44 protein-coding genes, 1 tRNA gene and 1 other RNA gene are annotated in these 43,078 nt (G+C 73.5%); 13 read left to right on the top strand and 33 right to left on the bottom strand.

All coding sequences use genetic code 11. The features are described from left to right. Positions 1-1,229: serine hydrolase (locus tag ACSNN7_RS16730; protein WP_436681729.1), on the top strand; the 1,229-nt coding region annotated here is incomplete at its 5' end. A 27-nt stretch (positions 1,230-1,256) separates the two neighbouring features. On the opposite strand, the gene ACSNN7_RS16735 is transcribed toward ACSNN7_RS16730, so the two are convergent. The 8 genes from ACSNN7_RS16735 to ACSNN7_RS16770 form a co-directional block, all read right to left on the bottom strand. Then, positions 1,257-1,541, bottom strand: coding sequence for a putative quinol monooxygenase (locus tag ACSNN7_RS16735; protein ID WP_436681730.1), 285 nt, complete (start codon positions 1,539-1,541; stop codon positions 1,257-1,259). A gap of 75 nt (positions 1,542-1,616) precedes the next feature. After that, positions 1,617-2,375, bottom strand: coding sequence for a MerR family transcriptional regulator (locus ACSNN7_RS16740; RefSeq protein WP_436681731.1), 759 nt, complete (start codon positions 2,373-2,375; stop codon positions 1,617-1,619). A gap of 116 nt (positions 2,376-2,491) precedes the next feature. After that, positions 2,492-3,835, bottom strand: coding sequence for a putative bifunctional diguanylate cyclase/phosphodiesterase (locus ACSNN7_RS16745; protein ID WP_436681732.1), 1,344 nt, complete (start codon positions 3,833-3,835; stop codon positions 2,492-2,494). Between the two features lie 88 nt (positions 3,836-3,923). Continuing rightward, the gene (locus ACSNN7_RS16750) at positions 3,924-5,438 is read right to left on the bottom strand and encodes a hypothetical protein (RefSeq protein ID WP_436681733.1); all 1,515 of its coding nucleotides are present in this window, start codon (positions 5,436-5,438) and stop codon (positions 3,924-3,926) included. Positions 5,439-5,487: 49 nt separating this feature from the next. Then, positions 5,488-6,576, bottom strand: coding sequence for a hypothetical protein (locus ACSNN7_RS16755; protein WP_436681734.1), 1,089 nt, complete (start codon positions 6,574-6,576; stop codon positions 5,488-5,490). Beyond that, positions 6,573-7,976, bottom strand: coding sequence for an MFS transporter (locus ACSNN7_RS16760; RefSeq protein ID WP_436681735.1), 1,404 nt, complete (start codon positions 7,974-7,976; stop codon positions 6,573-6,575). Before ACSNN7_RS16760 ends, ACSNN7_RS16755 begins: the two co-directional genes overlap by 4 nt. A 265-nt stretch (positions 7,977-8,241) precedes the next feature. Then, positions 8,242-8,475: a zinc-ribbon domain-containing protein gene (locus ACSNN7_RS16765; RefSeq protein ID WP_436681736.1), complete on the bottom strand. Its 234-nt coding sequence runs from the start codon at positions 8,473-8,475 to the stop codon at positions 8,242-8,244. A 41-nt stretch (positions 8,476-8,516) separates the two neighbouring features. After that, the gene (locus ACSNN7_RS16770) at positions 8,517-8,810 is read right to left on the bottom strand and encodes a hypothetical protein (RefSeq protein WP_436681737.1); all 294 of its coding nucleotides are present in this window, start codon (positions 8,808-8,810) and stop codon (positions 8,517-8,519) included. A gap of 213 nt (positions 8,811-9,023) precedes the next feature. On the opposite strand from ACSNN7_RS16770, the gene ACSNN7_RS16775 reads away from it, so the two are divergent. Both ACSNN7_RS16775 and ACSNN7_RS16780 read left to right on the top strand, forming a co-directional pair. Next, complete coding sequence (locus ACSNN7_RS16775) at positions 9,024-9,356, top strand: YciI family protein (RefSeq protein WP_436681738.1); 333 nt, start codon at positions 9,024-9,026, stop codon at positions 9,354-9,356. 5 nt (positions 9,357-9,361) lie between these two features. Further along, the gene (locus tag ACSNN7_RS16780; RefSeq protein WP_436681739.1) at positions 9,362-10,567 is read left to right on the top strand and encodes an RNA polymerase sigma factor; all 1,206 of its coding nucleotides are present in this window, start codon (positions 9,362-9,364) and stop codon (positions 10,565-10,567) included. A 228-nt stretch (positions 10,568-10,795) separates the two neighbouring features. Here ACSNN7_RS16780 and ACSNN7_RS16785 read toward each other — a convergent pair whose 3' ends face one another. The 4 genes from ACSNN7_RS16785 to ACSNN7_RS16800 form a co-directional block, all read right to left on the bottom strand. Then, entirely contained in the window at positions 10,796-11,650 is an 855-nt protein-coding gene (locus tag ACSNN7_RS16785; protein WP_436681740.1) for an SRPBCC family protein, read from the bottom strand. After that, positions 11,643-12,203 (bottom strand): helix-turn-helix domain-containing protein, encoded by a 561-nt coding sequence (locus tag ACSNN7_RS16790; RefSeq protein ID WP_436681741.1) that lies wholly within the window; start codon positions 12,201-12,203, stop codon positions 11,643-11,645. Before ACSNN7_RS16790 ends, ACSNN7_RS16785 begins: the two co-directional genes overlap by 8 nt. 94 nt (positions 12,204-12,297) lie before the next feature. After that, positions 12,298-13,644, bottom strand: coding sequence for a class I SAM-dependent methyltransferase (locus ACSNN7_RS16795; RefSeq protein WP_436681742.1), 1,347 nt, complete (start codon positions 13,642-13,644; stop codon positions 12,298-12,300). Continuing rightward, on the bottom strand, positions 13,641-15,023 hold the full coding sequence (locus ACSNN7_RS16800) for an FAD-binding oxidoreductase (protein WP_436681743.1): 1,383 nt from the start codon (positions 15,021-15,023) through the stop codon (positions 13,641-13,643). Before ACSNN7_RS16800 ends, ACSNN7_RS16795 begins: the two co-directional genes overlap by 4 nt. Positions 15,024-15,059: 36 nt before the next feature. On the opposite strand from ACSNN7_RS16800, the gene ACSNN7_RS16805 reads away from it, so the two are divergent. The 3 genes from ACSNN7_RS16805 to ACSNN7_RS16815 are packed head-to-tail and all read left to right on the top strand — an operon-like array spanning position 15,060 to position 16,699. Further along, positions 15,060-15,587: an aminoacyl-tRNA deacylase gene (locus ACSNN7_RS16805; protein WP_436681744.1), complete on the top strand. Its 528-nt coding sequence runs from the start codon at positions 15,060-15,062 to the stop codon at positions 15,585-15,587. A gap of 50 nt (positions 15,588-15,637) precedes the next feature. Further along, on the top strand, positions 15,638-15,922 hold the full coding sequence (locus ACSNN7_RS16810) for a DUF427 domain-containing protein (RefSeq protein ID WP_436681745.1): 285 nt from the start codon (positions 15,638-15,640) through the stop codon (positions 15,920-15,922). 57 nt (positions 15,923-15,979) lie between these two features. Then, positions 15,980-16,699 carry an RICIN domain-containing protein gene (locus ACSNN7_RS16815; RefSeq protein ID WP_436681746.1) on the top strand — a complete coding sequence of 240 codons (720 nt, stop codon included), beginning with the start codon at positions 15,980-15,982 and terminating at the stop codon, positions 16,697-16,699. Positions 16,700-16,703: 4 nt separating this feature from the next. Here the strand turns inward: ACSNN7_RS16815 and ACSNN7_RS16820 are convergent, their stop codons facing one another. Further along, on the bottom strand, positions 16,704-18,002 hold the full coding sequence (locus ACSNN7_RS16820; protein WP_436681747.1) for an MFS transporter: 1,299 nt from the start codon (positions 18,000-18,002) through the stop codon (positions 16,704-16,706). A gap of 53 nt (positions 18,003-18,055) precedes the next feature. Here ACSNN7_RS16820 and ACSNN7_RS16825 point away from each other — a divergent pair, with 53 nt between their 5' ends. Continuing rightward, the gene (locus ACSNN7_RS16825) at positions 18,056-19,048 is read left to right on the top strand and encodes a GlxA family transcriptional regulator (protein WP_436681748.1); all 993 of its coding nucleotides are present in this window, start codon (positions 18,056-18,058) and stop codon (positions 19,046-19,048) included. Positions 19,049-19,054: 6 nt separating this feature from the next. Here the strand turns inward: ACSNN7_RS16825 and ACSNN7_RS16830 are convergent, their stop codons facing one another. The 8 genes from ACSNN7_RS16830 to ACSNN7_RS16865 form a co-directional block, all read right to left on the bottom strand. After that, the gene (locus ACSNN7_RS16830; RefSeq protein ID WP_436681749.1) at positions 19,055-19,531 is read right to left on the bottom strand and encodes a hypothetical protein; all 477 of its coding nucleotides are present in this window, start codon (positions 19,529-19,531) and stop codon (positions 19,055-19,057) included. A gap of 70 nt (positions 19,532-19,601) precedes the next feature. Then, complete coding sequence (locus ACSNN7_RS16835) at positions 19,602-21,554, bottom strand: vWA domain-containing protein (RefSeq protein ID WP_436681750.1); 1,953 nt, start codon at positions 21,552-21,554, stop codon at positions 19,602-19,604. A 2-nt stretch (positions 21,555-21,556) separates the two neighbouring features. Beyond that, complete coding sequence (locus tag ACSNN7_RS16840; RefSeq protein WP_436681751.1) at positions 21,557-23,020, bottom strand: magnesium chelatase; 1,464 nt, start codon at positions 23,018-23,020, stop codon at positions 21,557-21,559. A 93-nt stretch (positions 23,021-23,113) separates the two neighbouring features. Then, positions 23,114-24,190, bottom strand: a complete 1,077-nt coding sequence (locus ACSNN7_RS16845) for a hypothetical protein (protein WP_436681752.1) — start codon at positions 24,188-24,190, stop codon at positions 23,114-23,116. 72 nt (positions 24,191-24,262) lie between these two features. Beyond that, on the bottom strand, positions 24,263-24,913 hold the full coding sequence (locus ACSNN7_RS16850) for a response regulator transcription factor (protein WP_436681753.1): 651 nt from the start codon (positions 24,911-24,913) through the stop codon (positions 24,263-24,265). Then, complete coding sequence (locus ACSNN7_RS16855; RefSeq protein ID WP_436681754.1) at positions 24,910-26,217, bottom strand: sensor histidine kinase; 1,308 nt, start codon at positions 26,215-26,217, stop codon at positions 24,910-24,912. Before ACSNN7_RS16855 ends, ACSNN7_RS16850 begins: the two co-directional genes overlap by 4 nt. 52 nt (positions 26,218-26,269) lie before the next feature. After that, on the bottom strand, positions 26,270-26,770 hold the full coding sequence (locus ACSNN7_RS16860) for a hemerythrin domain-containing protein (protein ID WP_436681755.1): 501 nt from the start codon (positions 26,768-26,770) through the stop codon (positions 26,270-26,272). Positions 26,771-26,775: 5 nt separating this feature from the next. Beyond that, complete coding sequence (locus tag ACSNN7_RS16865; protein WP_436681756.1) at positions 26,776-27,744, bottom strand: aldo/keto reductase; 969 nt, start codon at positions 27,742-27,744, stop codon at positions 26,776-26,778. Positions 27,745-27,810: 66 nt separating this feature from the next. Here ACSNN7_RS16865 and mgrA point away from each other — a divergent pair, with 66 nt between their 5' ends. Further along, positions 27,811-28,800 (top strand): L-glyceraldehyde 3-phosphate reductase, encoded by a 990-nt coding sequence (mgrA, locus tag ACSNN7_RS16870; protein WP_436681757.1) that lies wholly within the window; start codon positions 27,811-27,813, stop codon positions 28,798-28,800. Positions 28,801-28,857: 57 nt separating this feature from the next. On the opposite strand, the gene ACSNN7_RS16875 is transcribed toward mgrA, so the two are convergent. Then, the gene (locus tag ACSNN7_RS16875) at positions 28,858-29,790 is read right to left on the bottom strand and encodes a lytic polysaccharide monooxygenase auxiliary activity family 9 protein (RefSeq protein WP_436681758.1); all 933 of its coding nucleotides are present in this window, start codon (positions 29,788-29,790) and stop codon (positions 28,858-28,860) included. Between the two features lie 72 nt (positions 29,791-29,862). After that, positions 29,863-30,507, bottom strand: a complete 645-nt coding sequence (locus ACSNN7_RS16880; RefSeq protein WP_436681759.1) for a trimeric intracellular cation channel family protein — start codon at positions 30,505-30,507, stop codon at positions 29,863-29,865. 124 nt (positions 30,508-30,631) lie between these two features. Between ACSNN7_RS16880 and ACSNN7_RS16885 the strand changes: the two genes are divergently transcribed. The 3 genes from ACSNN7_RS16885 to ACSNN7_RS16895 all read left to right on the top strand — a co-directional run bounded on the left by ACSNN7_RS16885 (position 30,632) and on the right by ACSNN7_RS16895 (position 33,108). Beyond that, entirely contained in the window at positions 30,632-31,219 is a 588-nt protein-coding gene (locus ACSNN7_RS16885) for a DinB family protein (protein WP_436681760.1), read from the top strand. A gap of 92 nt (positions 31,220-31,311) precedes the next feature. Further along, positions 31,312-32,175 (top strand): barstar family protein, encoded by an 864-nt coding sequence (locus ACSNN7_RS16890; RefSeq protein WP_436681761.1) that lies wholly within the window; start codon positions 31,312-31,314, stop codon positions 32,173-32,175. A 765-nt stretch (positions 32,176-32,940) separates the two neighbouring features. Continuing rightward, entirely contained in the window at positions 32,941-33,108 is a 168-nt protein-coding gene (locus ACSNN7_RS16895; protein WP_436681762.1) for a hypothetical protein, read from the top strand. Positions 33,109-33,130: 22 nt separating this feature from the next. On the opposite strand, the gene ACSNN7_RS16900 is transcribed toward ACSNN7_RS16895, so the two are convergent. After that, positions 33,131-33,203, bottom strand: a tRNA-Ala gene (locus tag ACSNN7_RS16900). A 90-nt stretch (positions 33,204-33,293) separates the two neighbouring features. Next, positions 33,294-33,884 carry a YqgE/AlgH family protein gene (locus ACSNN7_RS16905; RefSeq protein ID WP_436681763.1) on the bottom strand — a complete coding sequence of 197 codons (591 nt, stop codon included), beginning with the start codon at positions 33,882-33,884 and terminating at the stop codon, positions 33,294-33,296. 150 nt (positions 33,885-34,034) lie between these two features. Between ACSNN7_RS16905 and ACSNN7_RS16910 the strand changes: the two genes are divergently transcribed. Both ACSNN7_RS16910 and mdlC read left to right on the top strand, forming a co-directional pair. Continuing rightward, positions 34,035-34,838 (top strand): S-methyl-5'-thioadenosine phosphorylase, encoded by an 804-nt coding sequence (locus ACSNN7_RS16910; RefSeq protein WP_436681764.1) that lies wholly within the window; start codon positions 34,035-34,037, stop codon positions 34,836-34,838. Between the two features lie 137 nt (positions 34,839-34,975). After that, positions 34,976-36,571 (top strand): benzoylformate decarboxylase, encoded by a 1,596-nt coding sequence (gene mdlC, locus ACSNN7_RS16915; protein ID WP_436681765.1) that lies wholly within the window; start codon positions 34,976-34,978, stop codon positions 36,569-36,571. A gap of 3 nt (positions 36,572-36,574) precedes the next feature. On the opposite strand, the gene ACSNN7_RS16920 is transcribed toward mdlC, so the two are convergent. The 8 genes from ACSNN7_RS16920 to ACSNN7_RS16955 form a co-directional block, all read right to left on the bottom strand. Further along, positions 36,575-37,522, bottom strand: a complete 948-nt coding sequence (locus ACSNN7_RS16920) for a hypothetical protein (RefSeq protein WP_436681766.1) — start codon at positions 37,520-37,522, stop codon at positions 36,575-36,577. Positions 37,523-37,563: 41 nt separating this feature from the next. Then, a complete protein-coding gene (locus tag ACSNN7_RS16925) occupies positions 37,564-38,040 on the bottom strand; it encodes a hypothetical protein (RefSeq protein ID WP_436681767.1) in 477 nt (158 codons plus the stop codon). Positions 38,041-38,212: 172 nt separating this feature from the next. Further along, positions 38,213-38,588, bottom strand: a transfer-messenger RNA (tmRNA) gene (gene ssrA / locus ACSNN7_RS16930). Between the two features lie 103 nt (positions 38,589-38,691). Next, the gene (gene smpB, locus ACSNN7_RS16935) at positions 38,692-39,171 is read right to left on the bottom strand and encodes an SsrA-binding protein SmpB (protein WP_334451815.1); all 480 of its coding nucleotides are present in this window, start codon (positions 39,169-39,171) and stop codon (positions 38,692-38,694) included. 138 nt (positions 39,172-39,309) lie between these two features. Further along, a complete protein-coding gene (gene ftsX / locus ACSNN7_RS16940) occupies positions 39,310-40,185 on the bottom strand; it encodes a permease-like cell division protein FtsX (protein WP_436681768.1) in 876 nt (291 codons plus the stop codon). A 70-nt stretch (positions 40,186-40,255) separates the two neighbouring features. Then, complete coding sequence (gene ftsE / locus ACSNN7_RS16945) at positions 40,256-40,936, bottom strand: cell division ATP-binding protein FtsE (protein ID WP_436681769.1); 681 nt, start codon at positions 40,934-40,936, stop codon at positions 40,256-40,258. 118 nt (positions 40,937-41,054) lie between these two features. Continuing rightward, positions 41,055-42,176 carry a peptide chain release factor 2 gene (gene prfB / locus ACSNN7_RS16950; RefSeq protein ID WP_436681770.1) on the bottom strand — a complete coding sequence of 374 codons (1,122 nt, stop codon included), beginning with the start codon at positions 42,174-42,176 and terminating at the stop codon, positions 41,055-41,057. Positions 42,177-42,240: 64 nt separating this feature from the next. Continuing rightward, the gene (locus ACSNN7_RS16955; RefSeq protein WP_436681771.1) at positions 42,241-42,756 is read right to left on the bottom strand and encodes a PadR family transcriptional regulator; all 516 of its coding nucleotides are present in this window, start codon (positions 42,754-42,756) and stop codon (positions 42,241-42,243) included. Between the last annotated feature and the right edge of the window lie 322 nt (positions 42,757-43,078).

Consider the following 43,078-nt stretch of genomic DNA (forward strand, 5'->3'; position numbering starts at 1 on the left):
GTCCCTGGAGGGTGCCGGCCAGCGGGGCCACGATGCCGGCGGCGGTGATGGTGGCGACGGTGGCGGGGCCGGTCGCGGCGGACGGCGGGCCGGGTGCCGCGCCGCCCACGGCGGCCCGGCCGCCGGCCAACGCGCTGGCCTGGCTGGCCTTTCCCGGCGGGGTCTTCGCGGTCGACGCGGTCGCGCGCACCGTCCGCTACCGGGCCTGCGACCGCGACACCGGCCGGATCGCCGACCCGGGCATGCGGGTCACCGACCGGTCCGCCACCGGCCGGGTCACCGTCGGCGGTACGACCTACCGGTACGAGATCCCGCTGGTCGGCCGGAGCACCGGGGTGCTCGTGCTGTTCCGCCCGCACAGCCGGCCCGACTGGCAGGTCGGCGAGGTGGTCACCGACCCGCTGCCGCCCACCGACCCGGTGGCCGGCCGGGCACTTCTCCCGCTCGCCGGCGAGCTCCGCCGGGTCGTCGACGCCGCCACCGCCAACCCGGCCGGGGCCACCGTCCGCGACCTCTCCGGCCGGTACGGCGACCAGCAGGTCTCGGTCAACGGCACGCTACGCCCGAAGGCGGCCAGCGTGATCAAGCTGTGGATCCTGGTGGAGCTGCTGCGCCGGGTCGACTGCGGGCAGGTGTCGCTGGACGAGGGGGTGCTGGTGACCGCCGCCGACGTGGTCGGCGGTACCGGCCAGTTGCAGTTCGAGCAGATACCGCAGGTGGCGAGCCTGCACAAGCTCGCCGACTACATGATCGAGTACAGCGACAACACGGCCGCGAACGTACTGATCGACCAGCTCGGCGGGTTCGCGCCGATGAACGCGCTGAGCGACTCGATGAACCAGCGGGAGACCGTGCTCGCCCGCAAGATGCTCGACACCGAGGCCGCCGCCCGGGGCGAGGAGAACTACACCAGCCCGGACGACGTCGTCTCGCTGCTCGGCGCGGTCTGGGACGCGAAGATCCTCACCCCGGCCTCCCGCGACCTGATGATCACCTTCATGCGCGAACAGACCCTGAACACCAAGATCCCGGCGGCGCTGCCGCCCGGCACGCCGGTGGCGCACAAGACCGGTGACCTGCCGGACGCCTCGCACGACGTCGGCTACTACCTGGTCCCCGGCGCCGAGACGGCCGTCGCCTTCCTCACCGCCGGCCCGTACGACAGTGGCAGCGAGACCGTGCGCCGGCTCGCCCGCACCGTCTACGACCACGTCGTCGGCGGTCCGTGACCCGACGGCGGCCGGGAGCCGCCACCGTCAGGGGGCTTCGACGCCGGAGATCCGGTACTTGTGCACCTCGGCGCCGAGGATCGCCGCCGCCTGCTCCTCCGCCGGGCCGGAGCCCCGGAAGGCGAGCAACTGGGCGTCGCTGTCCCAGCGCTCGTAGACGTTGATCCGGCCCGGCTCCACCAGGTCGGCGCTGATCGCGAAGTCGATGCAGCCGGGCGCGGAGCGCGCCTGCCGGACGACCTCGGCGCAGGAGGCCAGGTAGGCGTCCCGCCCGTCCGGGTCGACGTAGAGACTGCCGGCGACGATGAGCACGGTGACCTCCGGTGGGCGGTGGGCCTGACAGGCACGATTGTGCCTGTCAGGCCCGACTTTTCCGCCCGCACCGGCTCAGGCGCGGGTGATCGCGTTGGCGTGGATGGCCTCGCTCAGGTACGCCGCCATGCCCGGCGCGATGTTCTCGTAGTGCGCGGTGAACCGCGGGTCCGCCAGGTACATGTCGGCCAGCCCGGTGTGGATCTCGTACGAACAGTCGTAGAACCAGCGGCTGATCGACTGCCGGTGCTCCTCGGCCAGCGCCATCGCCTCCGCCGAGTCCGCCGGCGCCCCGGACGCCATCACCGCGACGAACCGCCGCCCCCAGTCCTCGTTCTCCGCCTTGATCCGCAGCCAGTCCTCCTTGGTGTGGGCGGCGGCGCGCCGGTTCGACTCCCGGTACGCGTCGGTGCCGCCCCAGCGCTGCTCCGCCTCCTCGGCGTGCGCGTCCGGGTCGAAGTCCCCGAAGACCTCGAACCGCTCCTCCGGGGTCAGGTTGATGTTCATCCTTCTCGCCTCCATCGCGAGTTCGATCGCGGTGACCATGTCCTGGAGCTTCCCGATCCGCCCGGTCAGCAGCTCGTGCTGCCGGCGCAGGTGCGCCGCCGGGTCGGCGGCCGGGTCGTCGAGGATCGCCGCGATCTCCTCCAGCGGGAACCCCAGCTCCCGGTAGAACCGGATGTGCTGCAAGCGCTCCAGGTCCGCGTCGTCGTAGCGGCGGTAGCCCGCCGCGGTGCGTCCGCTGGGCGACAGCAGCCCGATCTCGTCGTAGTGGTGCAGCGTCCGGACCGTGACCCGGGCCGCCTTCGCCACCTGTCCCACCGTGTACGCCATGGTGTCCCTCCCTTCCGCGACCAAGGCTCCCGCCTGCCGTTGCGTGAGGGTCAAGCCCGATTCTGCGCGCGTCGTCACACCCCCGCGCCGGAAGTCGGCGGGGCGGGCGGCGGCGGTCAGACCGGGGCGGCGACCGGGCGCAGGTCGGCCAGGCCGCCGGGGCGGCCGTAGCGGTAGCCCTGCCCGTGCACGCAGCCGATCGCGGTGACCGCCGCGTGCTGCTCCTCGGTCTCCACCCCCTCGGCCACCACCGCCAGGTCGAACGCGCCGGCCAGCCGGGTCACCAGCTCCACCGTCGCGTACGCCCGGGCGTCCGTGTCGAGGCGGGAGACGAACGACCGGTCGATCTTCAGGTCGGTGGCGGGAATGCGGTGCAGGTAGCTCAGCGACGAGTAGCCGGTGCCGAAGTCGTCGATGGCGATCCGGATGCCCAGCTCGCGCAGCTGACCCAGCCGCTCCAGCACCGCCTCACTGCCGTCGATCAGCGCCGATTCGGTCAGCTCCAGGGTCAGCGCGCGGGGGGCCAGCCCGGCGCCGGCGGTGGCCGCGGTGACGGTGGCGATCAGGTCGGGCCGGCGCAGGTGGGCGGCGGCGATGTTCACCGCCACGGTGGCCTCCGGCGCCCGCTCCCGCCAGGTGGCGGCGGCCCGGCAGGCCTCGTGGATCACCCAGCGGTCGATCGGCACGATCAGCCCGGTCTCCTCGTCCAGCGGCAGGAACGCGGCCGGCCCGAGCAGCCCCAGCCGGGGGTGCCGCCAGCGGACCAGCGCCTCCGCGCTGCGTACCGCGCCGGTGGCCAGGTCGACGATCGGCTGGTACTCCAGGTGCAGTTGCTGCTCGTCGACCGCGCGGCGCAGGTCGGCGATCAGCTCCGCCCGGGTCACCTCCGACTCGCGCAGCCCCGGGGTGCAGGTCCGGTACGCGGACTTCCCGGCCGCCTTGGCCGCGTACATCGCGATGTCGGCGTCGCGCAGCAGGTCGGTGTGGGAGGCGTGCTGCGGGCCGTACTCGGCGATGCCGATGCTGGCCGACGGGTGCACGCCCACGTCCTCCTCACCGGCCGACGGTTGCAGGGCGGCGAGCAGCCGCTCGGCGAGCCGTTCCGGCGCGACCTCCCCGTCGACCAGCACGGCGAACTCGTCGCCGCCGAGCCGGGCGATGGTGCCGTCGTCGCCGACCGCGTCCCGCGTCCGGTCGGCGATGCTGGTCAGCAGGGTGTCCCCGGTGGCGTGCCCGAACCGGTCGTTGACCTGCTTGAACCCGTCGAGGTCCAGGATCAGGACGGCGACCGGCGGCCCGTCGCGCAGCGCCTGGCGCAGCCGCCGGTTGAACATCAGCCGGTTCGGCAGGCCGGTGAGCTGGTCGGCGTAGGCGAGCCGGCGCAGCCGCGCCACCAGGCGCAGGTTCTCGTTGGCGGCCAGCCCCTGCCGCAGCGCCAGGGCGCCGAGCAGCGTCATCATGCCGATGAAGACCAGGTGTGGAGCCTGCCCCCGTCGCGGTCGGTCGGCCCGGCCGGGTGGACGGCGACGGTGGCCGCTCCGCCGCTGCTCAGGCCCACTCCTCGGCGGGGTCGCCGTCGCTCGCGACGGGCGCGTCGTCGGCGCGGGCAGCCGGCGGACCGCCGTGCGTCCACGGGGTCTCCTCCGGCGCCGGGAACGCCCCGGCCGGCAGGTACGCGTCGGACAGGGTGGTGAAGCAGAGCCGCTCCCCCACCTCCGGCACGCTGCCCGGCGGCGCGGTCAGCCCCCGGCCCATCCCGCCGGAGAGCTCCAGCACCACCTCGGTCTTGCCGTCCGCCGCCGGGATCAGGAAGACCACCTTCGCCTTCTGCGCGGGCCGGGCCGGCGAGTACAGCGTCGCCCCGACCGGTACCCGCACCGGCTCGGTGGTGAGCAGCTGGATCCGGGGCCGCAGCACCGGCCGCTTCCCGGTGTCGTCCACCCGCTTCGGGTCGGCCAGCGTCACGTCGCCGACGAACGCCTCACCGGTCAGCCGGTGCTCGGCCATCACCAGCGGGTCGTCGTAGGCGCGCTGCACCGCGTACGAGGTCAGGGCGCGTTCCAGCCGGTGCAGCCGCTGGGCGGCGGTCACCGCGCCGTCGCGCCGCGGCTGCGGACCGCCACCGGCGTCGACGTGCTCGGCGTGGCCGGTGAAGGCGTCCTTGTCGCCGTCCCAGCGGCCCGCCACCCGGGCCCCGGGCGGCAGGGCCCGCAGCAGCCCGACGCCGCGCCACATCAGCTCCCAGGTGGGCGCCAGCTGGTCGCGCAACAGCCTTTCCAGCTCCGCGTACGCCTCGTCGCGCGCCGCGTCGTCGCCCGCGTCGGCGTACGCGGCGACGGCCGGGGCGAGCACCCGGTTGTCGAACTCCGGGTCGGTGGCCGGGCCGGCGGGCGGACAGACCGCCGGGTCCTCGGCCCGGGCGGCGGCCTGCGCCCCGGTCAGCCCGGCCGGTGGGTCGATCCAGCCGAGCAGCGCCGGCAGGTGCAGGTCCTCCACCACGCTCTGGCCGGTGGCCCAGTGCAGGGTCAGCGCGTCGGTCAGCGCCACCAGCGCCGACGAGCCGGGCTGCTCGGCCCGCTCGGCGAAGAAGGTGAGCCAGCGGCCGAGCAGCGGCACCGACGGGTGCACCGGGTAGTCGCCGTCCGGGCGGCGGAACCGGGTGGAGCGGCCGAACAGCCGCAGGAAGCTGATCCCGGCCGGGTTCGGCACCAGCAGTTGCGGCGCGTCGACGTACCGGTGCCGGACGTCCCGGCCCCGGTCGACCGGCACCGCCTCGGTGACGCTCCGGAACGAGTCGAGGTACGGCAGCACGACGGCGGCCAGTTCGGCGGCGAAGCGGAAGCGCTGGTCCCGGTTGCGGGGCTGCGGCACGATCAGCAGCCGCGCCTCGTCGGGGGCGGTGCCGACCAGCGCTGCCAGGGGCGCGTTCGCCTCACCGGCCATGGCCAGCGGCACCAGCACCAGCGGCCGCTCGGAGAGGTGCAGGTGCCGGACGGTGGCCACCGGCTGGGCCACCCCGGCGGCCAGCGCCTGCGCCTTGGCCAGCGCGCGCAGCGTACTCATGCCGGCCTCCGCACCGGTGCGGCCGGGCAGCGGCGGGCGGGCAGCGTACTCATGCGGGGTGTCCGGCTAGGGCGTCGGCGCGCAACCGGGCGGCGGCCCGCAGCAGCGCGGCGGCCTCCTCCTGCTCGGGCTCGGCAGCGCGTTCGCCGGTCGCCAGCGCCAGCACCTCGGCGACGGTGGCGACGCCGCCCAGGGCCTCCCGGACCGGCCGGCCCAGCGCCGCGGTGTGCCCGCCCGCCTCGTTGCGGCAGAAGTACGCCAGCTCGCAGCTGGCCAGGCACTCCGGCGCGTAGCGGGCCGGCACCCGGCGCAGCCCGGCGGCGAGCGTCACCGGGTCTGCGGTCGGGTCGGCGGTGAAGTCCGCCGGCACGGTGTCGAGCAGGGCGTCGAGCTTCGCCATCCGGTCGAGCTGGCGGCGCAGCACCAGCAGCTGCTTGCGGACGTCGAGCAGGCTGGCCACCGGCCGGTTGCCGAAGTCGCGCGGGCAGATGAGCACCACCTCGTGCGAGACCAGCTCCTCGTCGTGCCCCTCGGCGGCGAGCAGCTCGCGCAGCGCCAGCACGTAGACGGCCGACTGGATGGCGGCGGCGGCGACCTTCGCCGGGTCGGCCTGCCCGTCGACCACCGGGAACGACTTGATCTCCACCACGTGGAACCGGCCGCCGAGCCGGGCGGCGACCAGGTCGGGCTCCAGGTGCACCCGCTGGCCGGCGACCGCCAGGCCGAGCAGCGGATGGTCGAAGAGCGCCGCCTCCGGCCCCTCGGCCGTCAGCGCCCGGCGGGACCGCTCCTGCCGGTCCGGCAGGTCGTCCGCGCCGCCCAGGTCCGTCCAGCTGGCCTGCGCCGGCACCGGTACGCCCAGCCGCTCGGCGACCAGCCGCAGCAGCTCCGCCCCGCCGTCGGCCTTGACCTGCGCCTCGAAGGCGTTGCCGCGGGTGATGGCGAACCGGGACTGCCCGAAGCGGGCCGGGAAGCCGATCGCCTCGGCCAGCCGGGGCTTGTCCACCCCGGCGCCGTCCAGCACCGCCCGCCGGGCGCAGCCCGGGTTGCCGGTGAGCGCGGCGACGGTCCGGGCGTTGTGCCGCTTCGGCGGCAGGTCGCCGCGGATCGCGGCCAGGCGCTGCGCGGTGCTCGTCATGATCCGCCAGGATAGGCGCTCGCCGCCGGTTCGGCCGGGACGCGGGCCCGGCGGACCAGCACGGCGGTCGCCGCCGCGGCGACCAGGGCCACGCCGGCCATCGCCCAGAGCACGGTACGCAGCCCACCGGTGAAGCCCGGGTCGGCGAGCCGGCCGGCGGTGGTGCTGGCCAGCACCGCCCCGACCACCGCGATCGCCACCGTCTCGCTGGCCAGCCGCGCCGTGTTGATCATCCCGGCGCCGGTGGCCGCCCGGTGCGCGGCGACGCTGCCGATCGCCAGCGCGTCGAGCAGGCCGATCGACAGTCCGACCCCGACGCCGATGGTGAGCAGCGGGCCGGCCAGGGCGGCGGTGCCGCTGCCGGGGGCGAGCACGGTGGCCCAAGCGGCGCCCACCGCGACCACCGCCACCGAGGCGACGATCACCGCCGGGGCGGGCACCAGCCGGGTCATGGCTCCGCTGAGCAGCGGCAGCACCAGGGTCGGCGCGGTCAGCAGGATCAGCGTGGCGCCGGCCGCGCCGGGGCTCATCCCGACCACCGTGGTCAGGTACGACGGCAGGTAGACCAGCAGCGGCACCAGCACCGCGACGATGGTGGCCGCCGCCAGGCAGATGCCGAGGAACCGGGGGCTCGCCAGCAGGGCCAGGTCGAACATCGGGTCGGGCCGGCGGCGTTCCACCCGGACGAAGGCCACCAGCAGGGCCACCGCCGCGACGAAGGCCGCCACGATCACCGGGGCGGACCAGCCCAGCTCGGGGCCCTGCACGAAGCCGAAGATGAGCAGCAGCAGCGCGGCGGTGAAGGTGACCGTCCCCGGCCAGTCGATCCGCCCGGCGTGCGGCTGGCGGGACTCGGGCAGCAGCGGGGTGAGCGCCAGCACCACCACGGCGGCCAGGGCCGGCGCGGCGAAGACCGCCCGCCAGCCGAACGCGGAGATCAGCACGCCGGCGATGGAGGGCCCGAAGGCCAGGCCGACGCCGATGGTCGTACCGAAGATGCTGAACACCCGGGCCCGGGCTCGGCCAGGGAAGGCGTGGGCCAGCAGGGCGGAGGCGCTGGTCGCGGCGGCGGCCGCGCCGATGCCGGCCAGCGCGCGCAGCACGTCGAGCAGCACGATGTTCGCGGCGACCGAGGCGAGCAGCCCGGAGCCGGCGAAGATGGCGACCCCGGTGGCGAAGACCCGGCGCCGGCCGAGCAGGTCCGCCAGCGCCCCGGTGGCCAGCATGAAGCTGGCGAAGGTGGCGTTGTAGGCGTTCACCACCCACTGCACGCCGGCCAGGTCGGCGTCGAGGTCCCGCCCGATGTCCGGCAGCGCGACCGACGCGCCGGTCAGCGACACCGGCAGCGAGAGGGTGGACAGCAGGACGGCGACCAGCACGACGGCCGGGTGGTTACGCAAGAATTCTCCCCGTTCGGACGGCGGCCCCAGCCTAGAACGCACCGGTGGGCAGGCATCCGTTACGGGCGGAAGATCACAGGCTCAGCGCTCGGCGGAGCGGTTCCAGGGTGAACGGGGCGAGCGGGCCCCGGCCGGCGGCCGGCGGCGGCGGTGCCGGCGGCGGCCCGGGGTGCAGGGCGGGCGGGAGACGGTGTGCACCGGCGCGGAAGCCGGTACGACCGGTTGCCGGCCGATCAGCCAGCAGAGGAAGCGGGCCATCGCCGGGTCAGCCGACCGGGAGGCTGCGGGCCTCGTTCTTGGAGATGCCGTACTCGGCGCCGCAGAACGAGCACTGCTGCACGTAGCGGGTCCGCACCGGGATCAGCGGAATGAAGAAGAGGGTGAACTTGGTCGACCGGCGGGTGATCACCTGCGCGGCCTGGTTGCCGCAGTTGCGGCAGACCGCGGTGACCACGCCCGACCGGTTGACGGACGTGCGGAGTCCGAAGATGAAGAACATCGCCGGCCTGTACCCACACCAGGGGGGTCACACACCCGGTTTCAGGAAGAGGTTCGCCGCCACGGCCGGCGGGCGTCGAGCTGGACGGCGAGCAGCTCCAGGAACTGCCGGAACCGCTCCTCGCCGTGGGGCGTGGGCAGCTCGTCGGTCAGCGGGCCGCGGTGCCGCCGGGCCCGGGTGATGGCCGCGGCGTAGACGCGCGGACCGGCGCCGAACGACCGGCGTTCGACCATGGCCTCCGCCATCCGGGCGGCGGCTGCCTCGTCCAGCTCGCGGGTGAAGATCAACCCGTAGAGGATCTGGTTGACGACACCCTTCCAGTCGTCGCGGGGCATCGCGGTCCTCCTCGGTAACTCCGTCGCCGGTGAGCGCTGCCGATGACATGATCCCCTCGCGCCCCGCTCCGGCCCGGTGGACCCGCCGTACGACGCGATCCGGTCGGACGGCGCCACCACGCCGGCGGAGAATTTCCCACCCGCCGGTGTCCGGATCCGGGTCCGGCGTTCGTCACCCTGGCGAGAGACCACGACAGGCGAGGAGCGCCACTGATGAAGTTCATGATGTTCGTCTGCACCGACACTGAGCCGGACGCCGACCCGGAGGCCGCGCCCGACATCGAGCAGTGGGTGGCCGAGCGGGACGCCCGCGGCCAGCGGCTGGAGGGCAGTGTGCTCGCCCCGACCTCGGGGGCGACCACGGTCCGGGTACGCGGCGGCGAACTGCTGCTCAGCGACGGCCCGTTCGCCGAGACCAAGGAGGTCATCGTCGGGTTCGACATCCTGGAGTGCGCCGACCTGGACGAGGCGGTGGAGGTCGCCCGGGCCCACCCGATGGCGTACGGCGGGCGGATCGAGCTGCGCCCCTTCGCCGACCTGGACTGACGCGGGTGGTGGACGCGGCCGGCGCGGTGGCGGAGGCGGGTACCGAGGCGTACCCGCGGATCGTCGCCGCGCTGATCCGGGTCACCGGGGACTGGACGCTCGCCGAGGACTGCGCCCAGGAGGCGCTGGCCGCGGCGCTGGAGCGCTGGCCCCACGACGGCATACCCGGCAATCCGGGCGGCTGGCTGATGACGGCCGCCCGGAACCGGGCGGTGGACGTGCTGCGCCGCGCCTCGGTGGAGCGGCGCCGACTGCGCGACCTGGCCCTGCTGACCGATCCGGAGCCGCCGGCGGGCGCGGAGGGGGACGTGGTGGACGACCGGCTGCGCCTCGTCTTCACCTGCTGCCACCCGGCGCTGGCCCTGGAGGCGCGGGTCGCGCTGACCCTGCGCACGGTGGCCGGGGTGCCCACCGCCGACATCGCCCGCGCCTTCCTGGTCAGCGAGTCCACCATGACCCGGCGGATCACCCGGGCGAAGACCAGGATCGCCACGGCCGGCATCCCCTACCGGGTGCCGACCGGGCCTGCGCTGGTCGAGCGGCTGCCGGGCGTCCTGGCCGTGCTCTACCTGCTCTTCACCCGGGGGTACGACGCCGACGGCGAGCCCGCCTTCGCCGACGAGGCGATCCGGCTGGCCCGGCTGCTCGACCGGCTGATGCCCGGCCGGCCGGAGGTCGCCGGGCTGCTGGCGCTGTTCCTGTTGCAGAACTCGCGCCGCGCCGCCCGCCGCGACCAGGCCGGCGACCTGCTCACCCTCGACGAGCAGGACCGCTCCCGCTGGGACCGGGCCGCCATCGCCGAGGGACTCGCCGCGCTGGCCCGGGCCGGCCGTGGCCCGTACGCGCTCCAGGCCCGGATCGCCGCCGCCCACGCGACCGCCCCGGCCGCCGCCGACACGGACTGGGCCGGCATCGCCGGCTGCTACGACGAGCTGGCCCGGCTCCGCCCCACCCCGGTGGTCCGCCTCAACCGGGCGGTGGCCCACGGCTACGCGTACGGGCCGGCGGCGGGACTGACCCTGATCAACGAGGCCCGCGCGGGCGGCGCCCTCGACGGCTACCCGCCGGCGCTGGCCGCGGAGGCCGAGCTGACCGCCCGCCACGGCGACCCGGTGCGCGCCGCCGCGCTGTTCCGGACCGCCGCCGGCCTCGTCGGCTCCGACGCCGAGCGGCGGGCGCTGCTGCGTCGCGCCGGCGAGCTGGACCGCTGACGGCGCGGCCTGTCCCGTCCGGCACACCGGTGGGTCGACCTCTGGGACGGACGTCGCTGGGCCGCCGCCACCAGGACAGGGGGTGCGCGAGCCCTGTCGAGCTGATGACGTGGATGAATCGGTGCCGCGCGTGCCCGCGCCGCGGTGAATCGTCTGCGTCATCAGTTCGACAGGGCACCGGCAGCACCCCTGCCACCCGGTCACCCGGTCACCCGGCACGCCGGACGGTCAGGCGCCGGTGGGCAGCTCCGCCATCACCCAGATCGGCTGCCAGTCGGCCATCTCGTGGTAGCGGCGCAGCTCGAAGAGGCCGGCCACCGACCCACTCCAGGCCGCGTACGGCGGGTTGCCCTCGTCGAAGCCGCTCTGCACGAAGGTCAGCCGGGTCTTCCCGTCGGACTCGGCCAGCTCCCAGGTGGTCACGCCGGTGGGGCCCCAGTCGACGGACATCCGGCGGCCCGGCTCCAGGTCGATCACCTTGGCCGCGTAGCCGCTTTCGAAGCCGCCCATGGCGTACCGGCCGCCGACCCAGGGCTCGATGCCGATCGGGTACCCGAACCAGGCGCTGGCCTCGGCCGAGTCGGTCAGCGACGCCCAGACCCGCTCGGCCGGCGCGCCGATCACCAGCTCACCGCGCAGGTCGGCGGAGGTGAAGTCGGTCCTCGGCAGCAGCGGCCGTCCCTCCAGGTGGGCGGCGAGGTTGCCGATCGACAGGCTCCACCAGGTCTGCAGGACGCCCCGGATGGTGCTGCCGTCCAGCGCCTCGGCGAACACGAAATGGCTCTGGGTCACGGTCAGCAGCGTGCTGTCCGGGCCCTCCGCCACCAGGGATATCTCGCTGGTCGTCTCCACTCCGTCGAGCAGCCAGGCGAAGCGCAGCGTGTGCTCGTCGGCGTGCAGCAGGCGCTGGTGCGGCGCGTCGCCGTCGGGCGTGTAGCGGCCCCAGAACTCGTACCGTCGCGGCAGCTCGACCTCGGCGTGCTCGGCGAACCAGACGCGCAGCTCGGCCGGGTCGGTCAGGGCGCGCCGGACGGCCTCGACCGGCGCGGCGAGACGGGCACCCAGCTTCAACAGATCACTCACGGTCTTCCCCCTTGGGGTAGCAGGCCACGGCGAGCTTGAAGGCGTCTCCCTCGGCGCCGCCGTAGCGGGTGAACAGGTCCTGCAGCGTGGACTGCAGGTCGTGCAGGAACTCCTGCCGGCGCTCGGCCGGGACCCGGATCTCGCCCGACACCCCGATCGAGGGCAGCTCCGGCGCGGACCGGTCGAGGGCGGCGACGTCCGCCTGGACCTCCTCCATCAGGTCGAGCAGGTAGCCCAGGCTGAGCTCGTCGCGGGCCCGGCGTGCCCCGCCGACCCGCCCCACCAGCCGGGGCGAGAGCCAGTACGACCGGGCGGCGGCCTGGTAGATGCCCTCGCTGATGCCGCGCACCTTCCGGGTCGACACCTGCTCGACCAGCCCGGCCGCCACCAGCTGCTTGACGTGGTAGTAGACGCGCTGCGGCGTCTGCTCCAGCCGGGTGGCCACCTCGGTGCAGGTACGCGGCTCGGCCAACTGCCGCAGCACCTCGACGCGCTGCGGCTTGAGCAGGACCTCGGCCTGCTCGATCTGCTCCAGGTACATGACGTCTCTCATCGCACAAATGAGCTTGTACGTAAAAACTTCCTTTGTCAATGGGATCGAGGAAAGCCGCGCCGATCCGGCGCGGCTTTCCTCGACGCTTCCGGCGTCAGGGCGTCCAGTCGGGGCGCAGCGGGTACGACGTCTGCCCGTCCGGCCCGTTGCGGGTGGCCAGCACCTGGTGCAGCTGGATGCCGTTGGTCTCGAAGGCCAACCGCGACCCGGCCATGTAGAGACCCCACACCCGCGCGGTGCCGTGGCCCACCTCGGAGACGCAGAAGTCCCAGTTCTCGACCAGGTTGCCGCACCAGGCGGCCAGCGTCAGCGCGTAGTGCTGCCGCAGGTTCTCCTCGTGGTGCACCTCCAGCCCCACGTCGTGGATCTCGCCGATCAGCCGGCCCGGCCCGGCCAGCTCGCCGTCCGGGAAGACGTACCGGTCGATGAAGGCGCCGGAGCGGTGCGGGGCCCGGTTGTCGGCCCGGGTGATGCAGTGGTTGAGCAGCCGGCCGTCCGGGCGCAGCCGGTCGCGCAGCGCCCGGAAGTACGCCGGGTAGTTGCGCACCCCGATGTGCTCGGTCAGCCCGATCGAGGAGACCACGTCGAACTGCTCCCGCGGGGCGTCCCGGTAGTCCAGGTGGCGCACCTCGGCCAGCTCGGTCAGCCCCTCCCGCTCGATCGCCGCCTGCGCCCACCGCGCCTGCTCCCGGGACAGGGTCACGCCGAGCGCCTTGACGCCGTACTCCCGGGCGGCGTGCCGGACCATGCCGCCCCAGCCGCAGCCGACGTCGAGCAGCCGCATGCCCGGCTTGAGCGCGAGCTTGCCGGCGATCAGGTCGTACTTGGCCGCCTGGGCCTGCTCCAGGCTGTCGTCGGGGCTGCGGAACACCGCGCAGGTGTACGTCATCGACGGGCCGAGCACCTTCTCGTAGAAGGCGTTCGAGACGTCGTAGTGGTGCGAGATGGCGGTGCTGTCCCGCAGGCGGGAGTGGCGCAGCCCGTTCATCACCCGCCGCCAGCGCGGTTGCGCCTCCTGCGGCGGGGGCGGCGGGGGCAGCAGCCGCTCCCAGCCCAGCCCGCGCACCAGCGCCAGGCCCTCGGTCAGCGGGGGCACCCGCACCCGCAGCTCGTCCTTGAGCACCCGCAGCGCCTCGTACGGGTCGCCCGGGTGCACCCCCTCCAGCCCCAGGTCGCCGCTGACGTACGCCCGGGCCATGCCCAGGTCGCCGGGCGCGGTGAGCAGGTACGTCAGGCCCCGCTCGCTGCGGATGGACAGGGTGATCCCGGAGTCGGCCGGGCCCAGCACGCTGCCGTCGTACCCGACGATGCGGACTGGCAGGTCCCCGACGGTCAACGCCCGGACGACGTCCGCGACGCTCGTGCGTCCGCGCCGGCCTCCCGCCGGCGGTGGTGTGGCGGGGGAACTGCTCGCCCCCTGTTCACGATCGGTCAGGCTCATTTCCTCGCTACCGCCTTCTCGTACAGTCCGGTGAGCCGGTGGTCCGGGTCGTAACGGTCCTTCACGGCACGCCAGACGTCCCCGCCGTAGAGCCGGTCGAACGCTTCCCGGTCGTAGTACGCGTCCGAGTAGAGCGACTTGTGACCGCCCAGCTCGGACACCGCCCGCTCGATCGAGCGGTTCACATCGCCGTCGGCCGCGCCCTCGGCGATCGGCACGCTGCCCCAGAAGCCGACGTTGACGTAGGTCTGCCCCGGCCGGAGCGGATACAGCGGCCAGGCCCGCGCCGAGCCGGACCCGGCCGGCTCGCGCAGCCGCAGCGGGCAGAGCCAGACCGGGTTCATCCCCACGTTGCCGGCGAACCAGCGGAGGAACTCGGCGGTGGCCTCCAGCGGGATCTCGACGTCCTGCACCACCCGCTCGCGGGCGGGGCGGCCCCGCCAGCGGTCCACCCGCGCGGCGACCTGGTGCCGGTGCTCCAGCCGGACCAGCCGGTGGTAGAAGTCGCTGCGCCGCCACCGGGCCGGCCAGAGCCGGCGGACGACCGGGTGCTGCACCCCGAACGCCGCCGAGCACCAGAACCAGTCGGTGTCCCAGCGCCAGAGGTAGTCGTGGGTGGTCAGCGCGTCGCGGGTGCGCCGGCGCAGCGACCGGTAGTAGATGTCCTGGCCGGTGTAGTCGCTGAGCTGCGGCGCGTCGTCGGTGAAGGTGCCCAGGGTCAGGTACGCCTCGCCGGGGCTGAACATCACCCCGTCCATCGCGTCGACGGGCCGGCCCTCCCATTCGCCCTTGACGACCACGTCGCCGATCGCCTCGGTCAGCTCCTCCAACCGGCTGAAGCGCACGTTGCGCAGCGCCACCGCGTGGCGTACCGGCTGGAGCTCGATGCGCAGCCGGGTGGCGTAGCCGAGGCTGCCCAGCGAGTTGGGAAAGGCCGCGAAGAGGTCGGCGTGCTCACCCTCGGGGCGGATCGTGAGGATCTCGCCGGCGCCGGTGAGTACGTCCATCTCGGTCACCGACTCATGCGGCAGCCCGTTGCGGAACGAGGTCGACTCGATGCCCAGACCGGTGACCGCGCCGCCCAGGGTGATCGTGCGCAGCTGCGGCACGACCAGCGGCATCAGCCCGTGCGGAAGGGTGGCGGCGACCAGGTCCTCGTACGTGCACATGCCCTGGACGTCGGCGGTGCGGGCCCTCGGGTCGACCGCCAGCACGCCGTCCAGCCCGGAGACGTCCAGGCCGGGCGAGCCGGTGGCCGTCCGGGGACGGAAGAGATTGGAGGTGCGTTTGGCGAGGCGGACGGGCTGACCCGTGGGCACCGCGGCGTACGACCGCCGTAACCTGTCCACCGCCTGGTCATGATCACGCAGCGCGCGCATGAGATCACTTTACGCGCCGAACGGCTTCCGCGTGGGATGTCCACCGTGGCCTTTTCGCATCCACAATCGGACAGTCGCGTTACCGTGGCGGGCGTGCCCTCACCCGCACTCGCCGCACTGGACGCCGCCGGTCTGCCGTACCGGCTGATCCGGCACGGGCCGGTGCGCAGCCTTGCCGAGGCGGCCGCCGCCCGCGGCGTCGCGGTGCCGGACGTGGTGAAGACGATCGTGGTCCGCCGCGGTCCGGACGACCACCTCTTCGTGCTCACTCCCGGCGACCGGGTGATCTCCTGGCCCAAGCTGCGTGCGCTGCTCGGCGTCAGCCGGCTCTCCATGCCGGACGCGGCGGCGGCCCGCGCCGCCACCGGTTACGAACGCGGAACCATCACGCCGTTCGGCGCGACGACCGCCTGGCCGGTCGTCGCCGACGAGCGGCTGCGCGGCCGGGAGATCACCCTCGGCGCGGGCGAGCACGGCATCGCCGTCGCGCTGGACGCCGACGCGGCGATCACCACGCTCGGCGCGACGGTCGCCGACGTTACCGACCCGCAGCCGCCGGCCTGACGTGCCCTCGATCGGTGGCCGCGGCGATCCGGGCGGAATAGCGTGGGGACATGCCGAGAGCCGTCTGGAACGACCTGGTAATCGCCGAGAGCGACGACACCGTAGTGGTCGAGGGCAACCACTACTTCCCCCGCGACGCCCTGCGCGACGACCTGATCCGGGAGTCGGCGACCCACACGGTCTGCGGGTGGAAGGGCACCGCCTCCTACTACACCCTGGAGCACGAGGGCCGGACCAGCGCCGACGCGGTCTGGTACTACCCGGACCCGAAGCCGGAGGCCGAGATGGTGCGCGACCGGGTGGCGTTCTGGAAGGACGTCACGGTCGTCGAGTGAGTCACCGCCGGACGGGCCGGGTGGCCGTCGACCGGCCCGGTGGGTGAGGATGCCCCCATGTCCGTCTCCGGCGAACACCACGACCCGTCCGGCACCGTCTACGGCGCCCGCCGGGCCGCCCGGCCCGGGCTGCCCCGGGATCCGCTGATGCGGTTCGCGCTGGCCACCGGGCTGGTCGGCGTACTGGTGGGGGTCTTCTTCGCCACCGGCGTGCTCGGTGGCGGCGACCAGCCGGTGGTGCCGGCGTCCGCCGCCTCCGCTCCTCCGCCGCCGCCGTCGCCCGCGCCGGAGGTGACCGAGCCGGCCCCGACGACCCCGGCCGCGCCCTCGCCCACCGCCGCACCCACCACCCCGCCCGCCCCGGTGGCCGGGCCGAAGGTGTTCCGGGCGGTGGCCTCCGGCCTCTGCATCGGCACCGACGGCGACGACGAGAAGGCGGTCGCCGAGCTGGCGGCCTGCACCGGCGGGCCGGAGCAGCAGTGGGTGGCCAATCCGGTCGCCCCGGACCTGGTCACCCTCACCAACGCGGCGCACGGCCAGTGCCTGGACGTCGAGGGCGGCAGCGCCGACGACGGCGCGAAGCTGCAGCAGTTCCCCTGCCACGGGCAGGCCAACCAGCAGTGGCGGCTGACGCCGGTCGGCACCGGTCCGGTGCTGCTGGTCGCGGTGCACTCCGGCAAGTGCGCCGAGGTCGAGGACGGCGGCACCGAGGCCGGCGACGAGCTCCGGCAGGTCCCCTGCACCGGCGCCGCCCAGCAGCAGTGGACGGTGGGCTGACCCCTCAGCCCCGGTAGCTCCAGGCCCGCGGCGGCGGCGCCACCACGGGTACCGGCACCGGCACGGGCTCCCGGCGGCGCAGCAGCAGCGATAGCCCGGCCGCGCCGATCGACAGCGCCCCGGCGACGTACCAGGCCAGCGCGTAGTCGCCGAGCCGGTCGCGGACCAGGCCCGCCCCGGTCGCGGCGACGGCCGCGCCGAGCTGGTGGGCGGCGAAGACCCAGCCGAAGACCACCGCGCCCGACGCCCCGAAGTACTCCCGGCACAGCGCGACGGTCGGCGGCACGGTGGCGACCCAGTCCAGGCCGTAGAAGACGATGAAGACCAGCATGCTCGGCTCGGCGGTGCCGGCGAAGAGTCCGGGCAGCACCAGCAGCGACGCGCCACGCAGCGCGTAGTAGACGCCGAGCAGCAGCCGGCTGTCCACCCGGTCGGTGAGCCAGCCGGAGGCGATGGTGCCGACGATGTCGAAGAGCCCGACCAGGGCGAGCAGCCCGGCGGCGGTGGTCTCCGCCATGCCGTGGTCGTGCGCGGCCGGCACGAAGTGCGTGCCGACCAGCCCGTTGGTGGTCGCGCCGCAGATCGCGAACCCGCCGGCGAGCAGCCAGAACGGCCGGGTCCGCGCGGCCGTGGCCAGCGCGCCGACCGCCCGGGCCGCCGCGCCACCGGTTGCCGGCGCGGGCGGCACCACCTCGGCCGCGCCGTAGGCGGGCAGGCCGAGATCCGCCGGGTGTTCCCGCAGCAGCCAGGCCACCAGGGGTACGACCGCCAGCGCCGCCCCGGCGACGACGAGCGCCGCCGTGCGCCACCCGTGGTCGCGGACCAGCAGGGCGAGCAGCGGCAGGAAGACCAGTTGCCCGGCCGCGCCGCCCGCGGTCAGCACCCCGGTGACCAGCCCCCGCCGGCGGACGAACCAGCGCCCGGTCACCGTGGCCACGAAGGCGAGCGCCATCGACCCGGTGCCCAGCCCGACCAGCACCCCCCAGCAGAGGATCAGCTGCCAGCTCGCCGTCATGAACACGGTCGCCCCGCTGCCGACCGCCACCAGCGCCAGCGCCCCGGCCACCACCCGCCGGACGCCGAAGCGGTCCATCAGCGCGGCGGCGAACGGCGCGGTCAGCCCGTAGAGCAGCAGGTTGACCGAGACGGCGGCGGAGATGGTGGCCAGCGGCCAGCCGAACTCGGCGTGCAGCGGGTGCAGCAGGACCGAGGGGGTGGCGCGGAAGCCGGCGGCGCCGACCAGCGCGACGAACGCGACGGCGGCGACCAGCCAGGCCGGGTGGAGACGGCGGGATCGGTTCACGCTGTCGAGTCTCGGCGGCGGGCACCCGGGCGACGAGTGGCCGGAAAGCCATCATGCGCAATAATCGGGCCATGACGATCGTCCCGCACCGGGTCGCGGTGCTCGCCGTCGACCAGGTGGTCGGCCTCGACCTCGGCACCCCCTCCCAGGTCTTCGGCACCGCCCGCACCCCGGACATGCGGCAGCTCTACACCGTCGACGCCTGCAGCGCGGGGGGCCGTCCGGTACGCAGCACCGCCGGCTACCAGGTGCTTCCCGACCACGGGCTCGAACTGGTCGAGGCCGCCGACACGGTGGTCGTACCGGGCATCCACGGCGGCCCGGCGCTGACCGACGGCATCCTCGACCCCGAGGTGGCGGCGGCGCTGCGGGCGGCCCACGAGCGGGGCGCCCGGATCATGTCGATCTGCACCGGCGCGTTCGTGCTGGCCGCCGCCGGGCTGCTCGACGGCCGGCGGGCGACCACCCACTGGGCGTACGCGAAGGAGTTCCGCCGGCTGCACCCGGCGGTCGACCTGGACCCGGACGTGCTCTTCATCGACTGCGACGACGTGCTCACCTCGGCCGGGGTGGCCGCCGGCCTCGACCTGTGCCTGCACGTCATCCGCACCGACCACGGCAGCGAGGTGGCCAACCGCTCGGCCCGGCGCTGCGTGGTGCCGCCGTGGCGCGACGGCGGCCAGGCCCAGTACATCGAGCGGCCGGTGCCCACGGGCGCGGGGACCGGCACCGCCGGCACCCGGGAGTGGGCCCGGCGCCGGCTGCACGAGCCGGTCACCCTGCGCGACCTGGCCGAGCACGCGCGGATGAGCGTGCGCACCTTCACCCGGCACTTCCGGTCCGAGACCGGGCTGAGCCCCGCCCAGTGGCTGCTCCAGGAGCGCACGGAGCACGCCCGGCTGCTGCTGGAGACCACCGACCTGACCGTCGACCAGGTCGCCCACCGCTGCGGCTTCGGCACCGCCGCCGCCCTGCGCCAGCGCCTGCACCAGCACGTCGGCGTCTCCCCGTCGACCTACCGCCGCGCCTTCCGCCGCTCCTCCTGAGCGGGGTCAGGCGGGCTGCGGGTGGGGGCGGAGCATGCGCAGCTGCGCCAGGTGCTTGGGCAGGTGGACGCGGGTGTGCAGGTCGAGGACGCGGAACCAGGGCAGCGAATCGTCGACCCGCAGGTCGAAGCCCTCCCGCAGGTGGGTGTCGACCGGGGTGTCCGCCGCCGGGCCGAGCCGGTCCACCAGCGCGCAGAGCTTCTGGCTGGTCGCCCGCAGCAGGGTGGCCAGCCCGTCCAGGCCACCGCACTCGGCGACCAGCGCGTCCAGCTGGGGGCGGTGGATGGCCTCCAGGTCGTAGTAGGCGAAGGGCGACCCGGCCAGCACCGCCTCGGTGGCCTCGCTGAGCAGCTCGTCGTTGGCGGCCAGGTGGGCGACGATCTGCTCGGCGCTCAGCTGCCCCGGTGGCGGCTCACCGAAGCCGCCCGCCTCCACCTCGGCGAGCAGCTCCTGGTAGCTCCGCCGCAGCTCCGCGCTCTCCACGCCCCCAGTCAACCCCGCCGCCGTACGCCGGCCGGGCCGTTACCGCACCCTGATCACCCGGACGGGCGGCTCAGCGGCGGCCCCGCCGGGCGCGCAGGTAGTCGGAGACCACGTACTCGCCGAGGTCGTCGAGGTCGGGGGTGAACATCCGGCCCTTCGAGCGGCGGGCCACCGCGTCGACGAAGCGGCGCAGCCCCGGGTCGTCGCCGAGCATGAAGAGGTTGAGCGTGGCGCCGTAGCGGGTCAGCTTGTCCACCTCGCGGACGGTCGCCTCGATGGTCTCCGGCAGCGGCGGCCAGTGGAACAGCGCCTCCCCGTCGTCCGGGTCGAGGTGGGCGGTCGGCTCCCCGTCGGTGACCACCAGCACCACCGGCTCCGCGCCCGGGTGCCGGCGCAGGTGCCGCCCGGCCAGCCGCAGCGCGTGCTGGAGGTTGGTGCCCTGCTGCATGTCCGGCTCCACCGCGGCCAGCTCCTGCTGGGTCAGCGTCAGCGCCTCCCGGCCGAAGCCGACGATCTCCAGGGCGTCCTGCGGGAACCGGGTCGCCACCAGGTGCGACAGCGCCAGCGCCGTCTGCTTCATCGGCCCCCAGCGCCCCTGCGAAATCATCGAGTACGACAGGTCGACGCAGAGCGCCACCGCCGCCGACGCCCGCCGCTCGGTCTCCACCACCTCGAAGTCGTCGACCGCGAGCTGGACCGGCACGGTGGGACCGGCCCGGCGGACCGCCCGGGTGAGGGTGCGCACCACGTCCAGCGGCTGCTCGTCGCCGTACTCCCACGGCCGGGACGCGCCGCTGACCTCGCCGGCCGCGCCCGCCGAGCGCAGGTCGTGCTGCCCGCGCGGCCCGGCCGTCAGGTCGGCGAAGACCCGCCGCAGCGCGGTGCCGGCGAGCCGGCGCAGCGCCTTCGGGCTCAGGGTCAGCCCGTCGGCGTCCCGGCTCACCCACCCCTGCCGGCGCAGTTCCCGCTCCAGCTCCCGCAGCCGGCGCACGTCGTCGGCGGCGTCGCGGCCCAGCGTCCGGGCCACCGCCTCGACGTCCACGTCGTCGAGGGTGGCGCCCGGGTGCTCCTGATCGAGGGAGTCGAGCAGGTCGTCCAGCTCGCCGATCTCGTCGAGCGCCCCGGCCGCCTCGCCGTAGCCGAGCGGCCGGTCGCCGCGGACCCGCTCGCCGCGCTGCCAGTTGAGGTCCGGGCGCAGCGCCCGCAGGTGCCCGTCCAGCGCGGACAGCTCGCCGGTCAGCCGGTCGCCGAGGGACTGCCGCATCAGCCCGGCCAGCTCCTCGCGCTGCCGGTCCGACAGCGACCGCATCAGCCGCTCCCCGGCCGCCGACCGGCGGGCCAGCACGTCGACCAGCTCGTCGACGTCCTTCGGCCGCTCCGGGAAGAAGTCGCCGTGCCGGCGCATGAACTCGGCGAACGCGTCGGTGGTGTCCTCGGCGCGGGCGTGCCGGGCCAGCAGGTCGTTGAGGTCGCGCATCATCTCGGCCAGCCGCCGCTGCACCGCCGGATCACCGGCGGCCCGCGCCGCGTCGCGCAGCCCGGCGAAGCGCTGCTCCAGCACCTCACCGCGCAGCCCGTCGAGGATCCGCTGGTACGTCTGCCGCGCCTCGTCGCTGGCCCACTCGTAGCCGGCCAGCTCCTGCACGGCGCGAGCGGTGGAGCGGGGCAGATTGTCCAGCACCGCCTCGGCGAAGCGCGCGTCGTCGTCGGCGCGTCCGCGCAGCTCGTCCCGTTCCGCCGCGAGCGCCTGGTCGAGCAGGGCCTGCGACCGGGTGACCGCGCCGTCCAGGTCACCCCGGCGCAGCGCCTCGCGGCGCAACCGGCGGGCCCGGGCGGCCAGGTCGTCCAGGCCGCCGCTGCCCTGCGGGCCGCGCCGCAGCAGGTCCCGCAGCGCCTCCCGCAGGCTGCCGCCGGCCAGCACCTCCGCACCGACGGCGTCCACCGCGGCCCGTACGTCGTACGGCGGGGCGAGCGGGTCGGGCCCGCCGCGCCACTGGCCGTACCGGAACCGGTTGCCGGCCATGCTCAGCCCCGGCCGCCGTAGACGGTGCGGCCCGACTCGGTGACGTCCTTGCCGAGCCGGCGGGTCAGGTGCAGCCCCTCCAGGACGAACTCGATCCCGGCGGCGGCCTCCTCCGGGGTGGGCGCGTCGCCCAGCCCCAGCCGGTCCAGCGCCTTGGCCAGCCCCGGCACCGTGCCGACCTGGCGCAGCAGCTCGGCCGAGGAGACCAGCTCACCGGTCTCGATCACGGTGCCCTCGGCGACCAGGGCGGTGAAGCCGGAGAGGTCCAGCCCGGCCAGCCGGGCCCGGAACGTCTCGGCGGTGGCGGTGCGCAGCAGGTGGGCCAGGATCTCGATCTCGCGCCCCTCCTCGCCGCTCTCGAACTCGACCTTGCCGCGCAGCGTCGAGGTGACCGACACCGCGTCGCCGACCCGGGCGACCGGGGCCTCGGGGCGTACCCCCTCGGCGGCGGAACCGGCGGCGAGCAGGCCGGAGCGGCGCAGCGCGGCGGCGGCGACGGTCTCGGCGGCGGCGATGGCGAAGCGGGCGGAGACGCCGGAGCGCGGGTCGACCGACGGCGACTCGCGGACCGCGCGGGCGAACCGGGCGAGCACCTCCAGCACGTGCTCCGGCACCTCGGCGACCAGCTCGGCCTCCTGCCGGATCAGGGCCAGCTCCAGCTCCAGGTCGACCGGGTAGTGGGTGCGGACCTCCGCGCCGAAGCGGTCCTTGAGCGGGGTGATGATCCGGCCCCGGTTGGTGTAGTCCTCCGGGTTGGCGCTGGCCACCAGGAACAGGTCCAGCGGCAGCCGCAGCTGGTAGCCGCGCACCTGGATGTCCCGCTCCTCCAGCACGTTGAGCAGCGCCACCTGGATCCGCTCGGCCAGGTCCGGCAGCTCGTTGACCGCGAAGATGCCCCGGTTGGTGCGCGGCACCAGTCCGAAGTGGATGGTCTCCGGGTCGCCGAGGGTGCGGCCCTGGGCCAACCGGATCGGGTCGACGTCACCGATCAGGTCACCGACGCTGGTGTCCGGGGTGGCCAGCTTCTCGCCGTAGCGCATCGAGCGGTGCAGCCAGCCGACCGCCAGGTCGTCGCCGGCCTCGGCGACCAGCGCGCGGGACGCCGGGGTGAGCGGGTGCATCGGGTGCTCGTTGAGGGCGGAGCCGCCGATCACCGGGGTCCACTCGTCGAGCAACGCCACCAGCGAGCGGATCAGCCGGGTCTTGCCCTGGCCGCGCTCGCCGAGCAGCACCATGTCGTGGCCGGCGAGCAGGGCCCGCTCGACCTCGGGCAGGACGGTGTCGTCGTAGCCGACGATGCCCGGGAAGCGGTCGGCGCCGGAGCGCATCCGGACGAGGAGGTTGTCGCGGAGTTCCTGCTTGACGGTGCGGTACCGGTGGCCGGCCGCCCGCAGCGCGCCGAGCGTGCCGGGCAGGTCGGCGGGCGGGACCGGGAGAACCTGGTTGGGCGCAGTCACCCGACCCACGCTAGCTCAGGAAAACGAGGGTGCCCCGTCGATCGACGAGGCACCCTCCTCCCCCGATGGCCACGGGCCGGCGGCGGGCGCCGGCCCGCGACGTCAGCCGCGACCGCAGCGGGCGCAGCCGCCCCGGCGGCGCAGGTGGTACGCGTAGGTGGCGGCGCCGAGCGCGGCACCCCAGAACGGCCAGAGCAGCATCGGCGCGCTGGCCATCGTGAAGCCGCCGCCGAGCTGCCAGAAATCGGGCAAGGTGACCAGGCCGAGGGTGGCCGCGGTGACCGCGACCGCGACCAGGGTGGCCGGGACGACCGCGAGCTTCACCGGCACCGGCCGCCCGGCCAGGCCGACCATCCAGCGCGGGAACCGCTCGCCCCAGCGCTGCACCAGCCCGAGGGTGAGGATCGCGCCGACGGTGGCGAAGGCGCCCAGCCCGGCGCCGGCCCAGACCTGCCCGGTCTCCTGCATCTCGTCGAGCATCCCCGGGGAGATGCCGAGCGGGATGCCGGCCGCCCAGGCGAACCGGGTCAACGCGTACGCGAAGGGGATCACCGCGGCCGTCCAGGCGGCCCAGCGCCCCCAGCGGGCGGCGGCCGCACGGGTGGTCCAGCCCCGCTCGGCGCCGCCCCGGCCGCAGGCCACGCAGGCGTCGGCGGTCCGCCGCTGCCAGACCAGCAGCGCCCCGGCCAGCAGTACTCCGCCCACCATGGCGGCCACCCGGACGCCGAGCGCCCAGGTGAAGATGTCGGCGTAGTCGACCGGCGGCCAGCCGAACGGGGCGCCGAGGATCAGGATCGGCGCGTAGCCGAGGATCACCAGCACCCGCGCGTCGGGCACCACCACGGCCAGGACGAAGGCGACCGTCCAGCCGTAGCCGAGCAGCAGCGCGCGCAGCGGACCGGCGATGCGGGCACCCTGGCTGCTCATGGCGAGCGCGGCGACCGCGGCGGTCAGCAGCATCCCGGCGAAGAGCGGCGGCGCGACGTCGACGGGAACCAGCCGGAGCAGGCTCGGCCCGCCGCCGCCCGGGTCGTTCGCGCCGAGCGGGTAGCCGGCGCCGGTCAGCGTGCAGAGCAGGGCGAGTACGCCCCAGAGGCCGAGCCAGCCGGCGGCCAGCGGGGCGAGCCGGTCGGGCCGGCGGGAGGCCGGGCGTAGGGTGGGGACATCGGTCGTCGTCATGCTCTCAGCCTCGGCCGGCGCGCCCGGGAAACCCTCCCGAGCGGTGACGAACTTGCTCCCCCGCCGGAGGGATCAGCCGGTGGGGACGACGAAACCGGACTCGTACGCGGCGATCACCGCCTGGGTGCGGTCCCGCACCCCGAGCTTGGCCAGCACGTTGCCGACGTGCGTCTTGACCGTCTCCACCCCGACCACGAGCTGCCCGGCGATCTCGGTGTTGGAGAGCCCGGCGGTCATCAGCCGCAGCACCTCCGCCTCCCGTTCGGTCAGCCGCGCCGCGCGCAGCCGGTCCCCGCCCGAGGACCCGTACGCCCCGGCGAGGCGGCGGATCGCGGCCGGGAAGAGCAGCGAGTCACCGGCGGCGACCGCCCGCACGGCGGTGACCACCTCCGCCGGGCGGGCCCGTTTGAGCAGGAAACCGCTCGCGCCGGCGCGCAGCGCCTCGTAGACGTACTCGTCGTTCTCGAAGGTGGTGACCACCAGGACGCGCGGCGGGTCGGCGGAGGCGGCGAGCAGCCGCCGGGTGGCCTGGATGCCGTCGATGGCGGGCATCCGCACGTCCATCAGCACCACCCGGGGCCGCAGCCGCGCCACCAGCGGCGGCACCTCCGCGCCGTCGGCGGCCTCCCCCACCACCCGCAGGTCCGGCTGGGCGTCGATGATCGCCCGCAGCCCGACCCGGATCAGCTCGTCGTCGTCGACGATCAGCACGTCGGTGCTCACCGCATCTCCTCCCTCGGCACCGGCAGCCCCACCCGGACCCGCCAGTGGCCGCCGTCCGGGCCGGCGGTGATCCGCCCGCCGAGCAGCAGCACCCGTTCCCGCATGCCGTCCAGGCCACGGCCGCCGCGTCCCGGCCGCGCCGCGCCGCCCAGCGCGTTCTCCACCTCGATCTCCAGCCAGCGACAGCTCCCGCTCAGCGCGTCGGCCGGTTCGGCACGGTCCGGCGCGGTCGCCTCCCCGGGTACGTCCACCCGCAGGCGCACCGGGCCACGGCCGTAGCGGGCGGCGTTGGTCAGCCCCTCCTGCACGATCCGGTAGCCCTCCCGCGACACCGCCGGGGGCAGCTCCGCCAGCCCGCCGTCGACCCGCGCCTCGACGGGCAGCCCGGCCGCCCGGGTGTCCGCGACGAGCCGGTCGAGCTGGGCCAGGGTGCGCTGCGGCGCGGTGCCGGCCGGGGCCCGGGCACCGTCCTCGGTCTCCCGGAGCAGGCCGAGCACGTGGTCCAGGTCGTCCATCGCGTGCCGGCTGGTCTCCTCGATCGCGGCGAGCGCCCGACGGGCGAACTCCGGGTCGTCGTCGAGGAGCTGACGGGCCGCGCCGGCCTGGAGGGTGGCCACGGTCAGCGCGTGGCCCACCGAGTCGTGCAGTTCCCGGGCCAGCCGGTTGCGTTCGGCGAGCCGGGCCGCCCGGGCCGCCAGGGCGGCGAGCTGCTCGCCCGCCGAGGGGCCGAGCAGCACCGGCGCCATCGAGGCGGCGAGCGTGCCCAGCCCGGCGACCGCGTAGCCGAGGCCGAGCAGCATCAGCACCCCGGTCAGGGTGAGCCAGCCGGTGTCCCGCCCGTCGAGCGGTCCCCAGCTCTGCCGGGCGACCAGTTGGGTGCCGATGCCGAACTGCTGGGCGATGAACGACAGCGCCATCGGCAGGGCACTGATCAGGGCGAACATCACCGCCCCGCCGACAGTCATGTGCAGGGCGATCCAGAGCGCGGCGCGCAGCCGGGTCTCCCGGTCGGCCGGGTGCCCGGTGGCGGGCTCCGGCAGCGGCACGCCGAGCAGGGCGCGGGCGGCGGCCACCTCCAGCGCCCGGCTGCCGTCGAGGAAGAACGGCACCGCGCCGATCACGGCGGCGACCGCCACCAGCGCGAGGACCAGCAGCCGGGGCACCTCGCCGCGGGTGAGCAGCTGGACGAAGGTGCCGGCCAGCAGCACGTACGGCAGCGCGAGCACCCCGCCGAGCAGCAGGAACACGCCGCGTCGGCAGGTGCTGGGACGGACCAGCGGCGCGATCAGCGCCCGGGGGTTCACCCGGCCATTCTCGCGCCCCGCCACACCGGGCGACTCCCCCGCGTCGGGGAGATCAGCGGCGGTGTTCCTCGACGTACCGCTGCGGGTCCTTGTCGGCGAAGCGCAGGCTGCGGCCGTTCTTGTGCTCGCCGTAGAAGGTCAGCCAGCGGGCGCCCAGCTCGGCACGGAGTTCGACGCCGGCGTGCCGGCGGAAGTCCGGCAGCGCCTCGTCCTCCTCCTCGGCGAGGTGCTCGCTGTTCTCCCGGCGGGCCTTCCACACCGCCGCCCACCACTGGTCGGAGCCGACCGGGTGCAGCTTCGACTCGGCGATGGCGTCCCGGATCTCGTTGTGGTCGCCGATGGCGTCGGTGGTCTCGTCCTCGCCGTCGTCGCCGTGCCGCACCAGGTACGGGTAGAGGATCGCCTCCTCCGCCTCGGCGTGGATGTCCAGGTGCAGGGCGAGCGCCTCCCAGACGGCCAGCAGTTCAGCCGGGTCGCGGGCGTCGTCGAGCCGGGCGAAGCCGCGCCTGAAGGCGGCGTGGTCGTCCAGGATCAGCGCGGTGATGTCGTCCATGCTGCTCACTTCCCCGCTCGGGCGCGGATCAGCTTCGGCACCGCGGCCAGGCCGGTGACCGGCCGGAACTGCCGGGCGGCGGTGGCCAGGGCGGCGTACTCGGCGTCGGTGAGGTCGATCTCGGCGGCGGCCGCGTTGCGCTCCATCTGCTCCACGCTGGACGCGCCGGGGATGGCCACCACGTTCGGGTGGTGCAGCAGGTAGGCCAGGGCGATCTGGCTGGGGGTGGCGTCGTGCGCGTCGGCCACCTCGCGCAGCGTCGCGATCAGGGCGGTGCCCCGCGCCAGGTTCTCCGGCAGAAAGTACGGGTTGGCCCGGCGCACCGCCCCGCTCGGCGGGTGCTTCGCGTCGTACCGGCCGGAGAGGAAGCCCTGCGCCAGCGGGCTGTACGCGATGACGATCCGGCCGGCCTGCTCCGCGTACGGGATCAGGTCCTCCTCCGGCGCCCGGTCGACGAGGCTGTAGCGGACCTGGTTGCTGAGCACCCGCCGGCCCAGCGCGGCCTCGGCGAACCGCCAGCGGCGCAGGCTGTAGTTGCTCACCCCGACCTCGCCGACCAGGCCGACGTCCTGCAACGCGCGCATGCCGCGCATGGTGGTGGTGTCGGCGACCACCGGATTGGGCTGGTGCACCTGGTAGAGGTCGATGCCGTGCACGCCGAGCCGGGCCGCCGAGGCGACCGCCCGCTGCTGCACCACCGGGGCGATCGGCAGCACGGGGAAGACCTTGCTGGCCACCACGACCTTCTCCCGGTCGGCGCCGAGGGCGGCCCCGAGGATCCGCTCGCTGCGACCGAAGCCGTACACCTCGGCGGTGTCGAAGAGGGTGACGCCCAGATCCATCGCCCGCCGGACGATCTCGGCGGCGCGGCGCTCGTAGTCGGGGCCGTAACCCCACTCCTTCGAGCCGAACTGCCAGGTGCCGAGGCCGATCTTGGAGATGGGCTTGGGCGTGTCGAGCGGGACGAATCGCATGCGCTCGAAGCTACCCCGCACACCGGGACGGCACGCCCGTTCCGTGCCGCCGATAGGGTCGGCGTCGTGAACTACCTTGCGGCTGACCAGCGCTACGACTCGATGACCTACCGGCGGACCGGACGCAGCGGGCTGCGACTGCCCGCCGTCTCGCTGGGCCTGTGGCACAACTTCGGACCGGACCGGCCCTACGAGCGGCAGCGGGACATCGCGCGCCGGGCGTTCGACCTCGGCGTCACCCACTTCGACCTGGCCAACAACTACGGCCCCCCGCCCGGCGCGGCCGAGGAGGCCTTCGGCCGGATGCTGGCCACCGACCTCAAGCCGTACCGGGACGAGCTGGTGATCTCCAGCAAGGCCGGCTACCTGATGTGGCCCGGCCCGTACGGCGAGTGGGGCTCGCGCAAGTACCTGGTCTCCTCGCTGGACCAGTCGCTGCGCCGGATGGGGCTGGACTACGTCGACATCTTCTACTCGCACCGCTTCGACCCGGACACCCCACTGGAGGAGACGATGGGCGCGCTCGACGCCATCGTCCGCTCCGGCAAGGCGCTCTACGTCGGCGTCTCCAACTACGACTCGGAGCAGACCGCCCGGGCCGCGGCGATCCTGCGTGACCTGGGCACGCCGCTGCTGATCAACCAGCCGTCGTACTCGATGTTGAACCGCTGGACCGAGGACGACGGCCTGCTCGACACGCTGGCGGAGGTCGGCGCCGGCTGCATCGCGTACAGCCCGCTGGCCCAGGGTCTGCTCACCGACCGCTACCTGGCCGGCGTCCCGGAGGACTCGCGGGTGCGCACCAGCGTCTTCCTCAACGAGAGCGACCTGACCGAGGAGAAGCTGGCCACCATCCGCGGCCTGGGCAAGGTGGCCGAGCGGCGGGGGCAGACCCTGGCCCAGCTCGCCCTCGCCTGGGCGCTGCGCGACCCGCGGATGACCAGCCTGATCATCGGCGCGAGCAGCGTGGCCCAGCTCGAGGGGAACGTCGCCGCGGTGCAGAAACTCGACTTCACCGCCGAGGAACTGGCCGAGATCGACCGCCTGCTCGGCTGAGCCGCCGAGGCGCCCCGGCCGCCGCCCACCACAGGGCGCGGCCGGGGCGGGGCGGAGTCACCAGATGCGGCGGCGGCCGGCGCGGTGGTTGCGCACCTCACAGGCGCGGCCCGGCGGGACCGCCGTACCGGCCCGGCGCAGCCGCATCGCCACCATCGCGGCGATCAGCACGGTGACCGCCGCCGCCGCGCCGACCACCAGCCGGAGGCTGTCACCGCCGAGGTGGGTCACCGATGCCACGGGTACGCCCGGATCGCCGGGCACCGGCGCCGCGGTGAACTCGGGTACGGCGGTGCCGGCGGCCCTCGGCGTGCCCGCCGAGGCGCCCGGACCGGCCGGACTGGCCGGTGCACTGGGGGTGGCACCACCCGGCCCCCGGAAGACCACGTCCGAGCAGGAGTAGTAGCTGTCCGGGGTGTCCGAGTTCTGCCACACGGTGTAGATCAGGTGCCGCCCGGTCAGTCCCGCCGGCAGTCGGCCCGGCAGCCGGTACGACCCGTCGCGCAGCGGCGGGTCGGTGACCGTCAGGAACGGTCGCGGCGAGAGGTCCGCCCAGGTCAACCGGCTCTTCGGGTCGTACCCGGGGCGGGTGGCGTAGAGCCGGAACGTGCCCTTGTGCGGGATGGTGCCCCGGTAGCGGAAGGTGAACTTCGCCCCGGCGGTCACCTCGGTCGCCGGCCAGTCGGTGCGGGCCAGGTCCAACCCCCGGTACGCCGACAGCCCGCCGCTGCACAGCTCACCGTCCGGGATCCGCTCCCGGTCCCGGCCGTCGACGCCGAAGACCCGGATGTTGTCCCACTCGCGTACCGCCGCTCCGGCCTTGACGGCGGCCCGGCAGGCGGGCGTGGCGGCGTGCGGGCCCTCGGGGCCGCAGGCGGCGGACCGGCTCAGCGGGCTGGTCGGCGCACCGTGCGCGGCGGCGGGGGTCGCGGTCGGCAGGACGCTCGCGGCGACGGCCGCGAGAACGGCGAGCACTCGGCGTACGGTCATGATGGACCTCCCGGGCACTGGTACGGGCGGGAGGCGGCAAAGGTTCGACCCGGTGGCCCGGGGTGCCGAGGATCACGACGCGAGATTCCGGCCGTTGCGTTCCCAGGCGCGCGGCGCGGTCCAGTGGCGGAGCATGGCGACGATCCGGAACAGGAACACCAGCACCGCCGCAGCGGTGGCGACGACGGGCATCGCCAGGTCGGTGTGGTGTGCCGCAGCGACAACGATCGCACCGGCCGCCGCCGGGATCGAGTAGAGGTCCGTGTCGACCTGCACCAGCGCAGGCGTCTCCCGGGCGGTGATGTCCCGCAGCACCCCGCCGCCGACAGCGGTGGTGATCCCCAGCAGCACCGCCTGGAGCGAGCCGAGGTGGAATTCGAGGGCCTTGAGGGTGCCGGTGACGCAGAACAGCCCGAGCCCGGCGGCGTCGAAGACGAGCACCGTGAAGGTCAGCCGCTGCACCACGGGGTGGACGAAGAACGTCACCACCGCGGCGACCAGCGGGATCACCAGATAGTTGACGTTCGTGAAGGCGGCCGGCGGCGTGTCCCCGATGATCAGGTCGCGGAGGATGCCGCCACCGAGAGCGGTCAGCATGGCCAGGACCACGATCCCGACTAGGTCGAAACGTTTGTGGATGGCCATCAGGGCGCCGGACGTGGCGAACACGTAGAGGCCGACCAGCTCGAGGATGCCGATGACGGTGCGTGCTGACATGGCCACATTGTCAACGCCTTCGCCCCGGCCTCGAGAGTTCCGCGCGTCCCGTGCCGCGGTGTCACTCCGCCAGGGGCTGGTGAAGCATTGAGCCCGCCGCCGGCGCATGACAGGCTCTCACCCCATGATCGATGATTTCGCGAAGGAGTACCTGCACAGCGATCTGCGAGACATCCGCGAGGCGATGCTCTGGAAGCTCGACGGACTGCGCGAGTACGACGTCCGCCGCCCCCTGACCTCGACCGGAACCAACCTTCTCGGCCTGGTCAAGCACCTGTCGTTCTGGGAGTCCATATACTTCGGTGAGGTCTTCGACCGGCCGTTCCCCGAACCCCTGCCGCGGTGGGACGACCTGGGAGCGCGCGGCACCGACATGTGGGCGACCGAGCACGAGACACGTGCGGAGATCGTCGGCCGGTACCGTCGCGTGTGGGCGCACTCGGACGCGACGATCACCGCCCTGGCCATCGACTCGCCCGGGCACGTGCCGTGGTGGCCCCGCCCGAACGTGAAGCTGTTCAACATCCTGGTCCACATGCTGACCGAGACCAGCCGGCATGCCGGGCACGCCGACATCCTGCGGGAACAGCTCGACGGCTCGACAGGGGTAGCGGCCTACCACGCGAAGTCGCAGCCCGACAAGGCTTTCTGGGAGGACCGGTTCGCCACGATCGAGCGGGCCGCCAGAGCGGCTGATCCGACCGAGGCCTGAAGCGGACGACGGCCTCCAGCCTCGTGGTTGCCCTTGGCTGACGTCGTCAATGGTCGGTTGGCATCGCACGAGCAGACGGGCAGGATCGGCCCGTGCCGCACGAAGAATGCTTTCTCCGCTGCGAGGTGGTCGCATGGGTCAGTCAGGATTTCCCGGGCTGGGTGCGCGTCCGCATAGTCGACGCTGACGGGAGATCGTCGTTCTTCGTCGACAAGGTCCCCGTTTTCACCGGCGGTCAGCTGAACGCCGGCACTCGTCTGCCGGCACCGGTCCGCGTGCGATGCAGCATCGTCAGCCAGGACGAGGACGGTGCCCTGGTCATCTCCACTCACCCGGATGGGGTCGAAGCAGAGGATGGACAGACGCTGTTCCGGGTACGCGGGGACGAGCTGGACCGACCCACGTTCAGGGAGGGCTCAGCGGGAGGCAGTGGATCAAGGGCGTCAGGCACCGGGCGCACCGCCGGCGCTGGGCCGGTGAATCCGACCACGAGTGACTGGTGGAACGGCTCTGGGGATCCGCTGACGGTGTGCTCGCCTGGAACGATGGTCCAGGCAGGGGCGATCGTGCCGGAAGCGGGAAAGCTGGTTGTCGCCCGGTTGGACGGGGCGAAGATGACGGATGCAGACCTCGTCTTCTACGAGTTCTCCGACGCGCTGCTCTTTCCCGGTTACTTCGGCTGGAATTGGAACGCGTTGTCCGACTGCCTCCGTGACCTGAGCTGGCTGCCCGCCGAGTCATACCTCATCGTGGTGGAGCGTGCGCCACTGCTCATGTCCAGCAGCCCTGGCGAGCGGCAGACGCTGTTCAGGGTCCTGTCGCGGGCCGCTCGCACCTGGGTCGACCCGCTCGGCCGGCCGCACGGCAGGGGCGTCCCGTTCAAGGTGCTGCTGCTGTGCGACCGGGACGAGGAAGCGGTGGAAATGAGACGAGAGATCGTCAGCCTCAAGCTTTGAACGGTGCGAGCTCCTCGGCGTTGCCGGGTACCGGGTGGAGATGCATCGGTGCCGTTGCCAGGCTTACCACGCCGCGGACCTGCTAGCGGCCTCGACCGCCACGGCCACGGCGGCCCTGACTGAGCTGGCCGGCTCTGGCCCTTTCACTCCACTTGACGTGAAGAACGAGGCCGAGGAACGCACCGCCTACGGCCGCGGACACCCCGCCCATCGGAATGGTTGTCCAAGACATCAGGAAGGACAGCGAACCATCGGTGTGCCCGTTCTCGGCCACGAACCGCTCGGGCTCTGCCGGATCGACCCACACCGTCAGTTCCGGTTTCGGAGTGCTGTGGCAGCCGGTCACCCCGGCGCAAGGGATCCACGTGTGATACTGCGCCGGCCCGTACATGTAGTAGATCTCGATGCGATCGATGCCGCTGCCACGGCCGCCGCCCCGGCCCGGTCGGTGACCGTGGCGGTGACGGGAACTCCCTCGCTCCGCAGTCGGTCCGCCCGCGCCGACAACTCCCACCGGTACAAGATGGAGCCGACCACCAGGGCCACACCGAGCAGGAGAAACACTGAGGCGATCAGCCCCAATCTCCACCAACCGGTGTCAGCGGGGCCGGTGGCACCGGCCTTCCGTCTCGCCACGGATCAACTCCCCTGGACAGCCCTGTCAACGGTCGGGAGCCAACGCCCGCCGACGGCCTACGGTAGGGGTGGCGATCAACGGGCCGACAGGGGCAGAACGCTCCAACCCGACCACCGGCCCGGGTGCTCATGGAACTCCTGCGTCACTCTGAGATCGGCGTCACCATCTACATCTACAGCCACGTCATGCCCGCTCAGATCGTCCAGGCGGCCGATGCGATGGAGAACGTGCTGTGGGCGAGGGACAGCAGCTATGGCTACTTTCACCGTCAGGAACGACGAAGGGCGCCCGCCTGACGGCGAACGCCCTTAGCAAAGGTGGAGCCGAGGGGACTCGAACCCCTGACCCCCACACTGCCAGTGTGGTGCGCTACCAGCTGCGCCACGGCCCCTTGCTGTCGTCCCCGGTGTCCCGGGCACGACGAGAACTATACACACGCCGCCCGGCATGGTCATCTCGCGGGGTCCCCACCCCGGTGGCCCTAGTTCAGCGCCACGTCGGGCGGGAAGTGGGCGACCGCCGCCAGCATCCCGCCCTGCCTCCGCAGCACCATCGGCCACAGGTCGTCCGGGCGGTCGACGAAGGCGTCCCCCGGCAGCGCGTCGAAGACGAACCAGGAGCCGTCCTCGATCTCCTGCTCCAGCTGCCCGGAGCCCCAGCCGGAGTAGCCGGCGAAGACCCGGATGGCGCCGAGGCCGTCGCGCAGCTTCTCCGGGTCGGCCGACAGGTCGACGGTGCCCACCGCGCCGGAGATCTGCTGGAAGCCCTTGAGCCGGCGCATCGGGTGCCGCATCCGGGCCAGGCAGATCGCGGAGTCCGGCTGCACCGGGCCGCCCTCGAAGAGCACCGCGGGATGGCGGGCCAGGTCGCTCCAGTCGCCCAGCACGTCGGCCACCGGCACCTCGGTCGCCCGGTTGAGCACGACGCCGAGCGCCCCGCCGGCCTCGTGGGCGACCAGCAGCACCACCGTGCGGTCGAAGTTCGGATCCTTGAGGGCCGGAGTCGCCACCAGCAGCCGCCCGGTCATGGACTCCATGGCTCGACCGCCGATCGCCCGTCCCTCCTCCTGCATCTCGGACACCGTCAGCCGCGCGCCGGGTCGTGGAACCGGTCGCCGTCGGCCATCCGCGCTGTCACCGCCATGCCTGGCACCATAGCCTGCCCCCGGGGCGGTGGCTAAGGTCTGACCGGCGGGTGATCGAGCGGGAACGAGGGAGGGTCGATGGGTCCGACGGCGGACATCGCGGTGATCGGCGGGTCGGGGCTCTACGCGCTGCTCGACGGCGCCACCGAGCACGTGGTGGAGACGCCGTACGGGGCACCCTCGGACCCGGTGACGGTCGCGGAGGTGGGTGGGCGGCCGGTGGCCTTCCTGCCCCGGCACGGCCGCGACCACCGGTATCCGCCGCACCTGATCCCGTACCGGGCGAACCTGTGGGCGCTGCGGTCGCTCGGGGTGCGCCAGGTGCTCGCCCCGTGCGCGGTCGGCGGCCTGCGGCCGGAGCTGGGCCCGGGCACCTTCGTCGTACCCGACCAGCTGATCGACCGCACCAGCGGCCGGGCGCAGACCTACTACGACCGGGGCGCGGTGCACGTGCCCTTCGGCGACCCGTACTGCCCGGTCGGGCGGCGTACGCTGCTGGCCGCCGCGGCCGGGCGGGACGTGCCGGCGGTGGACGGCGGCACGGTGGTGGTGGTCGAGGGTCCGCGCTTCTCCACCCGCGCCGAGTCCCGCTGGTACGCCTCGATGGGCGGCACGGTGGTCAACATGACCGGCCACCCGGAGGCGGTGCTCGCCCGCGAACTGGCCCTCTGCTACACCTCCATCGCGCTCGTCACCGACCTGGACGCCGGTGTGCAGGCCGGCGAGTCGGTCACCCAGGAGGAGGTGTTCCGGGTCTTCGCCGAGAACACCGACCGCCTGCGCGGCGTGCTGCTGGACGCGCTGGGCGCCCTGCCGGCCGACCGGGACTGCCCCTGCGGGCACGCCCTGGACGGCATCAAGACCCCCTTCCCGCTGCCCTGAGCGACCCCGGCCGGGTGCGTCCGGCACGGTGAGCGGCAAAGTGCCCGGCTTGTCCACCTCGTCCCGATAGATTCGGCAGGTCGGAGGCCGGTGTCAGCTTGCGCTGCGGCACGCGCCGGACAGGGAGGCAGGGGGCGATGGCGACCGTCCGGGACACCACGTACGAGCTGCTGCGCGCCCTAGGCCTGACCACCGTCTTCGGCAATCCCGGCTCGACCGAGCAACCCTTCCTCCAGGACTTCCCCGCGGACTTCCGCTATGTGCACGCCCTGCAGGAGGCGTCCGCGGTGGCGATGGCCGACGGGTACGCGCAGGTCACCGGCCGGCCCGCGCACGTCAACCTGCACACCGCCCCGGGCACCGGCAACGGCATGGGCAACCTGGTGACCGCCTGGCACAACCGGACGCCGCTGATCGTCACCGCCGGCCAGCAGAGCCGGGAGATGCTGCTGACCGAACCCCGGCTGACCAGCCGCGCGCCGACCGAGCTGCCCCAGCCGTACGTGAAGTGGAGCTACGAGCCGGTCCGCGCGCAGGACATCCCGGCGGCGTTCATGCGGGCGTACGCGATCGCCGCCCAGCCGCCGTCCGGGCCGGTCTTCCTCTCCCTGCCGCTGGACGACTGGAGTCAGCCGGCGGACCCGCCGCCCGCGGTGCGTACCGTGGCGACCCGCTTCGGGCCGGACCCCGAGCGGCTGCGGGAGTTCGCCGCGCTGCTGGCCGCCAGCCGCTCCCCGGTGCTGGTGCTCGGCGCGGCGGTGGACCGGGCTGAGGCCTGGCCGGTGGCCGTGGCGGTGGCCGAGCGGCTGGCCGCGCCGGTCTGGTCCGCCCCGGCACCGGAGCGGGCCGCCTTCCCGGAGCGGCATCCGCACTACCGGGGGGTGCTGCCCTTCGCGATCGCACCGCTGGCCGAGAAGCTGCGCGGGCACGACCTGGTGCTGGTCGTCGGCGCGCCGGTGTTCCGGTACTACCCGCACGTCCCCGGCGCGCACCTGCCCGACGGCACCCGGCTGCTGCACGTCACCGACGACCCGGAGGAGGCCGCCCGTGCGCCGGTCGGCGACAGCCTGCTCGGGGACGCCGGGTTGACCCTCGCCGCGCTGCTGGACCTGCTGCCGGAGACCGACCGACCGGCGCCGGAACCCCGACCGGAGGCCGGACCGCCGCAACCCGCCGATCCACCGGACGCCGACGCGCTCTTCGCCGCGCTGGCGGCCTGCTGGCCGGCCGACGGGATACTGGTCCAGGAGTCACCGTCCAACCTGGCCGCGCTGCGCCGGCGGCTGCCGACGGCCCGCCCGGCGTCGTACTTCACCATGGCCAGCGGCGGGCTCGGGTACGGGCTGCCGGCAGCGGTGGGCATCGCCCTCGCCGAGCGGGACGCCGGTCGGGACCGGCCGGTGGTCGTGGTGATCGGCGACGGCTCGTTCCACTACTCGGTGCAGGCGCTCTGGACCGCCGCCCGGTTGCGCCTGCCGATCGTCGTGCTGGTGCCGGTCAACCGGCAGTACACGATCCTCAAGTCGTTCGCCGAGCTGAAGCACACCCCCGGCGTGCCCGGGTTGGACCTGCCCGGCCTGGACCTCACCGCGATCGCCCAGGGGTACGGCTGCGCCACCCGGGTCGTCGGCACGCCGGACGAGCTGCCCGACGCGCTGGCCGCCGCGCTGCGGGCCGAGGGTCCGACGGTGCTTCCGGCGCCGATCAGCGCCGAGGTGCCCCGGATCCTCTGATCGTCAGCCGGCCTGCTGGGTCAGCACCTGCCCGGTGAGCACGTCGAGCACCGGCCGGCCGCCGAGTGGCGCCTTCAGGGTGACCGTGACCGGCTCCAGCTTGAGCTGCTCGGTGCAGACACCGGTGGCGCGAACGACCCCGCCGCCGACCACCACCACGTCCGCGCGCTCCTGCACCAGCGGCGTGATCCCGGTGTCGCAGGCGCCCACCCCGAGCACGTAGGTCAGCCGTGCCCCGTCCACCCGCTCGACGTGCTGGGCGCCGACCACGCCGTCGGGACCCGGCCGGGCCGGAGCGGTCGGCTCGGGCACCGGGGTGACCGACTGCGGCGCCACCGCGACCCGGGCCACCGGGGCGGCCAACTCCTCCACGGTGAACAGCCAGGCCGGCACGTCGGCCACTCCCCGGCTGGTGCGGACCTCGGCGGTGCCGAGCTTGACCGCGGTGACGGTCAGCGGGATGCAGGCGGTGGCGACCGGGCTGGAGACGGACCCGTCCGGGCCCGGCTCGATCGTCGGGGCGGGCACCTTCGGCCGCCCCTCGCACGGCGGCGGGTCGCCCTGGTCCAGCTGCCGGTACGCCTCGGCGGCGCTGACCAGCGGCACGGTCATCGTGCCGTCGGGGAACCGGATCGTGCCGGCGGCCGGGCGGTTGGCCGGCACCTCGACCTGATCCCGGTACCAACCGGCCCGGAAGGCGACCTCCGTGTCGGCGGTGAAGTTCGGGTCGCCGACCAGGACCGTCGGGTCCTGCAGCGGCACGTACCCGGTCCGCCAGGCCGGTGCCGGGCGCCACGCCTCGGCCACCTCCGCGGCCCGCGGGTCGAACGCCTCCCACCGCTGGTCGCGGCCGGCGGCGGACGGCCCGTCGGCCGGGTCGGAACCGGCCGGCGCGCAGCCGGCCGCGGTGACCACCAGGGGCAGGCCCAGCAGGGCGAGGATTCGACGCATGGGGGTTGGACGCGGCGCAGCACCGCGCCGGTTCCCACCGGTCAGGTTTCGCCGCCCAGATCCGTCTGGTACGCCTCCCAGAGCAGGTCCGCGCCGCGCTGCCGGTGCCGGGCCAGCGCCCGCAGCAGCTCGTCGGTGCGCCGGCGCAGCTCCTCGGCACCCACTCCGGGTCGTTCGACCACGCGTTGGAGGTCGGCCAGCGCCGCGACGATGGCCGCGTGCTCGCGGGTCAGCAGCCGCACGCCGCGGTGCAGCCGGGGCGCCTGCGCGAGCACCTCCGCGTAGAGGCCGGCCGGGCCCTCGGTGATCCGGACGTGTTCGGCGAAGCCCCGGCGGACCGGGGCGAGGTGGACGATGACCCGTTCCCGCCAGCGCGGCTCTTCCGGCGGTACGGCGAGCGCCCGGGCCAGGGCGGGCAGGGCGCCTTGCGGAGCGCCGGGTGGGGTGGGCGGGCGCGCGGCGGGCGGGCGGACCGCCGGCGGGGCGACGGACGGCTGCTGGATCGGACCGGTGACCATGGGCACCTCCCGCGTTGCTGCACTACCGCATACAGCGATGGTGGACCCCTGCCGACGGCGCTGTCCAGGGGCGGGGAGCGTCTCATTCGCCCCGTGCGTCCCAATGGCCCCAGCGGCAGCCGGAGAGACGACTGTGCGCCCCCGTCCAGGTGGACCGGGGCGCACATCGAGGTGGTGGAGGTGCCGGGAATCGAACCCGGGTCCTTCGCCGGTTTGTCAGGGCTTCTCCGAGCGCAGCTCGCTATGCCTCTACTCGGCCCCACCGCTCACGCGAGCAAGTTGGTGTGACGGGCCCAGTCGCTGATTGATCTCGCCGCACGGACCCCGCGACCGGGTCCGATTGGCCAGCCTCCTAGCTGATGCCGGCGTACTGGGACGAAGGCGTTCCCAGGCCGACAGACTCACTACTCGCCTCAGGCGGCGAGAGCGAAGTCAGCGCGATTGTTCTTGGCGCTTATTGGTTTCCGACGAACGATTCTCGAGACGACGTCGGCTTCCTCGGCTCGCTTCCCCTGCCGCAACGTACGAAGTCGAAACCAGTCACCCCCTCGGTCGGCCGCCTGGTGGCGGCTTCGTCAAGAATAACGCCTGCCGCAACCGGATTCATCCCGAGGCCCCGGGCCGGATCACGACTCGGACAGAGACGACAAATCAGTCGTCCATGCCCTTGCCGCGCCGGCCGGCCACCCGGGCGATCTCCCGGTCGGCGTCCCGCTTGGCGAGGTCCTGCCGCTTGTCGTACGTCTTCTTACCCTTGGCCAGGGCGATCTCCACCTTGGCCCAGCCGTCGGAGAAGTAGACCTGCAACGGCACCATGGTCAGGCCGCCCTCGCGGGTCTTGCCGATCAGCCGGTCGATCTCCAGCCGCTTGAGCAGCAGCTTGCGGGTACGCCGCGGCTCGTGGTTGGTCCACGTGCCCTGGGTGTACTCCGGGATGTGCATGCCGTGCAGGTAGAGCTCGCCGTTGCGCTCCTGAGCGAACGCGTCGACCAGGGAGGCCCGGCCCGCCCGCAGCGACTTCACCTCGGTGCCGGTCAACGCCATGCCCGCCTCGTACGTGTCGAGGATGGCGTAGTCGTGGCGCGCCTTCTTGTTGGAGGCGACCACCTTGCGGCCCTTTTCCCGTGGCATCGGCGCCACCCCCTTTCCTTCCGGTCCACGACCGGTACGACCGGCCGCGGGGCGGGGATCATGCTACCCGAGAGACAAGGGCCCTCCCGCGCCGTTTATTCCAGCGCGGAAGGGCCCTGACCGGGAGCCGCCGGGCGACTAGACCCGCAGGTAGAAGCGGAGCGTGATCCAGCCGGTGACGGCGCTGAACAGGGCGCCGACGCCCGCCATGATCGGGAACATCAGGAAGATGTCGCCCCATGAGACCGGCGTGATCAGGCCCTCCAGCGCGGAGAGCGAGCCGCTGCCGCCGAAGTACTTGCCGAGCGCCATGAACACCAGGGCGAGGACCGAGCCGATCAGACCGGCGACCACGGCCTCCAGCACGAACGGCGCCTGGATGAACCAGTTGGAGGCACCGACGAGCTTCATGACCGCGACCTCACGCCGCTTGCTGTACGCGGCGACCTGGATGGTGTTCGCCACCAGGAGCAACGCGGCGGCGGCCATGAACACCGCGATCACCAGCGCGAAGGTCTGGATGCCGGTGAGGACGCCGAAGACCTTGTCCAGCAACCGGCTCTGGTCGACGATCTCGTCGACCCCCTCGGAGTCCTTGTACTGGTCGTAGATGCTCTTGTACTGCTCCGGGTTGACCAGCGTGAGCCGGAACGACTCGGGCAGCTGGTCCGCCTTGACGGCGTTCACCAGGTCCGGGGCGTCCTGGTACATCTCCTGGAAGCGCTTGTACGCCTCGTCCTTGTTGACGTAGAGGACCTCCTTGACCAGGGGGTCGCTCTCGAGCTTGGCTTCCAGGTCGGTGCGCTGCTGCTCGCTGACGTCGGTGGCGAGGAAGATCGAGACCTGGACGTTCTCGTAGTACAGGTCCTTCATGTCGCCGACCTTCTGGTACAGCAGACCGGCCCCGCCAAGCATGAACAGCGACACCGCCATGGTGATGATCATGGCGATGGTCATGGTGACGTTGCGCCACAGTCCGACCAGTACCTCGGACAGGACGTATTTCATCCGCATCGGGTGTTCCTCCGGCTCTCCGGCATGAGGTGTTCGTCGTCAGGGTGTACGGCAGGGGTGGAGCGCCGGCTCACCCGTAGACGCCGCGGGCCTGGTCGCGCACGATGCGGCCGCTCTCGATCTCGACGACGCGGCGGCGCATCTGGTTCACGATGTTGGAGTCGTGCGTGACCATCACGACGGTCGTGCCGGTGCGGTTGATCCGGTCCAGCAGGCGCATGATCTCGATCGAGGTGTCCGGGTCCAGGTTTCCCGTCGGCTCGTCCGCCAGCAGGATCAGCGGACGGTTCACGAACGCCCGGGCGACGGCTACCCGCTGCTGCTCACCACCGGAGAGCTCGTGCGGGTAGCGGTGCTCCTTGCCACCGAGCCCGACCAGCTCCAGCACCTCCGGCACGACCCGGCGGGCGACCGCCTTCGTCTTGCCGATCACCTCGAGAGCGAACGCCACGTTCTCGTAGGCGGTGCGGTTCGGCAGCAGCCGGAAGTCCTGGAAGACGCAGCCGATCGAGCGCCGGAAGTGGGGTCGCTTCCAGGAACGCATCGTGGTGACGTCCTTGCCGTTCACGATGACGCGACCCTTGTTGGGGCTGACCTCGTGCAGCAGCATCTTGATGATGGTGGACTTGCCGGAGCCGGATGGACCGATGAAGAAGACGAACTCGCCCTTCTCGATCGAGACGGACACGTTGTCGAGCGAAGGCCGGGACGCCTTCGGGTACGTCTTCGTCACTTGCTCAAGCTGAATCACGGGTGGTGAGTCTACGCGGTGTAACCGCTGAGCCAAGTCCTACGCCCCACCTCTGCGAGACGCGTCATCGATCGTCCCTCCTACCAGGAGATCGACGACGCGCTCCGCCCACGCTTGATCACGCAGCGTCGTTGGCGAGCTGCTGCTGCTTGCGCCAACGGATTCCGGCCTCGATGAAGCTGTCCAGCTCGCCGTCGAAGACCGAGGACGGATTGCCGGTCTCCTGCTCGGTTCGGAGATCCTTCACCATCTGATAGGGGTGCAGGACGTACGAGCGCATCTGGTCGCCCCACGAACCGGCGGCGTCCGTCTTGAGGCCCTGGAGCTTGGCCTGCTCCTCCTGCCGCTTGCGCTCCAGCAGCCGGGCCTGGAGCACCCGCAGCGCGGAGGCCTTGTTCTGCAGCTGGGACTTCTCGTTCTGGCAGGTCACCACGATGCCGGTGGGGATGTGGGTGATCCGCACCGCCGAGTCGGTGGTGTTGACGCTCTGCCCACCCGGCCCGGAGGAACGGTAGACGTCGACCCGCATCTCGTTCTCGGGGATCTCGATGCTGTCGGTCTGCTCCACCACGGGCAGCACCTCGACCCCGGCGAAGCTGGTCTGCCGGCGGCCCTGGTTGTCGAAGGGGCTGATCCGGACCAGCCGGTGGGTGCCCGACTCGACGCTGAGGGTGCCGTAGGCGTACGGGACCTTGACGGTGAAGGTGGCGGACTTCAAGCCGGCCTCCTCCGCGTACGAGGTCTCGTAGACCTCGGTCGGGTAGCCGTGCCGCTCGGCCCAGCGCAGGTACATCCGCAGCAGCATCTCGGCGAAGTCGGCGGCGTCCACGCCGCCGGCACCGGCCCGGATGGCGACCAGCGCCTCCCGGGAGTCGTACTCGCCGGAGAGCAGGGTGCGGACCTCCATCTCCTGGATGGCCTTGCGCAGCCCGCCGATTTCCGTCTCGACCTCGGCGAGCACTCCGGGGTCGGACTCGGCCTCGGCCAGCTCCAGCAGGACACCGGCGTCGTCGAGCCGGGAGCGGAGGCTGCCGAGCTTGCTGATCTCACCGTTGACGTACGAGAGCTGGGAGGTCACCTGCTGCGCCTTGGCCTGGTCGTCCCACAGGTCGGGCGCGGACGCCTGCTCCTCGAGCCGGGCCTTCTCCTCGTGCAGGCGGTCGAGGTCGAGCACGGCCTCGATGTTGCGTAGGGTGGCGTCGAGTTCCTTGAGCTGTTCGGCGTAATCGGCAGCGGTCACGACAGACAAGCGTACTGTGCGTGCGGCGGTCCGCTCACGTCACACCGCCGACCCGGGCAGATGATCAGCCGACCGGGGCGGTCTTCAGCCAGGAGAGCGCCGCCTTGTGGTAGGCCACGGCGAACTCCAACGCGCTGGCGTCGTAGTTGTCGCCCTCCTTCTTGGCGTTCTTCACCTGCTCCCGCACGTGCGCCAGGGCCTCGGTGTGGTACTCGTTGGCCGAGGCGTAGAGGTTCTTGAGCTGGCTGGCCGAGTGCAGGTTGCCGAAGGCGATCCGCAGGGCGATCGGGTTGCGGATGGTGTCCCGGCCCGGGTTCTCCGCCAACCAGCGGGAGAATGTCCGTTTCCCGCTGGCGGTGATCGCGTACGGCTGGCTCATCCGCGGCCCGGGCTTGCCCAGCCGCACGAAACCCCGCTCGGCCAGCACCGGCAACTCGCGGTAGACCTGACTGCGGGTCATCGACCAGTACGGCGCCAGTCGGCGCTCGGCGGCGGCCATCAGTTGGCCGCCTGTCATCGGGCCCTCGTGCAGCAGCCCCAGCAGGGCCGCCGCGGTGGGGTTGACTCCGGATTCCGCCATGCCCTCTAAGCTGCCACTTTGCCGTCGCAGCGTCCAGGATTTCCGGATTTGCCACCCAGGAGGATTTCCAATGTGCACTGTCGGCGGACGACAGTGCTGCCAGGACCACCGACCCCCACCGCCCGGACGGCCCCCTCCTCACCCCCGGACGGCCGCCCCCACTCCCCCACCCGGCCTCACCTGCACTTTCGGAGAAAGCGTGGCCATCCGACGCGCCATGGCCACGCTTTCTCAGAAAGTGGCGCCCGGGAGCGGGGGAAGCGGCGCCCGGGAGCGGGCGGGGCACGGGGCGGGGGGGGGGGGGGGGGGGGGGGGGGGGGGG

The sequence above is a fragment of the Micromonospora sp. URMC 105 genome (assembly GCF_051386295.1).
Classification (GTDB): domain Bacteria; phylum Actinomycetota; class Actinomycetes; order Mycobacteriales; family Micromonosporaceae; genus Micromonospora.

Coding starts and splice junctions, on each gene's coding strand:
- ACSNN7_RS16740 (WP_436681731.1), bottom strand. CDS start 2,375: ATGGCGTACACGGTGGGACAGGTGGCGAAGGCGGCCCGGGTCACGGTC.
- ACSNN7_RS16745 (WP_436681732.1), bottom strand. CDS start 3,835: ATGATGACGCTGCTCGGCGCCCTGGCGCTGCGGCAGGGGCTGGCCGCC.
- ACSNN7_RS16750 (WP_436681733.1), bottom strand. CDS start 5,438: ATGAGTACGCTGCGCGCGCTGGCCAAGGCGCAGGCGCTGGCCGCCGGG.
- ACSNN7_RS16755 (WP_436681734.1), bottom strand. CDS start 6,576: ATGACGAGCACCGCGCAGCGCCTGGCCGCGATCCGCGGCGACCTGCCG.
- ACSNN7_RS16765 (WP_436681736.1), bottom strand. CDS start 8,475: ATGTTCTTCATCTTCGGACTCCGCACGTCCGTCAACCGGTCGGGCGTG.
- ACSNN7_RS16770 (WP_436681737.1), bottom strand. CDS start 8,810: ATGCCCCGCGACGACTGGAAGGGTGTCGTCAACCAGATCCTCTACGGG.
- ACSNN7_RS16775 (WP_436681738.1), top strand. CDS start 9,024: ATGAAGTTCATGATGTTCGTCTGCACCGACACTGAGCCGGACGCCGAC.
- ACSNN7_RS16790 (WP_436681741.1), bottom strand. CDS start 12,203: ATGAGAGACGTCATGTACCTGGAGCAGATCGAGCAGGCCGAGGTCCTG.
- ACSNN7_RS16795 (WP_436681742.1), bottom strand. CDS start 13,644: ATGAGCCTGACCGATCGTGAACAGGGGGCGAGCAGTTCCCCCGCCACA.
- ACSNN7_RS16800 (WP_436681743.1), bottom strand. CDS start 15,023: ATGCGCGCGCTGCGTGATCATGACCAGGCGGTGGACAGGTTACGGCGG.
- ACSNN7_RS16805 (WP_436681744.1), top strand. CDS start 15,060: ATGTCCACCGTGGCCTTTTCGCATCCACAATCGGACAGTCGCGTTACC.
- ACSNN7_RS16810 (WP_436681745.1), top strand. CDS start 15,638: ATGCCGAGAGCCGTCTGGAACGACCTGGTAATCGCCGAGAGCGACGAC.
- ACSNN7_RS16815 (WP_436681746.1), top strand. CDS start 15,980: ATGTCCGTCTCCGGCGAACACCACGACCCGTCCGGCACCGTCTACGGC.
- ACSNN7_RS16825 (WP_436681748.1), top strand. CDS start 18,056: ATGCGCAATAATCGGGCCATGACGATCGTCCCGCACCGGGTCGCGGTG.
- ACSNN7_RS16835 (WP_436681750.1), bottom strand. CDS start 21,554: ATGGCCGGCAACCGGTTCCGGTACGGCCAGTGGCGCGGCGGGCCCGAC.
- ACSNN7_RS16845 (WP_436681752.1), bottom strand. CDS start 24,190: ATGACGACGACCGATGTCCCCACCCTACGCCCGGCCTCCCGCCGGCCC.
- ACSNN7_RS16860 (WP_436681755.1), bottom strand. CDS start 26,770: ATGGACGACATCACCGCGCTGATCCTGGACGACCACGCCGCCTTCAGG.
- ACSNN7_RS16865 (WP_436681756.1), bottom strand. CDS start 27,744: ATGCGATTCGTCCCGCTCGACACGCCCAAGCCCATCTCCAAGATCGGC.
- ACSNN7_RS16875 (WP_436681758.1), bottom strand. CDS start 29,790: ATGACCGTACGCCGAGTGCTCGCCGTTCTCGCGGCCGTCGCCGCGAGC.
- ACSNN7_RS16880 (WP_436681759.1), bottom strand. CDS start 30,507: ATGTCAGCACGCACCGTCATCGGCATCCTCGAGCTGGTCGGCCTCTAC.
- ACSNN7_RS16885 (WP_436681760.1), top strand. CDS start 30,632: ATGATCGATGATTTCGCGAAGGAGTACCTGCACAGCGATCTGCGAGAC.
- ACSNN7_RS16895 (WP_436681762.1), top strand. CDS start 32,941: ATGGAACTCCTGCGTCACTCTGAGATCGGCGTCACCATCTACATCTAC.
- ACSNN7_RS16905 (WP_436681763.1), bottom strand. CDS start 33,884: ATGCAGGAGGAGGGACGGGCGATCGGCGGTCGAGCCATGGAGTCCATG.
- ACSNN7_RS16910 (WP_436681764.1), top strand. CDS start 34,035: ATGGGTCCGACGGCGGACATCGCGGTGATCGGCGGGTCGGGGCTCTAC.
- mdlC (WP_436681765.1), top strand. CDS start 34,976: ATGGCGACCGTCCGGGACACCACGTACGAGCTGCTGCGCGCCCTAGGC.
- ACSNN7_RS16920 (WP_436681766.1), bottom strand. CDS start 37,522: ATGCGTCGAATCCTCGCCCTGCTGGGCCTGCCCCTGGTGGTCACCGCG.
- ACSNN7_RS16925 (WP_436681767.1), bottom strand. CDS start 38,040: ATGGTCACCGGTCCGATCCAGCAGCCGTCCGTCGCCCCGCCGGCGGTC.
- smpB (WP_334451815.1), bottom strand. CDS start 39,171: ATGCCACGGGAAAAGGGCCGCAAGGTGGTCGCCTCCAACAAGAAGGCG.
- ftsX (WP_436681768.1), bottom strand. CDS start 40,185: ATGCGGATGAAATACGTCCTGTCCGAGGTACTGGTCGGACTGTGGCGC.
- ACSNN7_RS16955 (WP_436681771.1), bottom strand. CDS start 42,756: ATGGCGGAATCCGGAGTCAACCCCACCGCGGCGGCCCTGCTGGGGCTG.